Source organism: Gordoniibacillus kamchatkensis (assembly GCF_000829455.1).
Taxonomy (GTDB): Bacteria; Bacillota; Bacilli; order Paenibacillales; family NBRC-103111; genus Gordoniibacillus; species Gordoniibacillus kamchatkensis.
In genome coordinates this window covers 1-57,671 of the sequence record NZ_JXAK01000041.1, presented here as the reverse complement: position 1 = coordinate 57,671, position 57,671 = coordinate 1, and the positions used below count along the sequence as shown (strand labels likewise).

The following is a 57,671-nucleotide window of genomic DNA, read 5'->3' as shown; positions in this document are numbered from 1 at the left end:
AGCTGCGGCAAGATAACGCCGCCGGCACGCTGTTCAACCTGGTCGGCTTCCAGACACACCTGAAGTGGGGCGAGCAGAAGCGGGTGTTTTCCCTCATACCGGGACTGGAGAACGCGGAGTTCGTCCGTTACGGCGTTATGCACCGCAACACGTTCATCAATTCGCCGAAGCTGCTGAAGCCTACTTATCAATGGAAGCAGGACGACCGCTTATTTTTCGCCGGGCAAATGACCGGGGTGGAAGGCTATGTCGAATCGGCCGCTTCCGGGCTTCTCGCCGGCCTCAACGCCGGCCGTCTGGCGCGCGGCATGGCGCCCGTCGAATTGCCGCACGAAACGGCGCTGGGCGCCATGGCGAACTACATCACGACTGCGGACTTCGAGCATTTTCAGCCGATGAACGCTAACTTCGGACTATTCCCGCCGCTGCCCGGCAAAATGAAAAACAAGAAGCTGAAAAACGAACAGCTCGCGCAGCGCGCTCTCGATGCGATCGACCGGTTCGCCGCCGGCGAACTGGTGACCATATCGGAAATTTAAGCTTGGCGAAAGTTAAACATCTGATTGGCATGAAAAGTTACCGCTAAAGCCGGGCCCCTTCGTCACATAGGCTCCGAAAGAAGACTTTTCCTACGGAATGTTCTTGATCGTGCTTGCAGGAATGTGGTACGATAGGAAGGCTCTGCAACGTACTTTCAACTTAAGCATAAAATTGAGCAGCGGACAATTCGGGTAAACCCGTATATATGGACATCGGCAAGCAGCAGCAAATCGCCCGATTTGTTCGCTGTTTCTTTCCATTCGGGACGAAATTTACGGCAGGGGAGCGGATTCGCATGGAATCTTTGCACGCGACCACGATTTTCGCCATTCGGCATCAGGGTAAAGGGGCGATCGCCGGCGACGGCCAGGTGACGTTCGGCAACAGCATGATCATGAAAAGCTCGGCCAAAAAAGTGCGGCGCCTGTACCGCGGCAAAGTGGTCGCCGGCTTTGCCGGTTCCGTGGCCGATGCGATCACGTTGTTCGAGAAGTTTGAGGGCAAGCTGGAAGAGCATCACGGCAACTTGCAGCGGGCGGCGGTCGAGCTGGCCAAGGACTGGCGCTCGGATCGGGTGCTGCGCCGGCTGGAAGCGATGATGATCGTGATGGATTCGAGCGGACTGCTGCTCATTTCCGGAACGGGGGAAATTATCGAGCCGGACGACGGCATTTTGGCGATCGGCTCCGGCGGAAGCTTCGCGCTTGCCGCCGGCAGGGCGCTCCACCGTTACGCTCCGAACTTGAGCGCCAAAGAAATCGCCAAGGCGGCGCTCGAAATGGCGGCCGACATTTGTGTGTACACGAATCACAACATTATTGTCGAAGAAATCGAATAGACTGCTTTAGGGCGCCGGCCCGGGCCGGATAGGAGAAGGAGGGATATCCCCATGAACACTAGTTCCTTAACGCCGAGAGAAATCGTGCATGAACTCGATAAATATATTGTCGGCCAAAAGAAGGCGAAGAAGTCGGTCGCCGTCGCATTGCGCAACCGTTACCGGCGGAGCAAGCTGGACGAATCGCTGCGCGACGAGATCGTGCCGAAAAACATTTTGATGATCGGCCCCACCGGCGTCGGCAAGACGGAAATCGCGCGGCGGCTGGCGAAGCTCGTCGGCGCGCCGTTCGTCAAAGTCGAGGCGACGAAATTTACGGAAGTCGGATACGTCGGCCGCGATGTCGAATCGATGGTGCGCGATCTGGTCGAGACGTCGATCCGGATGGTGAAAGCTGAGCGGACGGAGAAGCTGAAAGACCGCGCCGAAAAGCTTGCCAACGAACGCCTCGTCGTTCTGCTCGCCCCGAGCCCGAAGGCGAACAAGCCGCAAAAAAAATCCGTTTGAAATGCTGTTCGGCGGTGCGGGTACGGGTGGCGGCGGCACCGACGACGCGGACGACGAACGCGAGCCCGGCCTGGCCGCCCGCCGTCAGCAAGTGCGCGAGCAGCTTGCCCGCGGCGAGCTCGAGAATCAGATCGTCGAGATCGAAATCGAGGATAGCGCGCCGAATATGCTCGATATGCTCGGCGGCCAATCGGGCGAACAGATGGGCATCAACATGCAGGAAATGCTCGGCAGCCTCATGCCGAAAAAGATGAAGAAGCGCAAGCTGCCCGTCAAGGAAGCGCGCAAAGTGCTCACGCAGGAAGAAGCGCAGAAGCTGCTCGATATGGATGAGGTCATTCAGGAGGCCGTGGCGCGCGCCGAGCAGTCCGGCATCATATTCATCGACGAGATCGACAAAATCGCCAGCGCCGGGCGCGGTGCCGGTCCCGACGTATCGCGGGAAGGTGTGCAGCGCGACATTTTGCCGATCGTGGAAGGCTCGACCATCGTGACCAAATACGGGCCGGTCAAAACCGACTTCGTGCTGTTCATCGCGGCGGGTGCGTTTCACGTGTCGAAGCCGTCCGATCTCATTCCCGAACTGCAGGGCCGGTTTCCGATCCGGGTCGAGCTGAGCTCGCTGACGCTCGATGATTTCGTGTCGATTTTGACCGAGCCGCAAAACGCGCTGACGAAGCAGTACACCGCTTTGCTCGAGACGGAAGGCATCCGCGTCACATTCGCGCCCGAGGCGATTCGCGAAATCGCCCGCATCGCCGCGGAAGTGAACCAGAACACGGAGAACATCGGGGCGCGCCGGCTGCATACGATTCTCGAGAAGCTGCTTGAGGACTTGTCGTTCGAGGCTCCGGACATTACGCTTGAAGAAATCGTCATATCGCCCGAGTACGTTCGGGAGAAGTTGACCGACATCGCTCAAAATCGCGATCTAAGCCAATATATTTTGTAACAGAACGGGTCAACAGGAGGCATTGCAACCATGAATTTGTTAGCCAAAACGCGGCGTCTGAACCGGCTTCTGCAAAAAGAAGCGGGGGGCGCCGTCAGCTTTATGGACATGGCCGAGGTGCTGCGCGATTGCGTCGAAGCCAACGTTTACGTCGTCAGCCGCAAAGGCAAAATTCTCGGCTACGCGCTTACAAACGATCTGACTTCACCGGAGATGTCCCGTATGGTCGATGAACGCCGGTTCGCGCAGGAATACAACAACGAGCTGATGAAAATCCAGGAAACGGCCGCTAACATGGACCAAAAGACGGCCTACAACAACATATCCAACGGGCACGGCGGCACGTTCGAATATAAGTATATGACGATCGTGCCTATCATCGGCGGCGGCAGCCGTCAAGGGACGTTAGTCCTGACTCGCAAGGAAACGCCGTTTGTCGACGACGACCTGATTTTGGCTGAATATGGGTCTACGGTCGTAGCTATGGAAATTTTGCGCGAACGCGCCGAAAAAATCGAGTTGGAGGCGCGCAGCAAAGCCGTCGTGCAGGTCGCCATCGGTTCTTTGTCGTTCAGCGAGCTGGAAGCGGTAGAGCATATTTTCGAGGAGCTTGAAGGCAGGGAGGGGCTGCTCGTTGCGAGCAAAATCGCCGACCGCGTCGGCATAACGCGCTCCGTCATCGTCAACGCCTTGCGCAAGCTGGAGAGCGCCGGTGTGATCGACACCCGTTCGCTGGGTATGAAAGGCACTTATATTCGGATTCTTAACGATCAGCTGATGCAAGGCATTGAACAAATTAAATCAAAAATGTAAATGTGCGGAAATTCCGGCGCTTGACATCATCACCATTCGGCTTAAGTCCTATCTTTGGAGATAGGGCTTTTTTCTTATTGTCAAAAGTCCCGTGCTCCAGCATCATATTACATGTGTACGACGTCAAAGATTGACAATTCTGGCCTAATCTATGGCAGCCAATTAAATTTTATTTAAAAATATGTCGAATGGTAGGAGGAATAAAAGCTTACATGTGGAATAGAGAAGAGGAACAAACATCGAAAGTGGGTAAAGTGTATGGATCTGCTGAACAAGCCGAGCTTCAGCTTAATGGAAAGATCGCTTGACGCTTCCGCCCTTCGACAAAAAGTGATAGCGAACAACATTGCCAACGTGGATACGCCTTATTTCAAGCGGTCTGACGTACAGTTCGAGGATTTGCTGCAAAGCGAAATGAACGGGGCCTCTTCCGGCGTCGTGGGGAAACGTACGGACCCCCGCCATTTTTATATCGGCAAACGTGCGGCGGAAATTAACCCCCAAATTGTGACGGATCACGATTCTGCCGTCAATAACAACTTGAATAACGTGGATATCGATTACGAGATGTCGCTCATGGCCAAAAACCAGCTGCGCTATAACGTGCTCGTGCAGCAAATCAACGCCGAGTTCGGCAAATTGCGCACCGTTCTGGGAGGGAAATAACGAATGAGGCTCACAAACGGATTTGACATTAGCGCATCGGCGCTAACCGCGCAGCGGCTGCGGATGGACGTCATTTCGTCCAACATCGCCAACGCCGACACGACGCGCGGCAAATTCGTCGACGGCAAGTGGCAGCCGTACGCGCGCAAGCTGGTGACGTTCGAACCGAAAGCCCAGCCCTCGTTTGCACAGTCGCTCGATTCGGCGATGGCTGACGGTACCGGGGAAGGCGTGAAAGTAACGAAAATTTTCGAAGACACGGCGACGCCCTTCAAGCAAGTGTACAACCCGACGCATCCCGATGCCGACGCGAACGGATACGTCTACATGCCGAACGTGGACGTTTTGAAGGAGATGGTCGATATGATTTCGGCGACGCGTTCCTACGAAGCGAACGTCACGGCGCTTAACGCCAGCAAGTCAATGATCACGAAGGCGTTGGAGATTGGCAAGTAACGAGCTAACCATGGGAGAAGGGGATCGTCATGATAGATAAAATCGGATACAAACCGCTGACGCTCGTCGGATCCGCGGCCGTCAACAATAGTGACGGAACAGGCGCCTCAAATGTTGCAAAATCGTTCGGGGCGTTTTTGAATGGCGCCATCGACGATTTGAACCGGCAGCAAAGTACGGTAGATCAATTGAACCAGCAATTCGTGAAGGGGGAACTATCCGACGTTCATCAATTGACAATCGCATCCGAGAAAGCTTCGCTTGGCCTGCAGGTCGCCGTGCAGGTACGCAACAAGGTGATCGAAGCTTATCAGGAGATTATGAGAATGCAAGTATAGTCCTCGCGGGGATAGCTTGTAGAGAGAGAAAATATTCTCGGATGAGGTGAAATAGTGAACGAGACCGTGCTCCAATATTGGAACAATGTGAAACAATATTGGGATCGATTCAGCAAGACGCAAAAATGGATGTTCGGAGCAACCGTTCTCGCGCTCCTTCTCGTTATCGGCATCATTACATATAACATGTCGAAGACCGAGTACTCGCTTGCTTTCACCGATTTGCAGCCGAATGACGCCGCCGCGATCAAAAACTATTTGGACACGGCGAAAATTCCATACAAGCTAAGTCCGGACGGCAAAAGCATCGGGGTGCCGACCAGCGAAGTGGCGAACGTGAAAATCGCCGTCGAGTCGCAAGGGCTGAACAAAAGCGGTTCGATTGGCTACGGCGCGTTTCAGTCGAACAACATGTTCGGCATGAGCGACCAAGTATTTAAAGTGAAATATGTAGAAGCGATGCAAGGCGAGCTGCAGCAGCTCATCAACGCCAACACCGCCATTAGCGGTTCGAAAGTGCTTATCAACATGCCGGACGATCCGGTGTTTATGACGAGAAACAAAGAGCAGGCTTCCGCTTCCGTCGTTCTGCAAGTGAAGCCGGGCTATACGCTCGATCAAAGCAAAATCGATACGATTTATAATTTGGTGTCCCACAGCGTCAAAAATTTGCCGGTCGACAACATCACAATTACGAATCAAGACGGCGAACCGATGCCTTACTCCCGGTCTGCCGGAGGCAAGTCGCCGACGGCTGCGCTTTCCAGCAACATGGAGATCAACAAGCAGTTCCAAGTGGATTTGCAGAAGACGATCACGAATTTGCTCGGCACGATGCTCGGCAAGGACAAGGTCATCGTCAGCGTCTTCTCGACGATGAACTTCGATCAGCAGACGTCGCATCAAGAGCTCGTCACGGCTCCCAATACGATCGATCAGAAGGGGCTTGAAATCTCCCTGCAGGAGGTGCAAAAGTCCTACACGAGCGACGGCGGCGCGGCCACCGGCGGAGTTCCGGGGACGGGGTCGACCGACGTGCCTGGCTATCCGGGCGGCTCGAGCGGCGGGAAGTCCAACAGCGACGAAACGACGCGAACCGTCAATTACGAAGTGAATCATATCAAAAACGATATCATTTCCACACCCTATGTCGTGAAAGATATCAGCATCAACGTCGGCATCGAACCGCCGAATCCGGCGGATCCGGGCTCTTTGACGCAGGCGACGAAAGACGCCGTGCAGGCTTCGCTTGTCAACATCGTGCGCGCGGCGCTCGCCGACAATAAACAGACCTATACGAATGCGGATTTGACAAGCAAAGTTACGGTGTTCGCGCATACGTTCGCCAGACCGACGGTTGCGAATTCGCCCACTACCTCATGGCTTACGTATGGCGGAATCGGACTTGCCGCGCTCGCTATAGGCGCGATCGGCGTCTATGCGGTTATGCGCCGCAAGCGGCAGCGCCAGCTCGAGGCGGAGCTGGCGGCGGCAGCCGCCGAACCGGCCAAGGTCGAGTATCCGACTATCGATATCGACAACGTATCTGGCGAGAATCAGGTGCGCAAACAGCTGGAGACGCTGGCCAAAAGGCGTCCGGAAGATTTTGTCAATCTGCTGCGCACCTGGCTCGTCGATGATTAGGGGGTGGTCACTTGGCTAAAACAGCTCAACAGCAACTGTTGTCAGGACGACAAAAAGCCGCCATCTTGCTAATTAGCTTAGGTCCCGAAGTATCCGCGCAAATATTCAAGCATTTGCGGGAAGAGGAAATCGAGCAGCTGACGCTGGAGATCGCCAACGTTCGCAAAGTCGACTCCATCGAGAAGGAAGCGATTTTGGCCGAGTTCCATCAAATTTGCCTGGCTCAAGAATTCATTTCGCAAGGCGGCATTACATACGCCAAAGACATTTTGGAGAAGGCGCTCGGCTCCACCAAAGCGATGGATATTATCAATCGGCTCACGGCCACGCTGCAGGTGCGCCCGTTCGATTTCGCCCGCAAGGCGGACCCGGCGCAAATTCTCAACTTTATCCAGAACGAAAACTCGCAGACGATCGCGCTTGTGCTGTCCTATTTGCAGCCCGATCAATCGTCGATCATTTTGTCGTCGCTGCCGCAAGACAAACAAGCGGATGTGGCGAAGCGGATCGCGCTCATGGACAGCACGTCGCCGGAAGTGATCGCGCAAGTTGAACGCGTGCTGGAGCAGAAGCTGTCGGCAACGGTCACGCAGGACTATACGAACGCCGGCGGCATTTCCGCTATCGTGCAAATTTTGAACGGCGTCGACCGGGGGACGGAGCGCACCATTCTCGATTCGCTCGAAATTCAGGATCCCGAGCTCGCCGAAGAAATCAAGAAGCGCATGTTCGTGTTCGAAGACATCGTCAATATCGACAACCGTTCGATTCAGCGCATTATCCGCGACGTCGAGAACGCCGATCTGCAGCTGGCGCTCAAGGTGGCGAGCGAGGAAGTGCGCGATACGATTTTCAAAAATATGTCCAAACGGATGGCCGAAACGTTCAAGGAAGAAATGGAATTTATGGGTCCGGTTCGGCTGCGTGACGTGGAAGAGGCGCAAACCCGCATCGTTGCCACCATCCGCCGCTTAGAAGAAGCCGGTGAAATCATCATCGCCCGCGGCGGAGGAGATGATATCATTGTCTAATATTTTCAAACCGGACCGCTATGTGCCGTTGGTCGAGACGAAACAGATCGAGGCGTTGAGGCTCGTGTTCCGGCAAGCTCCCGCCGCGGGCGAAATGTCGCTCGAGCAGCAAGCGGAAATGAACGAAGCCCAGACGCTGAAAAATCAAATTTTGCACGACGCCGAGACGTTCGCGCGAGAGCAAATCGATCAGGCGATGCAGGAAGCTGCAGCTGTGCGCGAGCAGGCGCGGAGCGAGATCGACGCTTGGTGGGCGGAGCGCCGCAGCGAAGATGAACGCTGCCTCGCGGAAGCGAAACAAGCCGGCTACGAGCAAGGATACCAGGAAGGGATCGAGCAAGCGCAAATTGCCGTTCGGAAGCAGTATGACGATATGCTGCTGGAAGCGCGAACCATTTTGGAACAGGCTTACGTGCTCAAACTGCAAATTATCCAGGAGTCGGAGCCTTTTTTGATCGAGCTGAGCACCGCAATCGCCGAGAAAATCGTCGACCGCCAGCTGACGCTGGAGCCCGCCTGGACCGTCGAGCAGATCAAGAAGCTGCTGCAGCGCCGCAAAGAGAAAGGCACGATCGCACTCTGCGTGTCGCCTTCGCAATTCGGTTACATCCAGGATGCGAGAGAAGAGCTGCTGAATGCGGTCGACTCGCAAGCGGAGCTCGAAATTTTGCCGGACGCTTCCGTTCAGGATCGCGGCTGCGTCATCCGCTCCGCCTACGGCAGCATCGACGCCCGCATCGATACGCAGCTGCGTGAAATCAAGGCAGCGCTACAGGAAATCGCGATGAGAGGCGATGAGTGACAGATGACCATCGGGCCGCAAACGGGCAAGTACCTCGATGCGCTTCGCCAGCTTGATCCGATTCGCATTAACGGCAAAGTGACGCAGGTCATCGGGCTGACGATCGAGTCGGAAGGCCCGGACGCCAGCGTCGGCGACGTCTGCTACATTTACCCGCCGAAATCCGCAAAGCCGCTCAAAGCGGAAGTTGTCGGGTTCCGCAATAATAAAGTCATTCTCATGCCTCTCGGCGAAATCAGTTCGATCGGACCGGGCTGCGAAGTCGTCGGAACGGGCCGTCCGCTTACCGTGCAGGTCGGCCACGAGCTGCTCGGCAAAGTGCTGGACGGTCTCGGCCAGCCGCTGGACGGCACGTTTTTGCCGTCGCGCATGACGCATGTGCCGACGGTGAACACGCCAAGCAATCCGCTGCAGCGGCCGCGCGTGCTTGACCCGATCAACGTCGGCGTCCGCGCCATCGACGGCCTGCTGTCGATCGGCAAAGGGCAGAGGGTCGGCATTTTCGCTGGATCCGGGGTCGGCAAAAGCACGCTCATGGGCATGGTCGCCCGCAATACGTCGGCTGACGTCAACGTTATCGGTCTTATCGGCGAACGGGGGCGTGAAGTGCTCGACTTTATCGAGAGGGACCTGGGTCCGGAAGGGCTGGCACGTTCGGTCGTCGTCGTCGCCACTTCCGATCAGCCGGCGCTCATCCGCATCAAAGGGGCGCTCATTGCGACCAGCATTGCGGAATATTTTCGCGATCGCGGGCTGAACGTGATGCTGATGATGGACTCGGTCACTCGCTTTGCTATGGCGCAGCGCGAAGTCGGCCTTGCCGTTGGCGAACCGCCGGCGACGCGAGGCTATACGCCTTCGGTCTTTGCGATGCTGCCGAAGCTGCTCGAACGGTCCGGGACAGGTGCCAAAGGCTCGATCACCGCATTTTATACGGTGCTCGTCGACGGCGACGATATGAACGAACCGATCGCCGATGCGGTTCGCGGCATTTTGGACGGCCACATTGTACTGAGCCGCAGCTTGGCGAACAAAGGGCATTATCCCGCCATCGACGTGCTGTCCAGCGTCAGCCGCGTCATGCCCGAGATCGTGTCGCGCGAGCAGCGGGAAGCCGCCGACTATTTGAAACGGCTGCTCGCTGTTTATAAAAGTTCGGAGGATCTGATCAACATAGGGGCGTACCAGCGCGGATCGAATCCGGAAATTGATTTGTCGCTCGAATACATACAGGCTATCTGGGATTTCACGAAGCAAAAAGTCGATGAGAAAATTTCGTTCGAAGAGACGCAGGAGCGCCTTCTTGCCGAATTTTACCGGGGTGATTGAGAAGCATGAGATTCCGTTACGCTTTTCAGCAAATCGTCGATTTGAAGGGCAACGAGCGAACCCAGGCGGAATGGGTGCTGGGCGAAGCGGTCGGCCGGCTTAACGTCGAGCAATCCACGCTTCAGGAGCTGGAAGCGGAAAAAGCGCGCATGCAGGACCAGCTGTCGGCCGGCGCGGAGCAAGTCATGTCGATATCCCAAATGCAGGCCATTCAGCATTATGTGAGCCACCTCGAGCGGCAAATCGCCAAAAAGCTCGACGACGTGCGCCGCGCCCAGCACTGCGTCGAAGAACGGCAGCAAGCGTTGGAAGGGAAAATGCTGGACGAGAAAGTATGGACGAAAGCCCGCGAGAAGGCGCAGCAGCTGCACGAGCTGCTGATGCTGAAGAAGGAGCAGGAAGAGCTGGACGAGATCGCCTCGGTCCGGTTCGCTCGGCCGTCGCTTTGACGGCGCAACCCGATACAGAGCAAGCAGAGAGGAGGGGTCCAAATGGCTAATCCAAGCGCGGAAAACCAGGCATCGTATGGAGCGATGGAACGATTCCTCATTTGGTTTTTGATCCCTTGCGTATTTACCTCCGTTCTTCTCGGAGTACTGTTCTCGATCTTCGATACGAATTTGAAGCAGAACATTTTGCGCACGGCGCACAGCGTCCCGCTTCTCGGCAGCATTGTGCCCGCACCCAAGGAGAAAGCGTCCGGTGTGGCGGCGGGCAGCGGCGGGCAGATCGGCTCTGACGCTTCGGCCAAGGCAGCGAGCGATCAGATCGCGGCGCTGAACGCGAAGATTGCCGATCTGCAAGCATCGCTGCAAAAAGCCGATGAAGTAAACAAGCAGAAAGATCAGACGATCAAAGACTTGCAGGCGAAGCAAAGCGATCTCGGCGAGCAGCTGAAGACGAAGACGCAAACCGACGAGGAATATACGAAGCAGGTGCAGCAGCTCGCGTCCGTGTACAGCAAGATGGATGCGTCGAAGGCGGCGCCGATCGTACAAAACTTGTCGCTGCAAGAGCAGGTGCTCGTGCTCAGCATGATGAAGCCGGACAATCAAAGTGCGATTTTGGCCAAGATGGATCCGAAAAAAGCGGCCGACGCTTCGATTGCGCTCAAGGATCTCGTGCCGGTGAAGGACCGCGAAATTTCCGCGCTGCAATCGAGATTGGCCATTCAGAACGGCGATACCGGCGCGGCGCCGGCGGCGAAGCTGACCAAAAGCGATGTAGGGCAGACGTTCGCGAATATGGCGCCGAAAAGCGCGGCGGAGGTGCTCATCCAGCTGCAGGGCACAAGCCCAGACCGGGTTATTTCCATTCTAAGCTCGATGGATACGGCGTCCCGCTCGAAAGTGATGACGGCCATCGCCGACGCCAACAAAGATATGGCTGCTACGATATCGTCCCGATTGGCGGCATCCGCCAATTAGTCGATATACATGCAAGGCATTACGCTTGAAAGGAGGTGAAAACAACTATGGAAATTCAAGCAACGCCTATAGCGCAGGCAGTTCCGGGTGCTGCCGGTTCCTCCAATGCGGCGGGACAAGGGGGCAAAACCGGCGCCGCCAAAAACTCCGGCTTCTCCGCTCTGCTAGGCGGACAAGCGGCCGCGAACGAGGGACAGAGCGGCAGCAAGCCGGTGCCGGACGAGCAAACCGCTTCGCTCATCGGCTTGCTGCAAATGCTGCTAGCTCCGCTGCAAAGCAAGCTTCTTGCGGGCGCGGGCACAAGTACGGAAGACGGGCAAGCATCGTTGCCTGAGCTGCTCGTTCAGGCGATCGCCGAGCCGTCGAAGCTATCGGAGCAGCTGCTGCAAAATCCGAATCTTCAAGGGTGGCTGGCGCAAGCGGCAGCACTTCTACCGACGCTGCCTCTGGCAGGGGGAAGCGCTGCGCTGACACCGAACGCCAATCTGGCTCCGAGCGCCGCCGCGCCTGACGTCGCCGCGAAAATGTCGGCACAGCAAACGCTGCTGCAATTCGCTGCCGCGCTGAAGCAGCTGCCCAACAATCCGATCGTACATCATTTGATGACGGAGCTGCAAAAGGCCGTAAGTCCGGTATTGTCCAAACTTGTTCCGGAGAAAGCCGCTGATGCACCGGGGCAGCGAATCCCGGCCGAGACTGGCAAACCGGCAATCGCTGCGAGTGCCAAGGGAAGTTCCGCTCCTCCTCATTCGGCGCAAATGGCAATTTCGTTTGAGCCCGTCGCGGTCTCTTCCGTTACGGTGCAGCCGGGAACGGATGCGTTGCTGCAGCAAACGAAGGCGAAGCTGGAAATGCTGGCGGCAAAAGGAAGTATCACCGCCGCCGTTCATCAGCAGCTTGGCAGCAATGCGGCCGACCAGGGCAATGCGGAAGCTTTTGCCGAGGACAACGCGTCTTCGCTCCCGAATACTGCGCTGCCGCTGCAAGATTTGCTCAAAACTTTGCAGCAAGCGCCGATCCGGACGGAAACGCCGCCGACCATTCACGCCCAGACGTTCGTTCACGATATGAGCGAATTTATGGCGAGCCATATGAAGCTGTCGGTCGGTGAAGTGCTCAAGGAAGCGAAGCTGTCGCTCCATCCGGAAAATCTCGGCAAAATTGACGTGAAGATTACGCTGCACGAAAACGGGCAGCTGATCGCTCAGCTGACAGCCGATACGGCGGCAGGCAAGCAGCTTCTGGAAAGCCAATTGCCGCAGCTGAGGCAAGCGCTGCAAAACCAAGGTTTGAACGTCGAACGGTTGGAAGTGGCTCAGGAGCAAGCGGCGTCCTCAGGCATGTTCCAGCAGTCGAAGCAGCAAGGTGGCGGCAGGCCGTTCGAGAGAAAGTCGTCCGGCGAGTCGACTGAAACCGGAGCAGTAGACGCAGCGGAATTCGCCGATGATCTTCGCACGCTTGCGGAAATTCGCAGCGAACGGGGCATTGGCTCGGGAAGTTCGTTCGACGCTTCCGTGTAAAGTAAGGGAGGTGAACTTATGTCGAACAGTTATACGCCACCTGTCGGGGACCCGACCAAAACGTACGATTCGCCCGGCAACGCAAAGCCGAAAACGACCGGGAACAGCAGCCTGGGCAAAGACGATTTCCTGAAAATCCTCATTACGCAGCTGCAAAACCAAGATCCGATGCAGCCGATGGAGGATAAAGATTTCATCGCCCAAATGGCGCAGTTCAGCTCGCTCGAGCAAATGACGAACGTAGCGACCGGTTTGTCGAAGCTGCCACAAATGCTCGGTTACGCCTCGTCGCTCATCGGCAAGACGATCAGCTGGCTTAGCACCGACAGTGCCGATAACGCGGAGAAATCGGGTGTCGTCGAGTCGATTGTCGTTAAGGATGGCCAGCAATACGCAGTAGTGAAAGGGGAGAACGTCGCCCTCGACGAGGTAATCAAAGTTGCCTCCGGCGGAGACGGTTCGTAATGGAGCGCATATCCGCAGGACAGTTGCTTCCTGGCGCCGCCTTTCCCGTGCAGCCGAGGCGAACGCCGCCGGCGGCCGCAAGCGCCGCTGCGACAACGGCTGGACAGCAGACGTTTCAGGACATTTGCAGAGCAAAATCGTGCGCTTCAGCCATCATGCCGAAACGAGACTGCAGCAAAGGGGAATTAAGCTTGGACCCGATCAGCTGGCCAAAATCGGCTCGGCGATCGATAAAGCGGCCTCCAAAGGAGCGAAAGATTCGCTCATGCTGCTGGGCGGCACGGCGCTCATCGTCAACGTCCCGAACCGGACGGTCGTGACGGCGCTCGATGGAGCTTCGATGCAGGAGCATGTATTTACCCAGATTGACAGTGCGGTCATCATTTCGTAACGGGTTGGACCGATTCGGAAAACCCGGAGCCGCGGATCGAACGAAGCGGCTCGCCAATTCTCATTGCGCAGGAGGTACTTATACCTTATGTTAAGATCCCTTTATTCCGGCGTATCCGGAATGCGCGGTTTTCAGACGAAGCTTGATGTGATCGGCAACAATATCGCCAACGTGAACACTATCGGTTTCAAAGCAAGCCGCGTCATGTTTCAGGACATTTTGAGCCAGACGGTGGCCGGCGTTACCGCACCGGATCAGAACGGCGCGTACGGAGGCGTCAACGCGAAGCAAATCGGTCTCGGCACGGCGATCAGCACGATCGATACGGTACATACCCAAGGCAGCGCCATGACGACCAACGTGCCGACCGACCTTCGCATCGCCGGCGACGGCTTTTTCATGGTGCAGGATACCGCCGGCAACCGCATGTTGACGCGCGCAGGCAACTTCCATTTCGACGTGAACCGCGATCTGGTCAACTCCGACGGTCTGTTTGTGATCGGTACCGACGGACAGAAAGTTACGCTCGATCCGGGAGCGACCGCTTACTCGATCGGCCAGGACGGCATCATTTCGCAAACGATCGCCGGGGCAGTTCAGCCCGGCCAGCAAATCGCCGTGGCCAAAGTCACGAACCCGGAAGGCTTGGTGAAGCTCGGGGGCAACTTGTACCGGGAAACGGCAAACTCGACCGCCACTCCGGAAGATCCTGCCGCCGCGCTGCCTAACGACGCGAATCGCGGCACCGGCGCCATCATTTCCGGCCAGCTGGAAATGTCCAACGTCGATCTGACCAGCGAGTTTACGGAAATGATCGTTGCGCAGCGGGCGTTCCAGGCCAACTCGAAAATCATTACGACGTCCGACGATATTTTGCAGGAAGTCGTCAACTTGAAGCGTTAATTGAACTAGCATTGAATAACGGGGGAGCATGTCTCCCCCGGGTGTAAACCTGGAGGGAGACATGATTACCGTAACGCGTTTGAACGGCAAGCCGATCATCGTCAACGCCCTGTTGATCGAGACGATCGAAGAAACGCCGGACACTATGATTACTTTAACGACCGGCAAAAAAATAACCGTATTAGAGAAAGCGGATGCCGTTACGCGGTCGGTACAGCTCTTTTTGCAGACGATCGGCGCCGTGAACGCTACGTTAAAGTCCATCGGACCGGAGGGGTCGTAATTGTTGAAGAACAAAATTTTCGTCATGGTCATCGGCATGTTGATCGCCATCACGCTTATACTTGCGGCTGCGTTCTTCTTATGGACGATGATGAGCAAATCGGATGCGAGCGCCGGCTCGAAGGCAGAAGCGTCCGCCGAGAAAGTGAAACCGGCCAAACAGCTGTCGGCGGCGGAAATCAAAGACAACACCGTCATTTTGAAAGACGTTCTCACCAACCTTGCAAATAATAGCCGATTCATTAAAGTCAGCTTTGCTTTCGAGCTGGAGAACAAGAAGGCGAAAGCCGAATTCGAGAACCTTCTCGACTCCAAGGTCAAGGGGACGATCATCAAGATTCTCAGCGACATGACACCGGAGCAGGTCAGCGGAAGCAAAGGCTACGACAATTTATCTGCGGCGTTGATGAATAGCCTGAACCCTTATTTAAAAGAAGGCAAAATTAAAGAAATCATGATTACGGATATCGTGCTTCAGTGATGGGGCGGCGAATGGAGCGACGCATACGGCCTTTGAAGGGGGTGACTGACTATGGTGGATGTACTTTCGCAGAACGAGATTGACGCCCTGCTCGCAGCCCTTTCCTCTGGCGAGATGGATGCGGAAGAGCTGAAGAAAGAGGAGACGCAAAAGAAAGTCAGGGCGTACGATTTTAAGCGCGCGGTCCGGTTTTCCAAAGACCATATCCGCAGCTTGACACGCATCCACGAAAACTTCGCCCGGTACTTGACGACGTATTTCTCGGCGCAGCTGCGCACGTTCGTGCAAATCAACGTCGTGCAGGTCGAACAGTTGCCGTACGACGAATTTATCCGCTCGATTCCGAAAATGACGATACTGAATATTTTCGAGGCGGAGCCGCTGGAAGGCCGGATGGTGCTCGAGGTTCACCCGAACGTGGCGTTCGCCATGCTGGATCGGCTGCTCGGCGGCGCCGGCAACTCCCCGAGCAAAATCAATGCGCTGACGGAAATCGAAACGATCGTCATGGAACGCATTTTCAGCCGCGCCCTCGATTCGCTGCAGGAGGCGTGGAAGACGATCATCGACATTTCGCCGCGGCTTGAAGCGCTCGAGACGAATCCGCAGTTCATGCAGATCGTCTCGCCGAACGAAACGATCGCGCTCATTTCGCTCAGCACCAAAATCGGCGATACGACGGGGATGGTCAACCTTTGTATCCCGCACGTCGTGATCGAGCCGATTATGCCGCGGCTGTCCGGCCACCACTGGTTCGTGTCGCAGAAAAAGACGCGCGCTCCCGAGGAAGAGCAGGTGCTGCAAGCGAGGCTGACAAGGGCGAAGCTGCCGATCATCGCCGAGCTCGGCACGTCGCAAATTACGGTTCGCGAGTTTCTCGGACTCATGCCGGGCGACGTCATTTCCTTGAATAAACCGGTGGACGAACCGCTTGACATTCGGGTCGGGGAGAAGCTGAAGTACTACGGCTCGCCGGGGACGATGCGCGGCAAGCTGGCGGTTCAGATCAACGAAATTGCAGCGGAAGGAGAGGAAGAGAATGACGAATAACAAAGATTATTTGTCACAGGAAGAGATCGACGCGCTGCTGCGCCAATCTTCCGAAGACGGCGGACCGTTTCAGGCCGAGGGCGGCTCTCCTCGCGTAGAAGATTATTTGTCCTCGCTGGAACAAGACGCTTTAGGCGAGATCGGCAACATTACGTTCGGCAGCGCAGCGACGGCGCTCTCAACGCTGCTCGGCAAGAAAGTCGATATTACGACGCCGAAGGTGTCCGTAATCGCCAAGGAAGAACTGCAAAGAGAGTTTCCGCAGCCGCACGTGGCCGTGCACGTCAATTATGTCGACGGCTTTAACGGCGTTAACCTTCTTGTCATCCAAACCCGCGACGCGCAAGTGATCGCCGATTTGATGATGGGCGGAGACGGTACCGGCCAGATGGGGAGCGAGCTGACGGAAATTCATATCAGCGCCGTGCAGGAAGCGATGAACCAAATGATGGGTTCTTCGGCCACCTCGATGTCGACGATCTTTAACCGATTCGTCAACATTTCGCCGCCGGGCATCGACATTTTGAACTTCTCCGCCGGTGAAGGAAATTTACCGGACGAAGACGTATTCATTAAAGTGTCGTTCCGCCTGACTATCGGAGATTTGATCGACTCCACGATCATGCAGCTGCTTCCGGTTCAATTCGCCAAGGAAATGGTAGCTACTTTGCTCGGAGGTGAGTCCTCCGCCAGCGATGGACCAGCCCAGGCTTCGAGCAGCGCGCCTTCGGCGCCGCAGCCGGCCCCGGCTCCGCAGCAGCATAGCGCCCCGCCGATGTCGGCGCCTGCAGCCGGTTACCCGGGCATGGAGCAGCCGATGTACCAGCAGCCGATGATGCCGCCGCAGCAGCCGATGTACCAGCAGCCGGCGATGCAACAGCAGCACCCGGCCTCTTACGGCGGATTGCCGAACCGCAACGTGAACGTGCAGCCCGTCCAGTTCGGCAGCTTTACGAGCAGCCCGCTCGGCCAGGCGGAAGAGACGAACCTCAATTTGCTGCTCGACATTCCGCTGAAAGTCACTGTAGAATTGGGCAGAACTCACAAAGTGATCAAGGACATTCTGGAACTATCCCAAGGTTCGATTATCGAACTCGACAAGCTTGCCGGCGAACCGGTGGACATTTTGGTCAACAACAAGCTGATTGCCAAAGGCGAGGTCGTCGTCATCGACGAAAACTTCGGGGTACGCGTAACCGATATCGTCAATCAATGGGAACGAATTCAGAAGTTACAATAACGAGATTCGGGAGGACTTGAGATTATGGCTAATCGTATTCTGATTGTAGACGATGCGGCATTCATGCGCATGATGATCCGTGATATTTTGACGAAAAACGGTTTCGAGGTCGTCGGTGAAGCGAACGACGGCGTGCAGGCGATCGAGAAATTCAAAGAGCTTAAGCCGGACCTCGTCACGATGGATATTACGATGCCGGAAATGGACGGCATTCATGCGCTGAAAGAAATCAAGAAGCTCGATGCGAACGCCAAAGTCATTATGTGCTCCGCGATGGGGCAACAGGCGATGGTCATCGACGCCATTCAAGCGGGAGCTAAAGATTTCATCGTCAAGCCGTTTCAAGCCGACCGCGTCATTGAAGCGATCAAGAAAACGCTCGGTTAAGGCAAGTCTGCGGCCAGAGCAGCATTACCGGCAGAAGGATGTGGGATATTGTCTAAGCTAGCATGGAAAATGGCGCCTATCCTCTTGGCGGAAATGGCCGGCTCGCTGCCATTCGCGGCATACGTCAGCGCGGAAACGAACGCGCCGGGAAGCGGCGATCCCGGGCTGCCTCTCGACCACGGGCTGCAAATGTTTTACATGACTCTGAAAGTATTGTTTTTCCTGGCAATCATAATCGGGTTGTTTTTCGTGCTGATCCGCCTCCTGGCCAAACGGAACCGGTCCGCCGCCTTCGGCAGACCGCTCCGCTCCTTGGGAGGCGTGCCCCTTGGTCCGAACAAAACGCTACAAATTGTATCCATCGGCAAAACGCTGTACGTCGTCGGCGTTGGCGATAACGTGCAGCTGCTCGACAAAATTGACGACGAGCGCAAAGTTGCCGAGCTGATGGAGCTGCTCACCGGAGGAAGCGGCACATTGCCCGAGCAGCTGACGATCGGCCATTGGCTGGGGCGGCTGCGCGACCGCAAAGCAGCGATTGAAGAGGAGGAACTGCCGGCCTCTTCGTTCGGACAAGTGTTTCATCAAAAGCTGCAGCAGATCGCAAGCAGCAAGAAACGAACGCAGCAGCAGTTCGAACAAAAACAAGATGAAGATCGGTACGATCCGTCATGAATAAAATCCGTTATGTGCTTGTTGCTTTAGCCGCATTCGGCATATGCCTGATCGCCGCTCCGATGGCGCTGGCAGCCGACCCGCCGGCGGCCGACCCGATTCCCGGCATCAACATCAGCGTCGGTTCTGCGGGCGGAACGGCCGGAGCGTCGAACTCGGTGACGCTGCTCTTGCTGTTAACGGTGCTGAGCCTCGCCCCATCGATTCTTATTATGATGACGAGCTTCACCCGCATCGTGATCGTGCTCGGCTTCGTTAGAAATTCGCTCGGTACGCAGCAAGTGCCGCCAAACCAAGTGATTGTCGGTCTCGCCTTGTTCCTGACGTTTTTCGTCATGTCGCCTACGATCAGCGAAATCAATCAGACGGCCGTCCAGCCGTACTTGAAAAACGAGCTGACGCAAACGGCCGCCTTGCAAAAGGCGGCGCTTCCGATCAAGAAGTTCATGTGGAACCATACGCGTCCGAAAGACTTGCAGCTGTTTCTTGATTACGCCAAGGCTCCGATGCCGACCGGGTCGGACGATGCGCCGCTGACGGCGCTCGTGCCGGCGTATGCGATCAGCGAACTGAAGACGGCGCTGCAAATGGGCTTCATGATCTTTATACCGTTCCTCGTTATCGACATGGTCATCTCCAGCACGCTGATGGCCATGGGAATGATGATGCTGCCGCCGGTCATGATTTCGCTGCCGTTCAAAATATTGCTGTTCATTCTCGTCGACGGCTGGTATTTGGTTGTGAAATCGCTGTTGCTCAGTTTTAATACGTAGCTTTGGCAAAGCTTTGGGAGGGTAACCGGCGTGGGTTCAGAATTCGTCATCCGCTTGGCGGGTGAAGCGGTGTATACCGTGCTCAAAGCCAGTGCGCCGATGCTGCTGCTCGGTCTGGCCGTCGGTTTGATCGTTTCGATCTTTCAAGCGACGACTCAAATCCAAGAGCAGACGCTGGCTTTCGTTCCTAAAATTTTGGCGATTTTGTTGGGCATGCTCGTATTCGGCCCTTGGATCCTGACGACCTTGGTGGATTTCACCTACAACCTGTTCAGCAATTTGTACAAATATATCGGTTAGGTTGGGGATCGAATGGAGCAAGTGCTTGCATATTTGCCTGCCATGCTGCTCGTTTTGTGTCGAGTCAGCGCGTTTTTTGTCGTTGCTCCGGTGTTTTCATACCGGACGGTGCCGAATACGTTCAAGATCGGCTTGTCCGTATTCGTAGCGCTGCTGACGTTCATGGCGGTTGGAACGAAGACGGTCGTGCATTTCGATTTGACTTACATCCTGCTCGTCATACGCGAAATGATGGTAGGGATGTTGCTCGCTTTCCTGGCTACGTTGTTTTTCAGCGTTGTGCAGATCGCCGGTTCCTTTATGGACATTCAGATCGGATTCGGCATCGCTAACGTGATCGACCCGATGACGGGGGCGTCAAGCCCGATGCTCGGCAATTTCAAATTCATGGTCGCCATTATGCTGTTCCTCGCGTTTGACGGCCATCATTACTTTTTGCAGGCGATCATGAACAGCTACAGCTGGGTGCCGATCGATAACGATTTGTTCGGCAAAATCGCGGGGGGCAGCGTATCCGATTTTCTTGTCCGTTCATTTATTACAATGTTTACTATCGCTTTCCAAATGTCGCTGCCGGTGCTGGCGGCCATGTTTCTAACCGACGTCAGTCTTGGTCTTCTGACGCGCGTCGCGCCGCAGTTCAACATTTTTGTCGTCGGCGTGCCGATCAAAATTTTGATCGGATTGGCGGTTTTGATTATTTTGTTCCCGAGCTTTGTGAGCCTGTATCGCGATTTGTTCTCGGCTATGTTCGGTTCGATGCAGCAGCTGCTGCAGCTGCTGGCGGGGACCGCATAGAAGCGAACCGTTATCCGCGCTTCGGGAAGGAGGGCGCCTGTTGTGCCGCATCGTTACCGCTATGAACTGAATTTGCAGATGTTCGCCGGGGAGAAGACGGAGAAGGCGACGCCGAAGAAGCGGGGGGAAGCGCGAAACAAAGGCCAGGTGCCGAAAAGCCAGGAAATTATCGGGGCGTTCGTGCTTCTGTTCACGTTTCTTATACTCGGCGTGTACGGATTGACGTTCCATAGCCGGCTTCAGGCGATGATGGGAACGCTCTTGGAGCACGATCTTACGATGGCGGTCACGAGCGAGAACGTACGGGCGCTGTTTCTGCGCTTGTCGGTGCAGGGGCTCTGGCTGCTCACGCCGATATTCCTGGTCACAATTGTTATCGCGTTTGCCGGCAATTATTTTCAAGTAGGCTTCCTGTTCATTCTCGAACCGCTTAAACCGAAGTTTTCCAAGCTGAACCCGATCGAAGGGGCGAAGCGGATGTTCACGATCCGGACGCTCGTCGATTTTCTCAAATCCGTTATCAAAATGGCCATTATCGGCAGCGTCATTTATATGACGCTGTGGGGCGAACGGGCGCACTTGATGGAGCTGTCCCGGGCGCCGCTGCAAAGCTCTTTCGCTTACGTCGCATCGCTAGTATTCAGTCTTGGCGTCAAAATCGGGGTAACGCTCGTCATTCTTGGCGCGTTCGATTTATTTTACCAGCGGTATGAACACGAAAAAAGTTTGAAGATGTCCAAGCAAGATGTTAAGGACGAGCACAAAAACGCCGAAGGCAATCCGCAAATCAAAGGCAAAATCCGCGAAAAGCAGCGCAGATTGGCGCTGCAGCGCATGATGCAGGAAGTGCCGAAAGCGGATGTCGTCATCACGAACCCGACGCACTTTGCAGTCGCCCTGCAATACGAAGCCGGCAAAATGGAAGCTCCTACCGTAATTGCCAAGGGAGCCGACTACGTCGCGCTGAAAATCCGGGAAGTGGCGAATGCGAACAACATTATGACTATGGAAAACAAGCCTCTCGCCAGAGCTTTATATAGCCAAGTCGAAATCGGGCAAACGATACCGGCGGAGCTGTTCCAGGCCGTCGCGGAAGTGCTTGCCTACGTCTACAAAATCAAAGGGCGCACGAAGGCGAACGCGTAACCGCCAGTACCGGCAATAGAAGTTATATGAAAAAGCGGAAAGGAGGCTGGCACGATGAAAATTAGAGATTTACTCGTTCTCGTCGGCGTTATCGGCATCGTTCTCATGATGGTCGTGCCGATTCCTTTGCCGCTTCTTGACTTTTTGCTCATAATCAACATTACGATTGCGCTTATTATTTTGCTTGTCGGCATGAATACGGTCGACGCTTTGCAGTTTTCGATCTTTCCTACGATGCTGCTACTTACGACGATTTTTCGTCTGGCGCTCAACGTTTCGACGACGCGAAACATTTTGGCCAACGCCGAAGCCGGTAACGTCGTGCGGACGTTCGGTTCGTTCGTCGCCGAGGGCAACATCGTCGTCGGCTTTGTCGTATTCCTGATCCTGGTTATCGTTCAGTTCATCGTCATTACGAAAGGCTCCGAACGTATTGCCGAAGTCGCCGCAAGATTTACGCTCGATGCGATGCCCGGCAAGCAGATGAGCATCGACGCCGATTTGAACGCAGGCATGATCAATGAACAGCAGGCTCGCGCGCGCCGGGAAAAGATCCAGAAGGAGGCCGATTTTTACGGCGCGATGGACGGTGCGTCCAAATTCGTCAAAGGCGACGCCATCGCCGGCATCGTCATCCTCGCGGTCAATTTGATCGGCGGGCTCATTATCGGCATGGCGATGAAAGGGATGGGGATCGGGGAAGCGCTGCAGACGTTCTCCATTCTGACGATCGGCGACGGGCTCGTCAGCCAAATCCCGGCGCTGCTCATCTCTACCGCAGCCGGCATTATCGTCACCCGCGCTTCCTCGGACGGCAATCTCGGCCATGACATCACGTCGCAATTGCTCGCGCAACCGAAGCTGCTGTACATAGTGGCCGGGACGATCGCGTTTCTCGGCATTTTTACGCCGATTCACTGGTACACGACGTTTCCGGTGGCCGGGCTGCTCGCGTTCGGCGCCTACCGCATGCAGCAAAATCTCGTCCGCAAGCAGGCGCAGCAGGAACAGCTGGTGGAAGAACAGCAAATCGAAGAAGTGCGATCGCCCGAAAGCGTGCTGGGTCTCCTGCAGGTCGATCCGATCGAATTCGAATTCGGCTACGGCCTCATTCCGCTGGCCGACGCGCAGCAAGGCGGCGATTTGCTGGACCGCATCATCCTGATCCGCCGCCAGTGCGCCCTCGAGCTCGGCATCGTCGTGCCCGTCATCCGGATACGCGACAACATTCAGCTAAGGCCGAACGAATACGTCGTCAAAATCAAAGGGAACACCGTCGCTCGCGGCGAGCTGCTGCTGAACCATTACTTGGCGATGAGCCCCGGCTTCGACGACGAATCGATCACCGGCATCGAGACGAAGGAGCCGGCATTCGGGCTGCCGGCGCTTTGGATCGACGAAGCGACGAAGGAGCGGGCGGAGCTGTCCGGCTACACGGTAGTCGATCCGCCGTCGGTCGTAGCGACGCACTTGACCGAAGTCGTGAAGAAGCACGCTCACGAGCTGCTCGGGCGCCAGGAGACGAAAGCTCTTATCGACAACGTCCGCGAGCAGCATTCCGCGCTCGTCGAGGAGCTTATCCCGAGCCACATGTCCGTCGGCGACGTGCAGAAAGTGCTGGCCAAGCTGCTCAAGGAAAAAATATCGGTGCGCGATCTCGTAACGATACTGGAGACGCTCGCCGATTACGCCGCCTATACGAAAGATACGGACGTTTTGACGGAATACGTCCGCCAGGCGCTCTCCCGTCAAATTACGCAGCAGTATTCGCCCGGAGGCGAGTCGCTCAAAGTCATTACCGTCGGACCGTCGCTGGAGAAAAAAATTGCCGATTCCGTCCAGCAATCCGATCAAGGCACGTATTTGGCGCTGGATCCGTCCACGTCCCAAATCGTGTACCACCGTCTGAACGACCAGGTAAGCCGCATGATCCAAACGGGCCAGCAGCCGATCATTTTGACGTCGCCGACGATTCGCATGTACTTCCGCCAGCTTCTCGAGCGTACGATGCAGGATATTCCCGTGCTGTCCTACAGCGAGCTTGAACCGAATATTGAAATTCAAAGCTTGGGAGTTGTGAACTTATGAGAGTGAAACGGTACGTTGTCGACTCCATGCCCGACGCGCTGCAAAAAATCCGGTCGGACTTAGGCAAGGACGCCGTCATTCTGAACACGAAAGAAATTCGGTCCGGCGGCTTTCTCGGCTTGTTCGGCAAGAAAAAAATCGAAGTGATCGCCGCCGTGGACGGCCCGGGTTCCGCTCCCGGCTCCGGCGCCAGGCAGACGGCGCCGCGCGCCGCTGCGGCCCGGGCTCCGGCGGCGCCGAGACCTGCTGCTCCCGTTGCTATTCTGGAACCGGAGCAACTCTCGTTTCCGGAAGTGCCGGACGTTCTGCCTCCGGCCAAGCCCGCACAGCAGCCGGAGCCGGCCGCCGAGCCGAAGGGCGCTCCGCCTCCGCCGCAGGTTTCTGCCGCCGGCGTTTATTCGCCGCCGAAGCCTGCGCCTGCCAAAAGCCGCGAAGATTTGCTGTTCGAAGAGCTGAAGCAAATGCGCGAAATGATGCAGAAGCTTTCGCTGCAGGCGGGGGGCGGTGAGGCCGCTGTTCCCGTTACAGCACCGCGCGTGCGCGAACGTTTGGCCGAGCAGGAAGTGGATCCTTTGCTCGTGGACATGTGGCTGGACCGGGCGAAAGCGGACGCGGACGAGCTGGGCGAGCCTTTAACCGAGTCGCTGGCCTCCCGCTCGGTTCGCAGCCAGATGGCCGGGCTGCTTCGCATGGAAGGGCACAAAGCTATCGCTCCGCAGACGAAAATCGCCCATTTCGTCGGTCCGACCGGCGTCGGCAAAACGACGACGATCGCCAAGCTGGCCGCCGAGCAAGTGCTGAAGCACCGCCGCAAAGTCGGCTTCATCACGTCGGACACGTATCGGATTTCCGCCGTCGAGCAGCTGCGCACGTACGCCAACATTTTGAACGTGCCGCTCGAGGTCGTATTTTCGCCGCAAGATTTGCTGAAGGCGTTCGCTGCGCTGGAAGATTGCGACCTGATTTTCATGGATACGGCGGGGCGCAACTTCCGCAACGAAATGTACGTGTCGGAGCTGAACACGCTGCTTCGCACGCAAGGCGACTCCGAGACGTATCTCGTGCTCAGCCTGACGACGAAATATAAAGACATGAAAGCGATCACGGGCAATTTCACCAAGTTCAAGCTCGATAAAGTGCTGTTTACGAAAATGGATGAGACCGATTCGTACGGTGCCGTCGTCAATCTCGTTCACGATTTCGGCTTGCAGCTGTCGTACGTTGCCGACGGGCAAAACGTACCCGACGATATCGCGGAGCTGGACGAGCAAAAATTGATCGATTCCATATTGGAGGAGCTTCCAGATGAGTGATCAGGCGCAGGGCCTTCGCAATCTCGTGCAGTTACAGCAAGCCGGCCCCCAGCGCACGACCCGCATCATTACGGTCACAAGCGGCAAGGGAGGCGTCGGCAAATCGAACTTTACGCTGAATTTTGCGCTTACGCTCCAGGCGAAAGGATATAAAGTGCTCGTGTTCGATGCCGATATCGGTTTTTCCAACATCGACGTGCTGATGGGCGTTTCGCCGCAATACAACTTGTACCATCTGCTGAAAAAAGAGAAGACGATCTGGGACATTATGCAGAAGGGTACGGGCGGCCTCGACTTCATTGCCGGAGGCTCGGGGTTCCAGGATTTGATTCGGTTATCGGAGGAGGATTTGAATTACTTTTACAGTCAAGTCGAGCAGCTGAGCGCTACGCCGACTTCATTATTTTCGATACCGGCGCCGGACTGTCGAAAGAGACGCTCAAATTCATTCTCGCCGCGCAGGAGACGATCGTCGTCACGACGCCCGAACCTACGTCCATAACGGACGCGTATGCGATCATCAAAATGGTGCGCTCGATGGAGCACGATGTCAAATTCCGCCTTGTCGTCAACCGGGCGACGGACGCACTGGAGGGCAAGCAGACGGCGAACAAAATCAGCTTGGTGGCGCAGCGTTTTTTGCAGATCGAGATCCCGACTCTCGGCTACGTTAGCGATGACAGCTCTGTCCCGAAGGCGGTCAAGAAGCAAGTTCCTTTCACCGTCCTCTACCCTCATTCGGCGGCGACGCGAGCCATTCAGGAGCTTGTCGACCGCTTTCTCGCCGGCATGCATGTGCAGGAGACGGAAGAGCGGGGCGGCGTGAAGGGCTTCTTATCGCGGATGATCCGCTTGATGAAATAACGGACCTGACCGGTTCAGCGATTTCGGCAAAAAAGGAGAGGACAGATATGACCTATCGCATTCTAGTCGTTGACGATTCTGTCTTTATGAGGAGAATCATCTCGGATCTCATCGCCGAAGACCCTGAACTGGAAGTGATTGGTACGGCGCGAAACGGCAAGGAAGCGGTCGAGCAAGTCAAGCTGCTGCGTCCGCAAGCTGTCACGCTGGATGTGGAAATGCCGGAAATGAACGGACTGGAAGCGCTCAGGCACATTATGAGTGAGGCGCCGACTCCCGTCATTATGCTCAGCAGCTTGACGCAGGAAGGAGCCCGCGAAACGATTCGAGCGCTGGAGCTTGGTGCATTCGACTTCATTTGCAAACCGTCGGGTTCGATCTCGCTCGATTTATATAAAGTAAAGCAGCAGCTGCACGAGAAGCTTCGCGCGGCGGTGAAAGCGAACGTCAAAAAGGCGTCGCCGCTCGCCGCCCAAGCTGCTTTGCCGCCTAAGCCCGCGCCGGCGGCTCCGGCCGCAAGGGGCGCTGCCGCGGTACCGAACGCGGCGGCCGACAAGCCGGCCGGCTCGACGCAGTTCGAACACCTGATTGCGATCGGCACTTCAACCGGGGGGCCGCGTGCGCTGCACCACGTCGTATCTCAGCTTCCGTCAAACTTGCCCGCCCCGGTGTTAATTGTGCAGCATATGCCGCCGAACTTCACCAAGTCGCTCGCGCAAAGGCTTAACGACGTTTCGCGCGTGAAGGTGGTCGAAGCCGAAGACGGGCAGGTGCTGGAGACGGGCACCGCCTACGTCGCTCCTGGCGGCTGGCATATGACGGCGCACCGCGACTCCAAACATGTGTACCGCATCCGGCTGAACAAGGACGATCCGCGTTCCGGCCACCGGCCGTCGGTCGACGTTTTGTTTGAGTCGCTCGTACCGTTGAAAGAATTGAAGCGGCATGCGGTCATCATGACCGGCATGGGCAGCGACGGGGCCCGCGGCATGCTTGCCATGCGGCAGAGCGGCGCCGTGACGACGATAGCCGAAGCGGAGGAGTCCTGCGTCGTATACGGCATGCCGCGGGCGGCAGCCAAGCTGAACGCCGCCACCGATGTGCTGATGCAGCAGGACATCGCCCGCAAGCTGGCGCAGAGCGTGGGGTGTTCTGGATAACGAAACATACCGAGCCCGCCGATCACAACATACCGCAAACGACCCCTGGAGGTGTACGCGATGGAATTAAGCCAGTATTTGTCGATGTTTATTGACGAATCCCGAGATCATTTGCAAGCGATGAACGACAATTTGCTCAGCCTGGAAAGCAACCCGCAAGACATTGGCATCGTGCACAATATTTTCCGTTCTGCCCATACGCTGAAAGGCATGTCGGCGACGATGGGATTCGAGGATTTGGCCAAATTGACCCACGAAATGGAAAATGTGCTGGATCTTGTGCGGAACAACAAGCTGGAAATGGATTCCTTCATTTTTGATTGCATTTTCAAGAGCTTGGACGCTCTCGAAACGATGGTCGAGGATATTATTCAAGGCGGCACCGGCAAGGCCGACGTAACGGACATCGTCGCTTCGCTCAAATCGATCGTGACCGGAGAGTACAAAACTTCCGGCGCGGCTGCGGGGACGGCTCCTGCGGCCGCACAGGCGCCGTCCGGCATCGAAGTGGACGAGTACCAATTTTCCGTGCTGAAGCAATCGATCGAAGCGGGGCATACCGTCTTTTACATCGAAGTGGCCGTTCGCGACGACTGTGTGTTGAAGGCGGCTCGGGCTTACATGGTGTTCGACGTGCTGGAACAAAACGGCGAAGTGGTAAAGTCGACGCCGTCCGTTCAAGACATCGAGCAAGAGAAGTTCGACCGCACGTTTTCCGTTTATTACATATCCCGACTGGACAAAGCCGCGCTGGAGAAGGCGATTATGAACGTTTCCGAAATCGAAACGGCGCAAATTGTCCAGGTCGATCATGACTCACTTGCGGAAATGGCGCGTTCGTCGCGTGAACAGCTTGGCGCCGAGGCGCAGCAGGAGACAGCGGCGGCCGCAGCTGCGCCGGCAGCGCCCGCGTCGGCCGCGTCGTCTGCGTCGTCTGCGGAGCAGAAGAAGCCCGCGGCCTCTGCGCAGAGCGCGCCGGTCGCAAACCGGACGATCCGCGTCGACATCGAGCGGCTCGATGCGCTGATGAATTTGTTCAGCGAGCTGCTCATCGACCGCGTCCGGCTGGAGCAGCTCGCCAGCGAAGTGCGGCGCAGCGATCTGACGGAAACGGTGGAACATATGTCCCGCGTCAGCAGCGATTTGCAAAACATCGTGCTGAAGCTGCGCATGGAGCCGGTCGATTCCGTATTCAACCGCTTCCCGCGCATGGTTCGGGATGTGGCCAAGACGCTCGGCAAAAAAGTCGATCTCGTCATATCCGGCGCCGACACCGAGCTGGATCGCACCGTTATCGGCGAGATCGGCGATCCGCTCGTTCACTTGCTGCGCAACTCCGTGGACCACGGCATTGAGGCGATTGCCGACCGGCTGGCGGCAGGCAAAAGCGAGACGGGCACCGTTCAGCTGCGCGCATTCCATAGCGGCAACCATGTGTTTATCGAGGTAGAGGACGACGGAGCCGGCATCAACCGGCCGAAAGTGCTGGACCGCGCCGTGAAGAACGGCATTTTGACGCAGGAGCAGGCGGGCAGAATGACGGATTTCGAAATCGATCAGCTGCTGTTTGCTTCGGGCTTCTCGACCGCCGATAAAATATCCGACATATCCGGACGGGGCGTCGGCCTGGACGTCGTCAAGACAAAGATCGAATCGCTCGGCGGCACCGTCCAGGTGCAGTCCGTACCGGGCAAAGGCTCGAAATTTTCGGTTCAGCTGCCGCTTACGCTGTCCATCATCTCGGCGATGCTCGTCAAGCTCGGCAGCGAAAAGTATGCGCTCCCGCTGTCGTCGATCGTCGAGACGGCGGCGGTCAAGCAGGCGAACATCCGTACGATCCAGGGCAACCGCATGCTCGAGTTCCGCGGCGCCGTCATCCCGGTCGTCTCGCTGAGCCGCGTATTCGACGTGCCGGATTTCGACGAGTCGGCGGAGGCGGAGACGGAAATCGTCGTCATCCGAAAAGGCGACAAGCTGGCGGCGGTTACGGTCGACGAGTTCATCGGCCAGCAAGAAATCGTGCTCAAGTCGCTCGGCAATTACTTGACGAATTTGTTCGCGATTTCCGGCGCCACTATTCTTGGCGACGGACAAGTCGCCCTCATTGTCGATACGAACGCACTCATAAAATAACGATCCGCTAGGAGGAAAATGCCATGTCCGAAGAGAAAAAAGTGATCGTCTTTGCTCTTGGTTCCGAACAATACGGCGTCGAAGTCGAAGCCGTGAAAACGATCGAACGGATGCAGCCGATGACCCGCGTGCCGAAATGCCCCGAATTTATTAAAGGCGTCATTAACTTGCGCGGCGTCGTCATCCCGGTCATCGATTTGCGCAGCCGGTTCGGCCTGCCGGAAACCGAATATACCGACAACACGCGCATCATCATTGTATCGGCCGGCGATTATGAGGTCGGTCTCATTGTCGATTCGGCGAACGACGTCATCGATCTGGACACCGATCAAATCGACAATCCGCCGGAAGTGGTGGGCGGCATTAAAGCCAAATATTTGCGCGGCATCGCCCGAATCGGCGACAACGGACTGCTCGTGCTGCTCAATTTGGAACAAGTACTGAACAAAGCGGAGCTGCTGCAACTGAGCGCGTTTCACGAAGAGGAATAAGCGATGGGGGCTTTTAAGGAATTGCGGGAATTTCAGCTGGACGTCTTGAAGGAGGTGGGCAACATCGGTGCGGGTCACGCCGCCACGGCATTGTCCACGCTCCTGAACAAACCGGTGGATATGCAAGTGCCGAAAGTGCGCATGCTGCCGTTCGAAGAAATATCGGCCAGCATCGGCGGCGAAGAGCAGGTCGTGCTTGCGATTTTCCTGCGCGTCGAAGGCGAAGCGCCGGGCAACATGTTTTTTATCCTCGCGTTGGAATCGGCCAAGAAGCTGCTGAAAAATTTGGTCGGCTTGCAGCAAGTGTCCGAAGAAGGCGAGTATACCGAGCTCGAACTGTCGGCGCTGAACGAGATCGGAAATATTCTCGCCGGATCGTACTTGTCGTCGCTCGCCGATTTTACGAAGCTGCATTTATCCCCGACGGTGCCTTCGCTGGCCATCGATATGGCCGGAGCCGTACTCAGCTTCGGCCTGCTGCAGTTCGGGCAAATGGGCGATCAGGCGCTCTTGATCGAAACGAAGTTTTTGGAAGGCAATCATGAAGTGGAGGGGCATTTCTTTCTCATCCCGGATCCCGAGTCGTTCGACAAAATCTTCACCGCCTTGGGAGTCGACGGCTTATGATCCAGAACGCCTTCATTAAAGTCGGCATGGCTGATCTTAACGTCACGCAGCGCTCGGGGGTGCTCAAAACGACCGGGCTCGGCTCATGTGTCGGGCTCACGCTGTACGACGCGAAAGCGAAAGTGGCCGGGATGGCCCACGTGATGCTTCCCGCTTCGGAAATTGCCAAGGAAGGGACGCTCAATATTGCCAAGTATGCGGATACGGCGGTTCCCGAGCTGATCGAGCGCATGCAGAAGCTGGGAGCGGCGGCATCGCGGATGGAAGCGAAGATGGCAGGAGGCGCTCAAATGTTTGCATTTGCAGCCAATCATGATACGATGAGAATAGGTCCGCGCAACGTGGAGTCCTGCAAAGAGCAGCTGAAAAAATTCGGCGTTCCGCTTAAAGCTGAAGATACGGGTGGGAATTATGGCAGAACCATTGAATTCGACTGCGATACCGGCATTCTCGTCATCCGCAGCGTGCAGCACGGCGTTAAGGAATTGTGAGCCATGACGGGCACTGTTCGTTGGAATTTGATCGGAGGGGCCGCCGCATTCGTCCTGACTTTCGCAACATCGATTGCCCGCAACGTGTTCACGACGACGTTGTTACATAGCGTTTACAGCTTCTTGCTCGTATTTGCCGTCATTTTTTTGTTTCGGTTTTTGCTTCATCTCATTTTGAACAGCGCCGCAGCAGCGGCGGATTTGCCGCCTGCTATCGGCGAAGCCGAGTCGGAGGCGGGACAGAACGTCGATCTGGCGACGCCGCATGACGATTCGCTGCACGATTTGCTGCGCTCGAATTTGAACGCCGCAGGCGAGCGGGACGACGGGACAGGCTTCGCTCCGCTTAGTCCGCCGAAGCTGGCTTCGCACGCTGCACTCGATCCGGAGGAACTGGCGAACGCTCTTCGCCGCATGTCACAAGAGTAAGGACGGTGTAACGGACCCATGATCGATCACAAGCAGTCGAACAGGGCTCATCTTCAGTTATGGCGCGAGTGGAGAGAGCAGGGGAAGCCGGAGGCGAAGCAAGCGCTGATCGAAGCTTATTTGCCGCTGGTCGATTACGTGTCCGGCAGGATGTCGATCGGCCTCCCGAAAACCGTCTCACGCGAAGACTTGGCCAGCTACGGAGTTATGGGACTTATCGATGCAACGGAAAAATTCGACTACGAGCGGGGGCTCCAGTTCGAGACGTACGCTTCCTGGCGCATTCGCGGCGCAATCATCGACGGGCTTCGGCAGGGCGATTGGGTGCCGCGTTCCGTGCGGGAGAAAGCCAAAAAGGTGGAAGAAGCGTATCAGAAGCTCGAGCAGCGCTATTTGCGTTCCGTCACCGATGCGGAAATGAGCGAATATTTGCAAATCACCGAAAGCGAATTTCAACAAATGCTGCAGGATATCGCCATTACGACGGTATGCTCGATCGACGAGCCGATTCGCGAGGAAGAGGCGGAAACGAGATTGTCGTTGCTCGTTGACGAGAAAGCGACAAATCCGGAGTCCAAAGTAAACGAATTTTTTTTGAAGGAAACGCTTGCGAAAGCGATCGAACGGCTCACGGAAAAGGAACGGATCGTTATATCGCTTTTTTATTATGAAGATTTGTCGCTAAGCGAAATCGCCGAAGTGATGAGCTTGTCGCCTTCGCGCATTTCGCAATTGCATTCCAAAGCGATATTGCGCTTGCGCGGCGCGATGGGCCGCTTGAAGACGCAGTTGTTTCAGGAAACGTGAAACTCTGCATAGGGGGGAGACGAATGAGCGAACGCAGCATGCCGTTGGATGCCTATTTGACGATTACGGTGTCGGAAGACAAGCTGACGGCATTTTTGCAGTTTACCCGTACGGAAGAGGAGTTCGCGCTGAACGCTGCCGAGCTGGAGCAATTTGCCGTATCGCACGGAATCGTGTTCGGATTGGATAAGGCGAAGCTGGAGCAGATCGCCGCCGATCCGAAATCGCATTTTATGGTCCAAAATGTTATCGCAAGCGGCACGAAACCGGTCGATGGAGAGAACGGATACGTCCGATATTTGTTCGATCTGGGCAACAACCAGCGAAAACCGCTCATGCTGGAAGACGGCACTGTTGACTTTAAAGAGCTCGCATCGATCAACAATGTGAAAAAGGGCCAGCTGATCGGCGAACGCGTGCCGCCGCAGCCAGGCCAAGACGGCCATGCGGTGACGGGCGAAACGCTGTTTGCCAAAGACGGCAAGGAAGCCCACTTTAAAATCGGAAAAAACGTCGTGCTCGATCAGGAGCGGTCTGCGCTGTACGCCGCGATTGACGGCATGGTGATAACGACGGACCGGGACAAAGTGAACGTGTTCCCGATCTATGAAATAAACGGAGATGTCGATTACGGAATCGGCAATATCGATTTTGTCGGCAGCGTCGTCATTCGCGGCAACGTACAGCCGGGCTTCCGCATTAAAGCGGCGGGCGATATTCGGATCACCGGCGGGGTCGAGGCAGCCGAGCTTGAGGCCGGGGGCTCGATCGAAATCGGCGCCGGAATCGTCGGCCAAAATAAAGCGAAGGTGCGCGCCGGCAAGTCGATCAAAAGTTCCTTCATCCAAGACGCGCTCGTCGAAGCGGGCGAAGATATTATCGTCGCGCAAAGCATTATGCACTCTACCGTCCGCGCCGGACGGTCGGTCATTTGCAACGGGCCGAAAGGCCTTATCGTCGGCGGCATCGTGCAGGCCGGGGAGAAAGTGACGAGCCGGACCGTAGGCAATGCCATGTCCACCGTCACCGTCATCGAGGTCGGCGTCGTCCCGGAGCTTCGCAACGAGCTTCTTGCGCTGCGGGCTCAATTGAAAGCGCAGCGCGAAAACTTGGACAAGACCGAAAAAGCTTTGGCGCTGCTCGATCAATTGGCCGCGGCCGGCCAGTTGAATCAAGAAAAACTGTCGCTTCGAGTGAAGCTGAACCATACGAAGAAGCAGTCGATCGAAGAAGAAACCAACATTAAAGAACGCATTCTCGAAATCGAGAAGTCGCTCGAAGAAACGGAGAGGGCCCGCGTCGAAGTCCTCGCCACCATTTACGGGGGGGCCAAAATCGTAATCGGGCGGTACACGAAGTTCGTCAAGGATGCGGTTTCCAGAGTCGTGTTTTGCTTGTCGGACGGCGACGTCTCGATGATTCCTTACTTCTAAAGCCGGGCGTATGCCCGAACAAGGCGGAAGGCGGAGATTCGGATGAGCTTGAAAGCGATCGATTTGCAGATGGCTTTGCATCGCAACGACGAAGCGGGCGTGCGGCAAAATCAACTGCTGCATAAGCCGGAAGTCGACCAGGTGCTGCTCGCCGGGCAAGCGGCGAAGCAGACGGAGCGGGCGCGGGAACAGACGGCGAAGCTGGAGCATGCGGCAGAAATGCATATCCGGGACCAGGGCAAGCAGGCCGGCGGAGAGCAGGGAGAGCGGCAGCGCCGCGGCCGGTCCGAGCCTGAGCCCGGCGATAACGCCGAACCGAAAACGCCGCCGCATCCGTTCAAAGGCCACTTTTTGGATGTGTCTTTATAGGGAGGGGGAACCTGCATGACTTTCGCGCCATGGATGTACGTCGTGCTCCTCGGTCTTGTATGTCTCGTATATGCGCAGATGTTGCCCCGTCCGGGGAAGACCGCTCCGTCCGGCGATATGATGAAAGAATTGGAACAATCGATGGAGCTGTTCGCCTCCGATATGGAACAGCAAAACGAGTCGCTGCTGCAGCTGTTCACCGATACGAAGCGCGATTACGAAGCTCACTTGGCCAAGCTTTCGGGACGCCTCGAACAGCTGGAGAAGCAAAACCAGCAGCTTGTGCAGGAATTGACGCGCCCGAAACCGGACATTCCAACCCGGCAGGAGACGCAGCGGGAGCCGATTCCTTCCCGGCCGCTTTCGGCCGCGGAAAGCGCAGTGCCGTCAGCAGCCGCAGTCGACCCTGGGACGAGCTTGCATCCGCAATCGTTTTCCGCCTCTGACGAGACGGGACAAGCTGACGGCCCTCTGCGCCGCGAGCCGCTGCTCATGAACGTGAGGCACCGCTATGCCGAACTGTTCAAGCTGCACGGCCAGCAAAAATCGGTGGAATATATCGCCAAGAAGCTCGGTATGAACAAAGGCGAAGTGCAGCTCATCATTCAGCTGGCGAGACAGGAGGATGCGGCCCATGTTTAAAAATCGCGCCATGCTTAGCGGCGTCGGCATCGGGCTCATTGCCGGAGCGATTTTGCTGCAGGTCATGCTGGTCGCCAAAGGCACAGGCGCCGCGCCGATGCCTGCGGGAAAAGCGGCGCCTGAAGATATGGATCCGAAGCAGCTGAAAGAAGTGGCCCAAAAATATTATCAAGTGTACGATAAGAACGAAAAGCTGTTTACCCAGGCAGACGTCGACAAAAAGGTGCAAGACGCGCTTAAAGCGCAGCCGAATCCAAACGCCGGCGCCGCCGGGAAAAAAGTGGCGGTGTACGTATCGCCCGGGCTGATCGCTACGCAGGTGGCCGAGCTTTTGTACCGCAGCGGCGTCGTCGCCGATCGCAACGCATTCGAGAAAATGCTGAACGAGCAGCGGCTGACGGACAAAATCCAGGTCGGCTACCACGTTTTCGAAGGGACGCCGGATCCGCAGCAGGTCGTTCAGACGCTGCTAAGCGCCCAATAACAGGCCGGGGGCCAGCTCACATAGCGGCCCTGAAGGCCTTTTTTTGCGTTTGGCCGATCGGCAACGCATCGCCATCGCATCCGGTTGCATATCGGTTTCCGTTTGTGGTATAGTAATTGTCGGTGTTACAGGTGTTTACAAAAACACACGTCTTGTCAATCCGGTTAACGGTGCTTCCTCGCGGGAGTTTTAGCCGGAAATGCGACAGGCGGAGGCTGGCACGACAAAACCATTTTGAGGAGGTGCGTGAGGATGGCAGTCATTTCCATGAAACAGCTTCTCGAAGCTGGGGTACACTTCGGTCACCAAACCCGTCGTTGGAACCCGAAAATGGACAAATACATCTTCACCGAAAGAAACGGCATTTACATTATCGACCTGCAGAAAACGGTCAAGAAAGTCGAAGAAGCGTACAACTTCGTTCGCTCTTTGGCTGCTGACAATGGAACGATCCTGTTCGTCGGCACGAAGAAGCAAGCGCAAGATTCCGTGAAAGAAGAAGCGGAACGCTGCGGCATGTACTACATTAACCAGCGTTGGCTCGGCGGCACGCTGACCAACTTCGCGACGATCCAGAAGCGGATCGAGCGCCTGCACGAACTCGAGCGTTGGGAAGAAGACGGCACGTTCGACGTGCTGCCGAAGAAAGAAGTTATTATCCTGCGCAAAGAGCAAGAGCGCCTGGAAAAATTCCTCGGCGGCATCAAGAACATGAAGCGCCTGCCTGACGCGCTGTTCATCATCGATCCGCGCAAAGAGCGCATCGCCGTAGCCGAAGCCCGCAAGCTGGGCATCCCGATCGTGGGCATCGTCGACACGAACTGCGATCCGGACGAAATCGACTACGTTATCCCGGGTAACGACGACGCAATCCGCGCCGTGAAGCTGCTTACAGCGAAAATGGCCGATGCGGTTGTCGAAGCTCACCAAGGCGAGCAAACGACGGCTTAATGCCCATTGAAATCGAATAAGGCAAACGGGGAAAGGGTGGTCGAAGGCGTAAAGCCTATCACCGCCCTTTTTCCGGACATGATCCCATAAACGATACGAACTCAGGAGGTTCCCCTCATGGCTATTTCCGCAAGTGCAGTGAAAGAATTGCGCGAGAAAACCGGAGCAGGCATGCTCGATTGCAAAAAAGCGCTCGAAGAAGCAGGCGGCGATTTGACGAAAGCGGCCGAGCTGCTGCGCGAAAAAGGTCTTGCCGCGGCTGCGAACAAAGCGGGCCGGATCGCAACGGAAGGTCTCGTCGAGTCGTACATACACGGCGGAGGCCGCATCGGCGTACTCGTCGAAGTGAACTGCGAGACCGACTTCGTCGCCAAGACCGAACAATTCCGCGAATTCGTGCGCGACATCGCGATGCAAATCGCTGCTGCCAGCCCGATATACGTTCGCCGCGAAGAAGTGCCGACCGAAGCGCTGGAGAAAGAGAAAGAAATTCTCCGCAATCAGGCGCTCAACGAAGGCAAACCGGCACATATCGTCGACAAAATGGTCGAAGGACGCATGACCAAGTATTACGAAGACGTGTGCCTGATGGAGCAGTCGTTCGTAAAAGACCCGGACAAAACGATCACGACGCTGCTGAACGAGAAAATCGCCACAATCGGCGAAAACATTACGATCCGCCGCTTCGTTCGCTTCGAGCTGGGCGAAGGTCTGGAGAAAAAGCAAGACAACTTCGTTGAAGAAGTTATGGCGCAAGCCAAGCTGTAAGCTTCAAGCCGAAAGCTCACTATATGCAGTAGATTCGGAACACGCCCGTGTTCCTTTTTTTTAAGCTATCGAATACGGAGGGACCCTTCTTTGGAGCAGCCAATCTACAAACGGGTTGTGTTGAAGCTTAGCGGCGAGGCCTTGGCCGGCCAGCAAGGCTTCGGCATCGATTCGGAAATGATCACTTCCATCGCATCCCAAGTGAAGGATGTCGTCGACCTGAACGTGGAGGTCGCCATCGTCGTAGGCGGCGGCAACATTTGGCGGGGCATTGCCGGCAGCGCGAAAGGCATCGACCGGGCAACAGCCGATTACATGGGGATGCTCGCCACCGTCATGAACTCGCTTGCGCTGCAGGATGCGCTGGAGACGATCGGGGTGCCGACGCGCGTTCAATCTTCCATCTCGATGCAGCAAGTTGCGGAGCCGTACATCCGGCGGCGGGCCATTCGCCATCTCGAGAAAGGGCGGGTCGTCATTTTTGCCGCCGGCACGGGCAATCCGTATTTCTCCACGGATACGACCGCTGCGCTGCGCGCTGCCGAAATCGAGGCGGAAGTCATTCTGATGGCCAAAAACAAAGTGGATGGCGTATACTCGGCGGATCCGTTCAAAGACGCGGCGGCCGTCAAATACGACACGCTCACTTACCTTGAAGTGCTCAATCAAAATCTCGGCGTCATGGACGCCACCGCTTCCTCGCTTTGCATGGACAATAACATCCCGCTTATCGTCTTTTCCATTACCGAGAGCGGCAACATCAAACGTGTCTTACTCGGAGAAAAAATCGGAACGATCGTCAAAGGGAGTGTCTAACGATGCCGCAATCCGTCAAAAAAAATGCCGAAGACCGCATGAACAAAGCGCTCGATTCGCTGCGCCGCGAGCTTGCCTCGCTGCGCGCCGGACGCGCCACGCCGGCGCTGCTTGACCGCGTGCAGGTCGAATATTACGGCGCGCTGACGCCGGTCAACCAGCTTGCCAACATCAACACCCCGGATCCCCGCACGCTGCTTATCCAGCCGTGGGACAAATCGTCGATCGGCGCGATCGAGAAGGCGATTTTGAAATCGGATCTGGGCCTTAATCCGGCCAACGACGGCGTGTCGATTCGCATCGTCATGCCTGCGCTGACCGAAGAGCGCCGCGCCGAGCTTGTCAAAATGGCGAAAAAATTCGGCGAAGAAGCGAAAGTAGCGGTGCGCAACATTCGCCGCGACGCGAACGACGACATCAAGAAGCTGGAAAAAACGGCGGGCCTCTCCGAAGACGAAATCCGCCGCCACCAGGACGACATTCAGAAAGCAACCGACAAATTCATTGCCGAAGTCGATAAAATTATTGCCGCCAAAGAAAAAGAGATCATGGAAGTGTAACGATGAGGAGCCCTTTCAAGAAGTGGTTAGGCCAGGGCGTCCGGGCGGAGCGTCCGCCCCTCGATCCGGAAAACATCCCCGCGCACGTCGCCATCATTATGGACGGCAACGGGCGCTGGGCCAAGAAGCGCGGACTGCCTCGCGTCGCCGGCCATCATTCCGGCATGAAGAACGTGAAGAAGATCGTTATGGCGGCCAGCGAGCTCGGCGTCAAGGTGCTGACGATGTACGCGTTTTCAACGGAAAACTGGGGACGGCCCAAAGACGAAGTCGACTTCCTGATGAAGCTGCCGCAGGAATTTTTTCCGCTGGAAATCGACGAGCTGGACGCCAACAACGTGCAGGTGCGCATGACCGGACTGCGGGAAGGGCTTCCGCCGCATACGCTGCAGGCGGTCGAAGGGGCGATCGAGCGCACGAAAGGCAATGACGGCTTGATTTTGAATTTCGCCATCAATTACGGCGGACGCAAAGAAATCGTCGCCGGTGTGCGCAGCTTGCTGCAAGACGTGGAAGCCGGCAAGCTGCAGACGAGCGACATCACCGAAGAGGTGTTCAGCCGCTATACGATGACGCCTGAATTGCCGGATCCGGATTTGCTCATCCGCACGAGCGGAGAGCTGAGAGTGAGCAATTTCATGCTGTGGCAGCTTGCGTATACCGAGCTATGGTTCACCGACGATTATTGGCCGGAATTTACCGAAGAGCACTTTTATCGGGCGATCGCCGAATATCAGCGCCGGGCGCGCCGGTACGGCGGCGTATAAAGCGGCCGACACACGTATTACGAGGCGGAGGAACTTGGATTGAAGCAGCGTATCGTTACAGGGGCTATTGCCGGCGCCGTTTTCCTCGCGTTGCTCGCATGGGGCGGCTTCGCCTACGCAGCGCTCATTATGCTACTTGCCATTATCGGATATTATGAGTTTGTGCGGCTGATCGGGCTGAAAAGCGCTCCGCTTACGGCAATGTTCGGTCTTATCGGGACGCTGCTGCTGGCGGCGCCTTGGAGCGTGTTCGACGCGCTGCATCTGCCCGAAAGGGGAGCGACGGTCATTTGGCTGGCGCTTTTCGGTCTGCTCGCCGTCACTGTCTTCACGAAAAACCGCATCCCTATCGATCAGGCGGCGCTGCTGTTTCTCGGCGTCGTCTATTTGGGTTTCGGCTTTCATTACATGATTGCAACGCGGCTGCCGGAGCACGGCTTGTTTTGGACTTTGTTCGTGTTCGTGTGCATTTGGGTGACGGATTCGGGCGCCTATTTCGTCGGCTCGAAGCTCGGCAAGCATCCGCTATGGCCGGCCATTTCGCCGAAGAAGTCGGTGGAAGGGGCTATCGGCGGCATCGCGGCGGCGGTAGTGACAGCCGTTATTTTCGCGCTTCTGGCGCCGGATCGGGTCGCTCTCGTTCACGCCGTATCGCTCGGCATCGTTATCGGCATTGTCGGCCAACTCGGCGATTTGATGCAGTCGGCCTACAAGCGCGTGAAAGGAATTAAAGATACGGGAACGATTTTGCCGGGCCACGGCGGGGTGCTCGACCGCGTCGACAGCTGGCTGATCGTGTTTCCGTTCCTGCATTTGACCGGTCTGCTTGCCGTTTCTTGAACAGGGCCATACTAACGATCGAGGTGCTTTATGACGAAACGAATCTCCATCCTGGGCTCGACCGGATCGATCGGCACCCAGACGCTCGACGTCGTTTCGCATTACCCGGAGCGATTTGTCGTGACGGCGCTGGCGGGGGGCAACAACGTCGGCTTGCTGGCGGAGCAGACGGTCCGGTTCCGGCCGCAGCTCGTGTCCGTGGCGACGAAGGAGCTCGCCGCAAAGCTGCGGGAGCTGCTCCCGGCGGAGGCTGCGCCGCGCATCGTCTACGGGCCGGAAGGGCTGGCGGAAGCGGCCGCCGCGACGGATGCGGACATCATCGTCACCGCGGTCGTCGGCAGCCAGGGCCTGCAGCCGACGCTGGCCGCTATCGAAGCGGGCAAGACGATTGCGCTCGCAAACAAGGAGACGCTCGTTTCCGCAGGCCATCTCGTAACGGATCTGGCGAGGCGCAAAGGAGTCTCGCTGCTCCCCGTCGACAGCGAGCATTCGGCTATTTTTCAATGCCTGAACGGCGAGCCGCGCCGCGCCTTGAAGCGGATCGTGATCACCGCTTCCGGCGGTTCGTTCCGCGACAAATCGCGCACGGAGCTGCACGGCGTAACGGTGGAGCAGGCGCTGCGGCATCCGAACTGGTCGATGGGCGCTAAAATCACGATCGATTCGGCGACGATGGCCAACAAAGGCCTCGAGGTGATGGAAGCGCGCTGGCTGTACGACGTTTCGTACGACGAGATCGACGTGCTCATCCATCCGGAAAGCATCGTGCATTCGTTTGTCGAGTTTGCGGACGGCAGCGTCATCGCCCAAATGGGAGTGCCCGATATGCGCGTGCCGATTCAGTATGCGCTCACCTATCCGGAGCGGCTGCCGACGCCGGTGCCGCGGCTCGATTTGGCGCAGCTGGGCAAGCTGCATTTTCGCGAGATGGATTTTGCACGCTTCCGCATGATGCGCCTCGCTTACGATGCGGGCCGCGCCGGAGGCACGATGCCGACGGTATTTAATGCCGCTAACGAAGTGGCGGTCGCCAGGTTTTTGCGGAGAGAGATTGAATTTTTGCACATTGACGACATCGTCGAACGGGCGATGGCTGCGCATACGGCGGAAGCCGATCCCGGCTTGGAGGCCATCCTTGCCGCCGACGCCTGGGCGCGCGACCACGCTTCGCGCAGCATATAAGTAATTTTCCCGGCTGCGCGAGAAAGGCGGAGCGGGGGATGGGAAAGCAGGCCTTGGAGCGCAGCGTACGCTTTTGAACTCGCGTTCCAGCTTTGTTTTAATTATGAAGGAACACGAGGGTGGGCGATGCCGGAAAGCCGCATTCTTAGGTCCGCAGCGCAGCCCTACTTTCTCGCGCAGCCCGAATGATATCGATTCTAAACGGCCTCTTTGTCCCGTATATTGGGACGGAGGCCGTTTGCTTGTATGAACGCAACCATTAATGGTAAGCTTATTATAGATAAGCAAGATCCGGGTTCCGCATTCGGGAACGTTACGTTCAGGAGGATGAAGGCATGTCGATCGAGACGATCCTGAAAATTATATTGCTGTTTTTCGTGCTGGTGACGATTCATGAATGGGGACATTACTATTTCGCCAAACGGGCCGGCATTCTCGTGAGGGAATTTGCCATCGGCTTCGGTCCGAAGCTGTTTACGTTCAAGCGCGGGGAAACCCGCTACACGCTGCGCCTTTTGCCGATCGGCGGCTTCGTCCGGATGGCCGGCGAAGACCCGGAAGCGATTCAGCTGCAGCCGGGTCAAACCGTCGCGCTGAAGCTCGAAGGCGATAAAGTGACGCATATTTTTACGGATCAGCTGGAGCATCGTGCGGACGCCATTATCGGTACAGTCGAGCAAGCCGACCTGGAGCGGGACTTGTTCATCCGGCTCGTTGTCGGCGACGAACCAACACGCCTGGCCGTTCATCCGCAGGCGATGATGGTGTCGAAGGGACGCGAAGTGCAAATCGCCCCGTGGGACCGCCAATTCGGTTCGAAGACGGTAGGCCAGCGGGCGCTGTCGATCGTGATGGGGCCGGTTATGAACTTTGTGCTGGCAATCGTCTTGTTCGTGGTCGTTGTCGTGATCTCGGGCATTCCGGTCAACGTGAAGCTGGACGGCGTGAAAATGGGCTCGGCGGGGGAACGGGCAGGGCTGAAAACGGGCGACATCATTTTATCGGTGAACGGCACCGCCATCGGCGAAGACCGCGAGAAGCTGCGCAGCCTTATTACGGCGTCGCCAGACAAGCCGATGTCGTGGATCGTGCAGCGCTCCGGCCAGGAAAAGAAAATCGAAGTGACACCGGACGCGCAAACGGCCGAAGACGGCAAGACGAAATACGGGCTGGTCGGCATTACGCTGGGCTCGGATACGCGCGCGGCGAGACCGGGCGAAATCGCGAAAAACTCCTGGAACTACATTTCCTCGTCAACGGTTGGCATTCTCGACGGCTTCCGCAAAATGGTCATGGGCCAGTTCAAGCTGGACGACCTCGGCGGCCCCGTCCGCATCGTGCAGGTGACGGGCGAATTCGCGGAAAGCGGCACACCGTCCTACACGTATTGGGCGGCGCTGTTCAGCCTGTACCTCGGACTGTTCAATCTGTTGCCGTTCCCGGCGCTGGACGGAAGCCGGCTCGTCTTCCTCGGGCTCGAGGCGCTGCGCGGCAAGCCGGTCGATCCGAACCGCGAAAGCATGGTGCATTTTATCGGCTTCGCGATGTTAATGCTATTAATGATCGCCGTGACGTACAACGATATTTTGCGCTTAATAAAACAGTGAAATCGTGATACAATCGAAGTCAGGATTTTGTCCGCATTTGTCGCCCGTAGGAGGATATCATGTCGAACGAGAAGCAAGCCGTCAATAAAGAAATTACGCCGCAAGCCGAGGATTTCTCCAAATGGTATTTGGACGTCATTAAGAAAGCCGACCTGATGAGTTATTCGCCGGTCCGCGGCTGCATCGTGTTCAAGCCGGACGGCTATGAAATTTGGGAAAATTGCCAGCGCGAGCTGGACCGCCGGTTCAAGGATACCGGTCACCGCAATGCGTATTTCCCGCTGTTTATCCCGGAGAGCTTTTTCCAGAAAGAAAAGGAGCACGTCGAAGGGTTCAATCCGGAGCTGCCTTGGGTGACGGAAGCAGGGGGCGAGAAGCTGGAGGAGCGGCTCGCGATCCGGCCGACGTCGGAGACGATGATCGGGCATATGTACGCCGAATGGATCAACTCGTACCGCGATTTGCCGCTGCTCATCAACCAGTGGGCCAACGTCGTCCGGTGGGAGAAGCGGACGCTGCCGTTCCTGCGGACGAGCGAATTTTTGTGGCAGGAAGGCCATACCGCGCACGAGGACGAGGCGGACGCGCGCCGCGAGACGCTGCAAATGCTCGATGTGTACACCGATTTCGTCGAGAACGTGCTGGCGATCCCGGTCATCAAAGGACAGAAGACGCCGTCCGAGAAATTCGCCGGAGCGGTCGATACATATTCCGTCGAAGCGATGATGAAAGACGGCAAGGCGGTTCAGGCGGGCACGTCCCATTACTTGGGTACCAATTTCGCCGTCGCCTTCGACATCAAATATTTAAGCCGCGAGAACACGCATGAATACGTGCATACGACGTCGTGGGGCGTCAGCACCCGGCTCATCGGGGCGCTTATCATGGTGCACGGCGACGATCGCGGGCTCGTCATGCCGCCGAAGGTGGCGCCGACGCAGGTGATCATGATTCCGATCGGCCCGCCAAAATCGCGCGAGCAAGTGACCGCCCGCATCGACGAGCTGTTTGCCGAGCTTAAGGCAGCTGGTGTGCGCGTACGCGTCGACGATCGCGATCAGAGCCCGGGCTGGAAGTTCAACGAGCATGAGATGCGCGGGGTGCCGATTCGCGTCGAGCTCGGTCCGCGCGATATGGAAGCCGGTCAAGTCGTCCTCGTCTCCCGCGTCTCCGGCGAGAAGCGCGTTGTGGCGCAAGCGGACATCGTGAGCGAAGTGCAGAGGCTGCTGGACGAAATTCACCGCGACATGTTCGAGAAGGCGAAAACGTTCCTGCACGAGCACATTACGCCGGTCGATACGCTGGAAGAGTTCAAGAATCTGCTGGAAGACAAAGGCGGCTTCGGCCTTGCCGGCTGGTGCGGCTCCGCCTCGTGCGAAGAACACGTCAAGGAGCAGACGAAAGCGACGAGCCGCAACATTCCGTTCGAGCCGGCGGTGCATAAGGAGTCTTGCTTCGTCTGCGGGGAACAGGCGAAGCACACGGTTGTGTGGGGGCGTAGCTACTAACATTCAATGAGATACTGCGGAGCGGAGGAGGATGGAATTCAACCGGAGACGACTTTAACGGAGTCCGGAGGTTGAATTCCACATCCGCAGCGTAGCCCTTATCTCATAAACAGGCAAAGAAGGGCACCGTGTCTTTGCCTTTTGTTTTTCTACATGGGGGAGGAACAAACGTGAGCAATTTGGCGGAGAAGCGAAGCCGTTTCGAGCAGCTGATGCTGCAGGCGGACGTGCCGGACGACATGGCGCGCTCCTTTTTCGCGGATGCTTATATCGAGCAAGTGACCGTCAGCCGCAAAAACCGCGATTGGCGATTCTCGCTAGTGAAAAAGAGCATGGTTCCGCAAGAGGTATACCGTTCGTTCTGCCGCATGATTCAGGATAAATTCGCCCACATCGCGCGCATCCGGTTCCGCATTCGCTTTGAAGAAGCCGAAACGTCGGAGCTGGTGCAAGAATACTGGAGCCTGTTTCTGGAATGGGTGCAGCGCGAGTCGCCGACGATCAACGGCTGGCTGACCAAAGCCCGCATCGAGACGGCGGGTCCGCTTGTAACGCTGCGGCTCCTGAACGAGATGGGGCTGGAGATGGCGCGGAAGAAGCAGGTCGACGAATGGGTGCGCCGCTTTTTCCTCGAGTTTTTCCATGCCGAGATCCAGGTCAAATACGCGCTGAACGAAGCGAACGAGCGGGAAGAAGAGTTCGAGCGGTTTCAGAAGCAGATCGAGGAGGAAGGCCGCGCCGTATCGCAGGAAATGCTGCTGGCGGTGCCGCAGGAGGAAGAAATCGAGCTGCCGGAAGGCGAGCTGAAGCTGATGGTCGGCTACGACATCAAAGACCAGCCGGTGCCGATCGAGCAAATCCAGGAAGAAGAAAAGAAGATCACGATCCAAGGCTCCGTCTTCGGCCTCGAATCGAAGGAGCTGCGCAACGGCTCGACGCTGTTTACGTTCAGCGTCACCGATTTTACCGATTCGCTGCAGCTCAAAATGTTCGCCAAGACCAAAGAAGACTTGAAAATTCTGAGCCTGCTGCAAAACGGCAAATGGGTGCGGGCCCGCGGCCGGGTCGAGTACGACCGCTTCATGCAAGTGCCCGAACTCGTCATGATGCCTTCCGACCTGACCGAAGTGCTGCCGCCGAAGGAGCGTACCGACGACGCAGAGGTAAAGCGGGTTGAATTCCATCTCCATACGACAATGAGCGCAATGGACGCCGTTACGTCCGTTGAAGACTACATAAAGACGGCTGCGAAGTGGGGGCATAAAGCCATCGCCATCACCGACCACAGCGCCGTACAGTGTTACCCGGAGGCGAACAAAGCGGCGAAAAAAGCCGGCATCAAAGTGATTTACGGCCTTGAAGCCAACGTCGTCGACGACGGCGTGCCGATCGTGCTGAACGGTCGGGACGAGGAGCTGAAAGACGCCGTCTACGTCATTTTCGATATCGAGACGACCGGCCTGTCCGTCGTGAACAATAAAATTATCGAAATCGCCGGGGTCAAAATGCAGGCGGGCCGCGAAATCGACCGCTTCGCCACGTTCATCGACCCGCACGAGCGCATTCCGTACAACATCCAGCAGCTGACGAACATTTCCGACGACATGGTTCGCGGCGCTCCTGAGCTTGCGGACAAGCTGCCCGAGTTCGTGCAGTTTGTCGGCGACGCCATTCTCGTGGCGCACAACGCCCGCTTTGATATGGGTTTCATTCAGGCGAACCTGAAGCGGCTAGGCCATGCCGAGCTGCCGAATCCGGTGCTTGACACGCTGGAGCTGGCGCGCTTGCTGTTCCCGTCGCTCAAAAACCACAGGCTCAATACGCTGGCCGACAAGTTCAAAGTCAGCCTCGAAAACCATCACCGGGCGATCGACGACTCCATCGCGCTCGGCAACGTATTGTTCCATCTCATCAACGAAGCCGCCGAACGGGACATGACGAACCTGGCACGCCTGAACGACAACGTCGGCAAAGACCTCAGCAACCAGCGTCCGTTCCACTGCTGCATTTATGCCAAAAACGCGGTCGGCAAAAAGAACTTGTACAAGCTAGTATCGCTGTCGCATACGAAGTATTTCAACCGAGTGGCGTGCATTCCGAGAAGCAAGCTCGTGGAGCTGCGCGAAGGGCTGCTCGTCATATCCGGCTGCGAAAAGGGCGAGTTTTACGAGACTGTGCTTAACAAATCGCGCGAGGAAGCGGAGCAGGTAGCGGAATTTTACGACGTGCTGGAAATTCAGCCGGTCGGCTACAACATGCACCTAGTCGACAAAGGTCTCGTCGGCTCGCGGCGCGATCTCGAGAACGCGGTGCGGACGATTGTCGAAATCGGGCGCAAGCTCGGCAAACCGGTCATCGCCACGGGCAACGTGCATTACTTGCACCCCCGGCAAAAAATTTTCCGCGACATCGCCATCCACGGCATTACCGGCTTCTCGCCGCTGAAGGATATCAAGAAGCCTGACGCGCATTTCCGGACGACGAAGGAGATGCTGGAGGAGTTCCAATTTCTCGGCGAAGACGTCGCCTATGAAGTCGTTGTCACGAATACGAACAAGCTGGCCGACGAATTCGAGGAAATCCAGCTGTTTCCGAAGAAGCTGTTCTCGCCGATTATCGAAGGGGCCGAGCAGGAAATCGAGGATAAATGTTACTCCAGAGCGAAGGCGCTCTACGGAGACCCGTTGCCGGAGCTCATTCAGGAGCGGCTCGTGCGCGAGCTGACGCCGATCATTCAAAACGGCTTCTCGGCCAACGTCCTTATTTCCGAGCGCCTCGTCAAAAAGTCGAACGCAGACGGCTATCTCGTCGGCTCGCGGGGCTCGGTCGGCTCGCTGTTCGTCGCCAACATGCTCGGCATTTCCGAGGTAAATCCGCTGCCGCCGCATTATTTGTGCCCCGAATGCCAGCATAACGAATTTTTCACCGACGGCTCGATCGGTTCCGGCTTCGACTTGCCCGACAAAGATTGCCCGAGGTGCGGAGCGCACATGCTCGGCGACGGCCAGGACATCCCGGCGGAGACGTTCATGGGCTTCACCGGCGAGAAGGTGCCGGATATCGACCTCAACTTCTCCGGCGAATACCAGCCGGAAGCGCACAATTATACGAAAGTGCTGTTCGGCGAGAAGAACGTGTTCCGTGCCGGCACCATCGGCACCGTAGCGGAGAAGACGGCCTACGGCTTCGTGAAAAAATACGAAGAGGATCAGGGGAACGGGCGCAAATGGCGCGGCGCCGAAGTGAACCGGCTCGCGCTCGGTTGCACCGGCGTCAAGCGTTCGACCGGCCAGCACCCGGGCGGCATCGTCGTCGTCCCTGACTATATTGACGTCGAGGACATTACGCCGGTGCAATTTCCGGCTGACGATACGAGCTCCGAGTGGAAGACGACGCATTTCGATTATCACGCCTTCGACGAAAACTTGCTCAAGCTCGATATTCTCGGGCACGACGATCCGACGATGATGCGCATGCTGCAAGATTTGACCGGCGTCGACCCGACGAAAATCAAGATGAACGATCCGAAGGTGATGAGCATTTTCAACTCCACGGATGCGCTCGGCGTAACGCCGGAGCAAATCCGCACGCCGGTGGCGACGTACGGCATCCCCGAAATGGGCACGAAGTTCGTGCGCCAAATGCTGGAGGAAACGCGGCCGTCCACGTTCGCCGACCTGCTGCAAATTTCCGGCTTGTCGCACGGTACGGGCGTATGGCTCGGCAACGCGCAAGAACTTATCCGTAAAAATATTTGTACGATCAAAACCGTTATCGGCTGCCGCGACGACATTATGCTGTATCTGATTTATAGAGGCGGGCTCGACAAGCGCTGGCGTTCAAAATCACAGAGAGCGTGCGGAAGGGCAAGGGCCTCACCGACGAGTGGAAGCAAACGATGAAGGAGCACGGCATTCCGGCGTGGTACATCGATTCGTGCGAGAAAATCGAGTACATGTTCCCGCGCGCGCACGCCGCCGCCTACGTCACATCCGCGGTGCGCACGGCGTTTTTCAAGCTGTATTATCCGATTGAATTTTACGCAACGTACTTTTCCGTCCGCGCTGCCGATTTCGATATCGAGCTGATGTGCCAAGGGTACGACGCCATTGTGGCCAAGCTGATCGAAATCGAGGAAAAAGGGTTCCAGGCCCAGCCGAAGGAGAAGGCGATGATCTCCATTTTGGAAATGGCGATCGAGATGACGGCGCGCGGCTTTACGTTCAAGCCGATCGACCTGTACCGCTCGCATGCGACGAAGTTTACGATCGACGGCGACGCGCTCATTCCCCCGTTCTCGGCTATCGCCGGCATCGGCGAGAACGCCGCCAAAAACATCGCCGCCTCCAGGGAGGATGGCGACTTCCTCAGCGTGGAAGATTTTCAGGTGCGGTCCAAAGCGTCGAAAACGATCGTCGAGCTGCTTGCCGGCATGGGCTGCTTCCGCGGCTTGCCGGAGTCGAACCAGCTGTCGCTGTTTTAAACAATTTGACGTTTTCGCCATGCCAATCCGCAGTCGGAGCGATTGGGCGAATATCCTCATAGGCCATTTTCAGAAAACCTGTTCTTGTCATTCGTTTCACGTTTATGGTATAATCTCTCTTGGCAATAATGAAGATAACACTTCTGCTAATGAAGAGTGGGGCGACCCACTCTTACTGTTTTGAATACGGAAGTTTCGGACTGCGAGGGATGGTAATGACGACGAACGAATCGATTAAGCAAACGGTGGAACAGATGCTTAGAGGATACCTCGACGAGCATCATTTTGAGCTGGTCGATATCGAATATGTGAAAGAAGGCAGCAACTGGTTTCTCCGCGTCTATGTGGACAAGGAGGGTGGCATCGACATCGACGACTGCGGACGCATCAGCGAATATTTGAGCGCCCGCCTCGACGAGGAAGACCCGATTCCGCAAGCGTATTTCCTCGAAGTGTCTTCGCCGGGCGCCGAACGGCCGCTGAAAAAGCCGCAGGACTTCGCCAAGGCGGTCGGCCAGAACGTATTCGTCACTACGTACGAACCGGTCGACGGTACCAAAGAGTTTGAAGGCTTGCTCGAGGCGTTCGACGGCGAAACGCTGACGGTGCGGCACGGCAAAGGCAAGAGGACGAGCGTCATTCCGCTCGCCAAAGTGGCCGGCGCACGGCTCGCCATCGAATTTTGATGTTACCAACGTTGATTCCATGAGAGGGGGAACCCGGTTCAAATGAATATCGATTTTATTGAAGCGCTGTCGGAAATCGAACGAGAAAAAGGCATCTCGAAGGAACTGCTCATTGACGCCATCGAAGCGGCCATGATCTCCAGCTACAAGCGCAACTTCAACACCGCGCAAAACGTCCGCGTCGACATCAACCGCCAAACCGGCATCATAAAAGTGTACGCCCGCAAAACGGTCGTGGAAGACGTGCTCGATCCGCGGCTCGAAATTTCGCTCCATGCCGCGCGTGAAATCAACGGCAACTATCAGCTTGACGATATCGTCGAGATCGAAGTGACGCCGCGCGATTTCGGGCGCATCGCCGCGCAAACGGCGAAGCAGGTCGTGACTCAGCGCATTCGCGAAGCGGAACGGGGACTCATTTACAATGCTTTTGTCGATAAGGAAGAAGACATTGTAACAGGCATCGTGCAGCGCCAGGATTTACGCAATTTGTACGTCGACCTCGGCAAAGTGGAAGCGGTGCTCCCGCTCACGGAGCTGATGCCGAACGACAAATTCAAGCAAGGAGACCGCGTCAAAGCGTACATCACCAAGGTCGAGAATACAACCAAAGGCCCGCAAATCGTGCTTTCCCGGACGCATCCGGGTTTGCTGAAGCGGCTGTTCGAGCTCGAGGTGCCGGAAATTTACGACGGCGTCGTCGAAATTCGTTCCGTCGCACGCGAAGCCGGCTTCCGCTCCAAGATAGCCGTCTATTCCCGCAACCCCGAAGTCGATCCGGTCGGCTCTTGCGTCGGCCCGAAAGGCGTGCGCGTGCAGACGATTGTGAATGAGCTCAAAGGCGAGAAAATCGACATCGTACACTGGGTCGAGCAAGTCGACGAATACGTCGCCAACGCCCTCAGCCCGTCCAAAGTGCTGGAGGTCGAAGTGCATGAAGCCGAGAAGCTGGCCCGCGTCATCGTGCCGGATTATCAGCTGTCGCTGGCGATCGGCATCAAGGGCCAGAACGCCCGCCTTGCGGCCAAGCTGACCGGGTGGAAGATCGATATTAAGAGCGAATCGCAGGCGGAGCAAGAATACGGCCGGCCGAAATCGCAGGGCGAAGAGATGCAGCAAGATTCCGTAAGCATTGAATGATGTTGCACCAATTGGCGGCTTGGCGCGCTGTTGAAGCGCCGGAGCCGTTCGCGAAGGGAGGGGAGGAGCCGTGAAGCAACGCAAAATCCCGCTGCGCAAATGCGTGGCGTGCCAGCAAATGATGCCGAAGCGCGAGCTGATCCGCGTCGTGCGCTCGCCGGAAGGGGACATTTCGATCGATCTGAAAGGGAAGAAAGCGGGGCGCGGCGCCTACCTGTGCGGCAAACAATCGTGCTTCAAGCTGGCGAAAAAGAGCCGGGCGCTCGACCGCGCGCTCAGCGTCACGGTGGCGCCGGACATTTACGACCAGCTCGAGCACGATTTCATAAAAGTTGAAGACGAATTTATCGCCGGCAAAGAAGAGATGAGCGATGAATCATAAATTTTTCAATTATTTGGGGCTTGCGATGCGTGCAGGCAAGCTCGTTACCGGGGACGAGAGCGTGCTCAAGACGGTTCGTTCCGGCGAGGCGAAGCTCGTCGTGATGGCGACGGACGCCTCAGTCAACATGCAAAAAAAATACCGGGATAAATGCGGTACGTACGAAGTTCCGCTGCTTGAATTCGGCACCCGCTCGGAGCTGGGTTCGAGCATCGGCAAAGACGAGCGGGTGCTGATCGCCGTCACCGACGGCGGGTTCGCCCGCATGCTGCAGTCGTGTCAGGCAAACTTAGCGGAGGTGAAAGATATTGAGCAAAACAGACAATAAGCTACGGGTGTACGAATACGCGAAATCTTTGAATATGAGCAGTAAAGAAATTATTACCATATTGAAGCGCCAAAACATCCCGGTCAATAACCATATGAGCGTGATGGAAAATGACGCCGTCGAGGCGGTAGAGCGCTTTTTCAGAGACATCAAGGCAAATGCCGCAGCAAAACGAGCGGCGGGAGACGGAGGCAATGTGAACGTATCGCAAGCAAAGCAGCAGCAAGGGTCGACTCAGGCGGCAGCGCCGAAGCAGGAGCAACGTCCGAACGCAGGCGGAACTGTACAGCAGCAAGGCGGAGGGCAACAAGGCGGACAGCAGCACGGCGGACAGCAGCGCCAAGGGGAAGGGCGCCCGCAAGGGCAAGGAGGCGGCAACCGCGATGGCGGCCGTCCGCAAGGTTACGGCGGAGCGGGCCAAGGCGGAGGCCGTCCGCACGGCCAAGGCGGAGGCAATCGCGACGGCCGCCCGCAAGGTCAAGGCGGTCCGGGGCGCGACAACCGTCCGCAAGGCCAAGGCGGTCCTCGTCAAGGCGACCGCCCGGGCCAGCGTCCGCAGGGCGGCGGCTTCGGCGGAGGGGCCGCCGCCGGAGCCGGTCCGCGCGGAGGAGGCGGCGCCCCGGCCGGCGCTCGTCCAGGCGATTCGCGCCGTCCCGGCGCACAGCAGCAAAATCCGCGCTTCAACCCGCGTACGACAACGATGGACGAGAGTGACGACAGCAATAAGGCTGGCGCAAAAAAGGCGAAGCAAAACCAGCGCTTCGAGGAAAACAAAATGCGCGGCCGCGGCGGCAAAGGCAACAGAGGCCGCCAGCCGGAGCAGCGCAAAGAGAAGATCGACAACACGCCGAAGAAAATTATTGTGCGCGGCGAAATGACCGTCGGCGAGACGGCGAAGCTGCTGCACAAAGAAGTGTCCGAAGTCATCAAGAAGCTGTTCATGATGGGCGTCATGGCGACGATCAACCAGGAGCTCGATCTGGACACGATTCAACTGATCGCGACCGAGTACGGCGTCGAAGTCGAGCTGAAGATCGCCGTCGACGAAGACAATTTCGAGCTGATCGAAGAGAAGGACGACGAGACCGAACTGGAGGAGCGTCCGCCGGTCGTCACCATTATGGGCCACGTCGACCACGGCAAAACGACGCTGCTTGACGCCATCCGCGAGACGAACGTCACCGCGGGCGAAGCCGGCGGCATTACGCAGCATATCGGCGCTTACCAGGTCGAGATCAACAATAAGAAAATTACGTTCCTCGACACCCCGGGCCACGAAGCGTTTACGAGCATGCGCGCCCGCGGCGCTCAGGTAACGGATATTACGATTCTGGTCGTCGCAGCCGACGACGGCGTCATGCCGCAAACCGTCGAAGCGATCGCCCACGCCAAAGCGGCGAACGTGCCGATTATCGTGGCGGTCAACAAAATCGACAAGCCAGGCGCGAATCCGGACCGGATCAAGCAAGACTTGACCGAGCATGGACTCGTGCCCGAAGAATGGGGCGGAGATACCATTTTCGTTGAGCTGTCCGCCAAGCAGCGCATCAACCTCGAAGGCTTGCTGGAAATGATTTTGCTCGTCGCCGAAGTGCAGGAGTACAAAGCGAACCCGAACAAGCGGGCGCGCGGTACCGTCATCGAAGCCGAGCTGGATAAAGGCAAGGGACCGGTTGCGCGCGTCCTCGTCCAGCACGGCACGCTCAAAGTGGGCGACAGCTTCGTTGCCGGCGTCTGCTTCGGCCGCGTACGTACGCTGACGAACGACAAGGGCAAGCGGCTGAAAGAGGCGGGGCCGTCGACCCCGGTGGAAATTACCGGTTTGACGGAAGTGCCGCAAGCGGGCGATCCGTTCCTTGTGTACGAAGACGAGCGCAAGGCCAGAGCGATCGCCGAACGCCGCGCCGCTACGCTACGCCAGTCGACGATGGGGGCGAACACGCGCGTTACGCTCGACGACCTGCATAAGAAAATTCAGGAAGGCGACATTAAGGACCTTAACGTCATCATCAAAGCGGACGTGCAAGGCTCCGCCGAGGCGCTGCGCGGCTCGCTGGAGAAAATCGACGTCGAAGGAGCCCGCGTCAAAATTATTCACAGCGGCGTAGGCGCCATTACGGAATCCGACATTTCGCTCGCCAGCGCCTCGAATGCGATCGTCATCGGCTTCAACGTTCGTCCGGAGCCGCAAGCGATGGCAACGGCTGAGCAGGAGAAAGTCGATGTGCGCCTGCACCGGATCATTTACAACGTGATCGAGGAAATCGAGCAGGCGATGAAAGGCATGCTCGATCCGGTCTTCAAGGAAACGGTGCTCGGCCAGGCGGAAGTGCGCAACGTGTTCAAAATTACCGGTGTCGGGACCGTCGCAGGCTGCATGATTACAAACGGCAAAATTACTCGTTCGGCATCGGCCCGCCTCATTCGCGCCGGCATCGTCGTGTTCGAAGGCAAAATCGACAGCCTGAAGCGTTTCAAGGACGACGTCAGGGAAGTCGCGCAAGGCTACGAGTGTGGTATATCTCTGGAGCGTTACAACGATATTAAAGAAGGAGACGTCATCGAAGCCTTCATCCTGGAAACCGTAGAGAGGTGATCCCTATGACCAAAGTGCGTCAGAGCCGGGTCGGCGAGCAAATCAAGAAAGAGCTGTCGCAGCTCATTCAGAAGGAGCTCAAAGATCCGCGTATCGGGTTTCTCACGATAACGGGCGTCGACGTCACCGGCGATTTGTCGCAGGCGAAAGTGTACCTCAGCGTGCTTGGCACCGACGAGCAAAAGCAAGATACGCTAAAAGCGCTGGCAAAAGCGAACGGATTTCTGCGCACCGAGATCGGCAAACGGATCCGGCTGCGCAAAGTGCCGGAGCTGCTTTTCAAGACGGACGCGTCCGTCGATTACGGCAGCCGCATCGATCATTTGCTGCACCAGCTTCACCGGGAAGAGCATGATAAGGAAGGGAACAAGGAAGTATGACGCGCGGAGCCGCAGTCGACAAGCTCGCTGCCCGGCTCCAGGCGGCGTCGGAGTTTATGCGGGAGCACGACGATTTCCTGGTGGTGTCCCACGTCCAGCCGGACGGGGACGCCGTCAGCTCTACGCTTGCCGTCGGTTGGATGCTGGCGCAGCTAGGCAAAACGTATACGATGATCAATGAAGGGCGGCTGCCCGCCAAGTTCAGCTACTTGCCGAACTACGAGCGCGTGCTGTCGTTTACGGAACAGGCGCCGTCGCGTCTGTTTCGTCATGTCATCAGCGTCGATTGCGCCGATTATGCGCGCATCGGCAAAGTGAGCGAGCTGTTCGCCGAAGGCGCGAAACTCCTTAATATCGATCACCACCCGACGAACGACGGCTTCGGCGCCTGTCAGCTGATCGTGCCGGACGCGTCCGCGACGGTGGAGATTTTATATGATTTGGCCGTTCAGATGGGGTTCGCCCTCGATACGGATTTCGGCCGCTGCATTTATACCGGCCTTCTAACCGATACCGGCGGCTTCCGGTACGCGAGCGTCGGACCTAAAGTGATGCAGATAGCCGCCGATTTGCTGAAGCTTGGCGTGAACGGGCACGAGCTGGCCGAAGCCGCGCTGGAGAAGATGACCGTGCCGCAAATGAAGCTGCTGCAAAAAGGCCTGTCCACACTGCGCTTCTCGGACGACCGAAAAATCGCCTGGGTCCACATTTCGCTCGAGGACATGGCCGCCATTCAAGCGGAGAGCGAAGATATGGACGGGCTCGTCAATTATCCGCGCAACGTCGAAGGCGTTCTCGTCGGGCTTATGTTCAAACAGCGGGGACCGCTGTCCTGGAAAATCTCCCTCCGTTCCAATACCGTCAACGTCGCCGAGATTGCCCAAAAATTCGGCGGAGGCGGGCATATTCGCGCCGCCGGCTGCACGGTGGAAGGGGAGCTGCAGGAAGTGACGGAACGCGTCGTCAGGGAAGTCGGGTCGATGCTGACATGACTCTTGAAGGTGTGCTGCCGGTATGGAAGCCGGCGGGGATGACGTCGCACGACGTAGTTGCCCGGGTGCGCCGCATCACGCGGGAGAAGCGGATCGGCCATACGGGGACGCTCGATCCGCAAGTGACGGGGGTGCTTCCGCTCTGCATCGGCCATGCGACGCGGGTCGTCGAGTTTGTGCAGGAGCTGCCCAAGACGTATGTGGCGAAGCTCGTATTCGGGATCGCAACCGATACCGAGGATATGACCGGGACCGTTATCGAACGGGCGCCTGCCGTACACTTCGAACGCGGCGAGCTGGAAAGCGTGCTGGACCGTTTTCGCGGGGAAATTTGGCAGCTGCCTCCGATGTATTCCGCCGTTAAAGTGGACGGCAAGCGGCTGTACGAGCTGGCGCGAAGCGGCGAGACGGCGGAGCGGAAGCCGCGGCCGGTAACGATCTATCGCCTCGAGCTGCTGGACTGGAAGCCTGACGCCGAACTGCCGGAGGCCGCCATTGAAGCGGAATGCTCCAAGGGAACGTACATCCGGACGCTATGCGTCGATATTGGACGAGCTCTCGGCGTGCCCGCAGCGATGTCCGAGCTTGTCCGGACAAGGACAGGCCACTGGACGAAGGACAACTGTTACACGCTGGAGGAGATCGAACAGCTGCAGCAGCGGGGCGAGCTTGCGTCCCGGCTCGTTCCAATCGACGAAGCGGTAAGCCATTTGCCGGCTGTGGAGCTCAGCGATGCTGCGGCCGCTCATGCGCTGCAGGGCCGGAAACTGCCGCTGGAAAAGCGAACGCCGGCCATAACGGACGGCGCCGTCGTCCGCGCTTATGCGCCGCAGCGCCAGTTTATCGGGTTATTTACGTGGGACGAAGGGCCGAACGCGCTCGTTCCGCTCAAAATATTTTTGCATTCCTATCAAAAGCGAGCGGCCGCCGACTTGCACCGCTAGTCGAGGTCCCGCCGCATAGAGGGCTCCCGACAGGGAGAGCTTGGGGGGCGCCTGTCATGCATATTTTTCATTTATCTTATTGTGATTCCGAACGTCCCGCCGGATTGCCGAACAAGCCGCAAGTTCTCGCCATCGGCGACTTCGACGGCGTCCACCTAGGCCACTCTGAAGTGATCCGCCGCGCGGTCACCACCGCCCGCGGGCTGCAGCTGCCTTGCGCGGTCATGACGTTTGACCCTCATCCGCGCGAAGTGCTGGGGGCGGCGAAATATGCGCAAAGCCTTACACCGCTAGAGCGGAAAATGGAGCTGTTCGCCAAGCTCGGCGTGGACATCGCCTACATCGTTTCGTTCGACGAGACGCTGATGCGCGTTTCGCCGGAGCAGTTCATCGAACGGATGCTGCTCCCGCTTGGGATCAATACCGTTATTGTCGGTTTCGACTTTACGTTCGGCCATCGCGGCGCCGGTACGCCGGATACGCTGTCGCAGCTCGCCAAGGGAACTTATGCCGTTGAAGTGGTGCGGCCGTTCGAGATTGAAGGCAGCAAAGTGAGCTCGACGGCGATTCGCGACGCACTGGAGCGGGGGGATGTGGCCGAAGCGGCGAAACTGCTCGGGCGTCCGTACACGATCCGCGGCGAGGTGGTGCATGGCGACGCCCGCGGCAGGACGATCGGGTTCCCGACCGCGAACGTGCAGCCTGACGGCGTTTATGTGCTGCCGGCGAACGGCGTGTACGCCGTCCGCGCCGTCATCGACGGCGACGACGCCGTCTATAGCGGCGTCATGAACGTCGGCGTCAAGCGACGTTCGCCTCCGGAGGCGAGCCGAAGCCGACGGTGGAAGTGCATCTGTTCGATTTCGACCGCGACATTTACGGCCGGATCATGGAAGTGTCGCTCATCCGGCATTTGCGCAGCGAGCGCAAATTCGGCTCGGTACAGGAGCTGATAGAGCAAATTCGCCGCGATGCGGCGGAAGCGAAGGCGCATTTACTTTCGCTGTAGAACGTGTTATACTATGGAACGTTGCCCAGGCCTGAGCGTCTGGCGCAATTTGCGAACCGTAGCTTGGGGCCGCGCACCACCGGCGCACTCTCGGCTATCGGCGATTATAACGAAAGAGGAGGTGACGAGGATGGCATTGTCCCAAGAGCGCAAGCAAGAGCTGATTCAAGCGCACAAGACGCACGAGAGCGATACCGGTTCTCCGGAAGTTCAAGTGGCTATCCTGACGGAAAACATCGTCAACTTGACGAACCACCTGCGGGAGCATAAGAAAGATCACCACTCCCGCCGCGGTCTGCTCAAGATGGTCGGCCAGCGCCGCAAGCTGCTGACGTACCTGAAGAACAAAGACGTGAACCGTTACAGCGCATTGATCGAGAAACTCGGCCTTCGCCGCTAAGCTTGACCCGGGAACAACCGCCCGTTGCCGGCAGCCCGCGATTCGCATCCGCGAATGGCGCCGCGCGCCGGTTGCTTTCTCTATAGTTATGTGGTTTTGTCAAAATGGGAGCGTCGCTGCAGAGGTTCTTTTCCGTCCCGCAGCGCAGCGCTATTTTCCGAGTGCAAGGAATATGGCGGAGCGGAGGGCGGAAAACGAACCGGAGAGACGACTTTTAAAGCCGCGTTCCATCCGCCAAGGATGAAGA

General features: G+C 57.1%; 57 protein-coding genes and 4 pseudogenes (1 of these 61 running past the window's edge). All 61 read left to right on the top strand.

Annotated features, from left to right (window positions below; genetic code table 11):
• Positions 1-539 carry the 3' end of an FADH(2)-oxidizing methylenetetrahydrofolate--tRNA-(uracil(54)-C(5))-methyltransferase TrmFO gene (gene trmFO, locus SD70_RS21525; protein WP_041049603.1) on the top strand. Its footprint begins 793 nt before the window's first position, so the window shows 539 of its 1,332 coding nt (coding positions 794-1,332); its start codon lies beyond the left edge, outside the window; its stop codon occupies positions 537-539.
• A gap of 296 nt (positions 540-835) precedes the next feature.
• Entirely contained in the window at positions 836-1,378 is a 543-nt protein-coding gene (hslV, locus tag SD70_RS21520) for an ATP-dependent protease subunit HslV (RefSeq protein ID WP_041049625.1), read from the top strand.
• Between the two features lie 51 nt (positions 1,379-1,429).
• A pseudogene (hslU, locus tag SD70_RS21515) lies at positions 1,430-2,837 on the top strand (ATP-dependent protease ATPase subunit HslU).
• 30 nt (positions 2,838-2,867) lie between these two features.
• Positions 2,868-3,650, top strand: coding sequence for a GTP-sensing pleiotropic transcriptional regulator CodY (codY, locus tag SD70_RS21510; protein WP_041049601.1), 783 nt, complete (start codon positions 2,868-2,870; stop codon positions 3,648-3,650).
• A gap of 258 nt (positions 3,651-3,908) precedes the next feature.
• Positions 3,909-4,316, top strand: coding sequence for a flagellar basal body rod protein FlgB (gene flgB / locus SD70_RS21505; RefSeq protein ID WP_041049599.1), 408 nt, complete (start codon positions 3,909-3,911; stop codon positions 4,314-4,316).
• Between the two features lie 3 nt (positions 4,317-4,319).
• Entirely contained in the window at positions 4,320-4,772 is a 453-nt protein-coding gene (gene flgC, locus SD70_RS21500; protein WP_041049597.1) for a flagellar basal body rod protein FlgC, read from the top strand.
• Positions 4,773-4,801: 29 nt separating this feature from the next.
• Positions 4,802-5,110 carry a flagellar hook-basal body complex protein FliE gene (gene fliE / locus SD70_RS21495; RefSeq protein WP_041049596.1) on the top strand — a complete coding sequence of 103 codons (309 nt, stop codon included), beginning with the start codon at positions 4,802-4,804 and terminating at the stop codon, positions 5,108-5,110.
• Between the two features lie 54 nt (positions 5,111-5,164).
• Positions 5,165-6,754 (top strand): flagellar basal-body MS-ring/collar protein FliF, encoded by a 1,590-nt coding sequence (fliF, locus tag SD70_RS21490; RefSeq protein WP_041049595.1) that lies wholly within the window; start codon positions 5,165-5,167, stop codon positions 6,752-6,754.
• 11 nt (positions 6,755-6,765) lie between these two features.
• Complete coding sequence (fliG, locus tag SD70_RS21485; protein WP_041049594.1) at positions 6,766-7,785, top strand: flagellar motor switch protein FliG; 1,020 nt, start codon at positions 6,766-6,768, stop codon at positions 7,783-7,785.
• Entirely contained in the window at positions 7,769-8,587 is an 819-nt protein-coding gene (locus SD70_RS21480) for a FliH/SctL family protein (protein WP_156158126.1), read from the top strand. Before fliG ends, SD70_RS21480 begins: the two co-directional genes overlap by 17 nt.
• A gap of 3 nt (positions 8,588-8,590) precedes the next feature.
• Positions 8,591-9,916, top strand: coding sequence for a flagellar protein export ATPase FliI (gene fliI / locus SD70_RS21475; RefSeq protein WP_041049592.1), 1,326 nt, complete (start codon positions 8,591-8,593; stop codon positions 9,914-9,916).
• A gap of 5 nt (positions 9,917-9,921) precedes the next feature.
• A complete protein-coding gene (fliJ, locus tag SD70_RS21470; RefSeq protein ID WP_041049624.1) occupies positions 9,922-10,365 on the top strand; it encodes a flagellar export protein FliJ in 444 nt (147 codons plus the stop codon).
• Between the two features lie 42 nt (positions 10,366-10,407).
• The gene (locus SD70_RS21465; RefSeq protein ID WP_041049591.1) at positions 10,408-11,343 is read left to right on the top strand and encodes a magnesium transporter MgtE N-terminal domain-containing protein; all 936 of its coding nucleotides are present in this window, start codon (positions 10,408-10,410) and stop codon (positions 11,341-11,343) included.
• Positions 11,344-11,390: 47 nt separating this feature from the next.
• A complete protein-coding gene (locus SD70_RS21460) occupies positions 11,391-12,863 on the top strand; it encodes a flagellar hook-length control protein FliK (RefSeq protein ID WP_041049590.1) in 1,473 nt (490 codons plus the stop codon).
• 18 nt (positions 12,864-12,881) lie between these two features.
• Positions 12,882-13,328: a flagellar hook assembly protein FlgD gene (flgD, locus tag SD70_RS21455; RefSeq protein ID WP_082053547.1), complete on the top strand. Its 447-nt coding sequence runs from the start codon at positions 12,882-12,884 to the stop codon at positions 13,326-13,328.
• A complete protein-coding gene (locus SD70_RS21450) occupies positions 13,303-13,719 on the top strand; it encodes a TIGR02530 family flagellar biosynthesis protein (protein ID WP_231571379.1) in 417 nt (138 codons plus the stop codon). The genes flgD and SD70_RS21450 overlap by 26 nt, the downstream gene beginning before the upstream one ends.
• Before the next feature lie 87 nt (positions 13,720-13,806).
• On the top strand, positions 13,807-14,622 hold the full coding sequence (gene flgG / locus SD70_RS21445) for a flagellar basal body rod protein FlgG (protein ID WP_041049588.1): 816 nt from the start codon (positions 13,807-13,809) through the stop codon (positions 14,620-14,622).
• A gap of 61 nt (positions 14,623-14,683) precedes the next feature.
• Positions 14,684-14,905: a flagellar FlbD family protein gene (locus tag SD70_RS21440; protein WP_041049586.1), complete on the top strand. Its 222-nt coding sequence runs from the start codon at positions 14,684-14,686 to the stop codon at positions 14,903-14,905.
• Positions 14,906-15,385: a flagellar basal body-associated FliL family protein gene (locus SD70_RS21435; protein ID WP_041049584.1), complete on the top strand. Its 480-nt coding sequence runs from the start codon at positions 14,906-14,908 to the stop codon at positions 15,383-15,385. It abuts the gene before it with no gap.
• A 51-nt stretch (positions 15,386-15,436) separates the two neighbouring features.
• Positions 15,437-16,435 carry a flagellar motor switch protein FliM gene (gene fliM / locus SD70_RS21430; RefSeq protein WP_041049581.1) on the top strand — a complete coding sequence of 333 codons (999 nt, stop codon included), beginning with the start codon at positions 15,437-15,439 and terminating at the stop codon, positions 16,433-16,435.
• A complete protein-coding gene (fliY, locus tag SD70_RS21425; RefSeq protein WP_041049579.1) occupies positions 16,425-17,675 on the top strand; it encodes a flagellar motor switch phosphatase FliY in 1,251 nt (416 codons plus the stop codon). The genes fliM and fliY overlap by 11 nt, the downstream gene beginning before the upstream one ends.
• A gap of 24 nt (positions 17,676-17,699) precedes the next feature.
• Positions 17,700-18,062, top strand: a complete 363-nt coding sequence (locus SD70_RS21420; RefSeq protein WP_041049578.1) for a response regulator — start codon at positions 17,700-17,702, stop codon at positions 18,060-18,062.
• A 48-nt stretch (positions 18,063-18,110) separates the two neighbouring features.
• A complete protein-coding gene (locus SD70_RS21415; RefSeq protein WP_156158125.1) occupies positions 18,111-18,737 on the top strand; it encodes a flagellar biosynthetic protein FliO in 627 nt (208 codons plus the stop codon).
• Complete coding sequence (gene fliP, locus SD70_RS21410; RefSeq protein ID WP_041049576.1) at positions 18,734-19,510, top strand: flagellar type III secretion system pore protein FliP; 777 nt, start codon at positions 18,734-18,736, stop codon at positions 19,508-19,510. Before SD70_RS21415 ends, fliP begins: the two co-directional genes overlap by 4 nt.
• Positions 19,511-19,540: 30 nt before the next feature.
• Positions 19,541-19,810, top strand: coding sequence for a flagellar biosynthesis protein FliQ (gene fliQ / locus SD70_RS21405; protein WP_041049574.1), 270 nt, complete (start codon positions 19,541-19,543; stop codon positions 19,808-19,810).
• Between the two features lie 12 nt (positions 19,811-19,822).
• Entirely contained in the window at positions 19,823-20,608 is a 786-nt protein-coding gene (gene fliR / locus SD70_RS21400) for a flagellar biosynthetic protein FliR (protein ID WP_041049572.1), read from the top strand.
• A gap of 78 nt (positions 20,609-20,686) precedes the next feature.
• Entirely contained in the window at positions 20,687-21,754 is a 1,068-nt protein-coding gene (flhB, locus tag SD70_RS21395; RefSeq protein ID WP_041049619.1) for a flagellar biosynthesis protein FlhB, read from the top strand.
• A 54-nt stretch (positions 21,755-21,808) separates the two neighbouring features.
• Complete coding sequence (flhA, locus tag SD70_RS21390; RefSeq protein ID WP_041049571.1) at positions 21,809-23,842, top strand: flagellar biosynthesis protein FlhA; 2,034 nt, start codon at positions 21,809-21,811, stop codon at positions 23,840-23,842.
• On the top strand, positions 23,839-25,155 hold the full coding sequence (flhF, locus tag SD70_RS21385) for a flagellar biosynthesis protein FlhF (RefSeq protein ID WP_041049570.1): 1,317 nt from the start codon (positions 23,839-23,841) through the stop codon (positions 25,153-25,155). Before flhA ends, flhF begins: the two co-directional genes overlap by 4 nt.
• A pseudogene (locus SD70_RS21380) lies at positions 25,148-26,019 on the top strand (MinD/ParA family protein). Before flhF ends, SD70_RS21380 begins: the two are co-directional and overlap by 8 nt.
• Positions 26,020-26,066: 47 nt before the next feature.
• Complete coding sequence (locus tag SD70_RS21375; RefSeq protein WP_041049569.1) at positions 26,067-27,179, top strand: protein-glutamate methylesterase/protein-glutamine glutaminase; 1,113 nt, start codon at positions 26,067-26,069, stop codon at positions 27,177-27,179.
• Between the two features lie 60 nt (positions 27,180-27,239).
• On the top strand, positions 27,240-29,312 hold the full coding sequence (locus SD70_RS21370) for a chemotaxis protein CheA (RefSeq protein WP_041049567.1): 2,073 nt from the start codon (positions 27,240-27,242) through the stop codon (positions 29,310-29,312).
• A 23-nt stretch (positions 29,313-29,335) separates the two neighbouring features.
• On the top strand, positions 29,336-29,803 hold the full coding sequence (locus tag SD70_RS21365; RefSeq protein WP_041049565.1) for a chemotaxis protein CheW: 468 nt from the start codon (positions 29,336-29,338) through the stop codon (positions 29,801-29,803).
• A gap of 3 nt (positions 29,804-29,806) precedes the next feature.
• Positions 29,807-30,430, top strand: a complete 624-nt coding sequence (locus SD70_RS21360; protein WP_041049563.1) for a chemotaxis protein CheC — start codon at positions 29,807-29,809, stop codon at positions 30,428-30,430.
• Positions 30,427-30,921, top strand: coding sequence for a chemotaxis protein CheD (locus SD70_RS21355; RefSeq protein WP_041049561.1), 495 nt, complete (start codon positions 30,427-30,429; stop codon positions 30,919-30,921). The genes SD70_RS21360 and SD70_RS21355 overlap by 4 nt, the downstream gene beginning before the upstream one ends.
• Before the next feature lie 3 nt (positions 30,922-30,924).
• Positions 30,925-31,350: a hypothetical protein gene (locus tag SD70_RS21350; protein ID WP_041049559.1), complete on the top strand. Its 426-nt coding sequence runs from the start codon at positions 30,925-30,927 to the stop codon at positions 31,348-31,350.
• Between the two features lie 18 nt (positions 31,351-31,368).
• Positions 31,369-32,157 carry a FliA/WhiG family RNA polymerase sigma factor gene (locus SD70_RS21345; RefSeq protein WP_041049557.1) on the top strand — a complete coding sequence of 263 codons (789 nt, stop codon included), beginning with the start codon at positions 31,369-31,371 and terminating at the stop codon, positions 32,155-32,157.
• A 23-nt stretch (positions 32,158-32,180) separates the two neighbouring features.
• Positions 32,181-33,590, top strand: a complete 1,410-nt coding sequence (locus tag SD70_RS21340) for a DUF342 domain-containing protein (RefSeq protein ID WP_041049555.1) — start codon at positions 32,181-32,183, stop codon at positions 33,588-33,590.
• 42 nt (positions 33,591-33,632) lie between these two features.
• Complete coding sequence (locus tag SD70_RS21335) at positions 33,633-33,959, top strand: hypothetical protein (RefSeq protein WP_041049554.1); 327 nt, start codon at positions 33,633-33,635, stop codon at positions 33,957-33,959.
• Positions 33,960-33,974: 15 nt separating this feature from the next.
• A complete protein-coding gene (locus tag SD70_RS21330) occupies positions 33,975-34,601 on the top strand; it encodes a hypothetical protein (protein ID WP_041049552.1) in 627 nt (208 codons plus the stop codon).
• A complete protein-coding gene (locus tag SD70_RS21325; protein ID WP_041049550.1) occupies positions 34,594-35,085 on the top strand; it encodes a hypothetical protein in 492 nt (163 codons plus the stop codon). Before SD70_RS21330 ends, SD70_RS21325 begins: the two co-directional genes overlap by 8 nt.
• A gap of 252 nt (positions 35,086-35,337) precedes the next feature.
• Positions 35,338-36,036, top strand: a complete 699-nt coding sequence (gene rpsB / locus SD70_RS21320) for a 30S ribosomal protein S2 (protein ID WP_041049548.1) — start codon at positions 35,338-35,340, stop codon at positions 36,034-36,036.
• Positions 36,037-36,153: 117 nt separating this feature from the next.
• A complete protein-coding gene (tsf, locus tag SD70_RS21315; protein WP_041049545.1) occupies positions 36,154-36,804 on the top strand; it encodes a translation elongation factor Ts in 651 nt (216 codons plus the stop codon).
• 90 nt (positions 36,805-36,894) lie between these two features.
• The gene (gene pyrH / locus SD70_RS21310; protein WP_041049543.1) at positions 36,895-37,620 is read left to right on the top strand and encodes a UMP kinase; all 726 of its coding nucleotides are present in this window, start codon (positions 36,895-36,897) and stop codon (positions 37,618-37,620) included.
• 2 nt (positions 37,621-37,622) lie between these two features.
• The gene (gene frr, locus SD70_RS21305; protein ID WP_041049541.1) at positions 37,623-38,180 is read left to right on the top strand and encodes a ribosome recycling factor; all 558 of its coding nucleotides are present in this window, start codon (positions 37,623-37,625) and stop codon (positions 38,178-38,180) included.
• Between the two features lie 2 nt (positions 38,181-38,182).
• Positions 38,183-38,947, top strand: a complete 765-nt coding sequence (locus SD70_RS21300) for an isoprenyl transferase (protein ID WP_041049539.1) — start codon at positions 38,183-38,185, stop codon at positions 38,945-38,947.
• Between the two features lie 39 nt (positions 38,948-38,986).
• On the top strand, positions 38,987-39,787 hold the full coding sequence (locus tag SD70_RS21295) for a phosphatidate cytidylyltransferase (RefSeq protein ID WP_041049537.1): 801 nt from the start codon (positions 38,987-38,989) through the stop codon (positions 39,785-39,787).
• A 30-nt stretch (positions 39,788-39,817) separates the two neighbouring features.
• Positions 39,818-40,969 (top strand): 1-deoxy-D-xylulose-5-phosphate reductoisomerase, encoded by a 1,152-nt coding sequence (locus SD70_RS21290; protein ID WP_041049535.1) that lies wholly within the window; start codon positions 39,818-39,820, stop codon positions 40,967-40,969.
• 335 nt (positions 40,970-41,304) lie between these two features.
• On the top strand, positions 41,305-42,576 hold the full coding sequence (gene rseP / locus SD70_RS21285; protein ID WP_041049533.1) for an RIP metalloprotease RseP: 1,272 nt from the start codon (positions 41,305-41,307) through the stop codon (positions 42,574-42,576).
• Positions 42,577-42,635: 59 nt separating this feature from the next.
• Positions 42,636-44,084, top strand: coding sequence for a proline--tRNA ligase (gene proS, locus SD70_RS21280; RefSeq protein ID WP_041049532.1), 1,449 nt, complete (start codon positions 42,636-42,638; stop codon positions 44,082-44,084).
• A gap of 212 nt (positions 44,085-44,296) precedes the next feature.
• Positions 44,297-48,567, top strand: a pseudogene (locus SD70_RS21275) (PolC-type DNA polymerase III).
• A gap of 215 nt (positions 48,568-48,782) precedes the next feature.
• Complete coding sequence (rimP, locus tag SD70_RS21270; RefSeq protein ID WP_041049530.1) at positions 48,783-49,253, top strand: ribosome maturation factor RimP; 471 nt, start codon at positions 48,783-48,785, stop codon at positions 49,251-49,253.
• 42 nt (positions 49,254-49,295) lie between these two features.
• Positions 49,296-50,393, top strand: a complete 1,098-nt coding sequence (gene nusA, locus SD70_RS21265) for a transcription termination factor NusA (protein ID WP_041049528.1) — start codon at positions 49,296-49,298, stop codon at positions 50,391-50,393.
• Between the two features lie 70 nt (positions 50,394-50,463).
• Positions 50,464-50,775, top strand: coding sequence for an RNase P modulator RnpM (rnpM, locus tag SD70_RS21260; RefSeq protein WP_041049526.1), 312 nt, complete (start codon positions 50,464-50,466; stop codon positions 50,773-50,775).
• The gene (locus SD70_RS21255; protein WP_041049524.1) at positions 50,765-51,103 is read left to right on the top strand and encodes a YlxQ family RNA-binding protein; all 339 of its coding nucleotides are present in this window, start codon (positions 50,765-50,767) and stop codon (positions 51,101-51,103) included. Before rnpM ends, SD70_RS21255 begins: the two co-directional genes overlap by 11 nt.
• Positions 51,084-53,699 (top strand): translation initiation factor IF-2, encoded by a 2,616-nt coding sequence (gene infB / locus SD70_RS21250; protein ID WP_041049522.1) that lies wholly within the window; start codon positions 51,084-51,086, stop codon positions 53,697-53,699. Before SD70_RS21255 ends, infB begins: the two co-directional genes overlap by 20 nt.
• Before the next feature lie 5 nt (positions 53,700-53,704).
• Positions 53,705-54,079, top strand: a complete 375-nt coding sequence (gene rbfA, locus SD70_RS21245) for a 30S ribosome-binding factor RbfA (RefSeq protein ID WP_041049520.1) — start codon at positions 53,705-53,707, stop codon at positions 54,077-54,079.
• A complete protein-coding gene (locus tag SD70_RS21240; protein WP_041049519.1) occupies positions 54,076-55,071 on the top strand; it encodes a DHH family phosphoesterase in 996 nt (331 codons plus the stop codon). The genes rbfA and SD70_RS21240 overlap by 4 nt, the downstream gene beginning before the upstream one ends.
• Positions 55,068-56,015 carry a tRNA pseudouridine(55) synthase TruB gene (truB, locus tag SD70_RS21235; RefSeq protein ID WP_052487725.1) on the top strand — a complete coding sequence of 316 codons (948 nt, stop codon included), beginning with the start codon at positions 55,068-55,070 and terminating at the stop codon, positions 56,013-56,015. The genes SD70_RS21240 and truB overlap by 4 nt, the downstream gene beginning before the upstream one ends.
• Positions 56,016-56,071: 56 nt before the next feature.
• Positions 56,072-57,024, top strand: a pseudogene (locus SD70_RS21230) (bifunctional riboflavin kinase/FAD synthetase).
• A gap of 130 nt (positions 57,025-57,154) precedes the next feature.
• Complete coding sequence (gene rpsO / locus SD70_RS21225) at positions 57,155-57,424, top strand: 30S ribosomal protein S15 (protein WP_041049517.1); 270 nt, start codon at positions 57,155-57,157, stop codon at positions 57,422-57,424.
• Positions 57,425-57,671 lie beyond the last annotated feature (247 nt).

Coding starts and splice junctions, on each gene's coding strand:
- hslV (WP_041049625.1), top strand. CDS start 836: ATGGAATCTTTGCACGCGACCACGATTTTCGCCATTCGGCATCAGGGT.
- codY (WP_041049601.1), top strand. CDS start 2,868: ATGAATTTGTTAGCCAAAACGCGGCGTCTGAACCGGCTTCTGCAAAAA.
- flgB (WP_041049599.1), top strand. CDS start 3,909: ATGGATCTGCTGAACAAGCCGAGCTTCAGCTTAATGGAAAGATCGCTT.
- flgC (WP_041049597.1), top strand. CDS start 4,320: ATGAGGCTCACAAACGGATTTGACATTAGCGCATCGGCGCTAACCGCG.
- fliE (WP_041049596.1), top strand. CDS start 4,802: ATGATAGATAAAATCGGATACAAACCGCTGACGCTCGTCGGATCCGCG.
- SD70_RS21480 (WP_156158126.1), top strand. CDS start 7,769: ATGATATCATTGTCTAATATTTTCAAACCGGACCGCTATGTGCCGTTG.
- fliI (WP_041049592.1), top strand. CDS start 8,591: ATGACCATCGGGCCGCAAACGGGCAAGTACCTCGATGCGCTTCGCCAG.
- fliJ (WP_041049624.1), top strand. CDS start 9,922: ATGAGATTCCGTTACGCTTTTCAGCAAATCGTCGATTTGAAGGGCAAC.
- SD70_RS21465 (WP_041049591.1), top strand. CDS start 10,408: ATGGCTAATCCAAGCGCGGAAAACCAGGCATCGTATGGAGCGATGGAA.
- SD70_RS21460 (WP_041049590.1), top strand. CDS start 11,391: ATGGAAATTCAAGCAACGCCTATAGCGCAGGCAGTTCCGGGTGCTGCC.
- flgD (WP_082053547.1), top strand. CDS start 12,882: ATGTCGAACAGTTATACGCCACCTGTCGGGGACCCGACCAAAACGTAC.
- flgG (WP_041049588.1), top strand. CDS start 13,807: ATGTTAAGATCCCTTTATTCCGGCGTATCCGGAATGCGCGGTTTTCAG.
- SD70_RS21440 (WP_041049586.1), top strand. CDS start 14,684: ATGATTACCGTAACGCGTTTGAACGGCAAGCCGATCATCGTCAACGCC.
- fliM (WP_041049581.1), top strand. CDS start 15,437: ATGGTGGATGTACTTTCGCAGAACGAGATTGACGCCCTGCTCGCAGCC.
- fliY (WP_041049579.1), top strand. CDS start 16,425: ATGACGAATAACAAAGATTATTTGTCACAGGAAGAGATCGACGCGCTG.
- SD70_RS21420 (WP_041049578.1), top strand. CDS start 17,700: ATGGCTAATCGTATTCTGATTGTAGACGATGCGGCATTCATGCGCATG.
- fliP (WP_041049576.1), top strand. CDS start 18,734: ATGAATAAAATCCGTTATGTGCTTGTTGCTTTAGCCGCATTCGGCATA.
- fliR (WP_041049572.1), top strand. CDS start 19,823: ATGGAGCAAGTGCTTGCATATTTGCCTGCCATGCTGCTCGTTTTGTGT.
- flhB (WP_041049619.1), top strand. CDS start 20,687: ATGTTCGCCGGGGAGAAGACGGAGAAGGCGACGCCGAAGAAGCGGGGG.
- flhA (WP_041049571.1), top strand. CDS start 21,809: ATGAAAATTAGAGATTTACTCGTTCTCGTCGGCGTTATCGGCATCGTT.
- flhF (WP_041049570.1), top strand. CDS start 23,839: ATGAGAGTGAAACGGTACGTTGTCGACTCCATGCCCGACGCGCTGCAA.
- SD70_RS21375 (WP_041049569.1), top strand. CDS start 26,067: ATGACCTATCGCATTCTAGTCGTTGACGATTCTGTCTTTATGAGGAGA.
- SD70_RS21370 (WP_041049567.1), top strand. CDS start 27,240: ATGGAATTAAGCCAGTATTTGTCGATGTTTATTGACGAATCCCGAGAT.
- SD70_RS21365 (WP_041049565.1), top strand. CDS start 29,336: ATGTCCGAAGAGAAAAAAGTGATCGTCTTTGCTCTTGGTTCCGAACAA.
- SD70_RS21360 (WP_041049563.1), top strand. CDS start 29,807: ATGGGGGCTTTTAAGGAATTGCGGGAATTTCAGCTGGACGTCTTGAAG.
- SD70_RS21355 (WP_041049561.1), top strand. CDS start 30,427: ATGATCCAGAACGCCTTCATTAAAGTCGGCATGGCTGATCTTAACGTC.
- SD70_RS21350 (WP_041049559.1), top strand. CDS start 30,925: ATGACGGGCACTGTTCGTTGGAATTTGATCGGAGGGGCCGCCGCATTC.
- SD70_RS21345 (WP_041049557.1), top strand. CDS start 31,369: ATGATCGATCACAAGCAGTCGAACAGGGCTCATCTTCAGTTATGGCGC.
- SD70_RS21340 (WP_041049555.1), top strand. CDS start 32,181: ATGAGCGAACGCAGCATGCCGTTGGATGCCTATTTGACGATTACGGTG.
- SD70_RS21335 (WP_041049554.1), top strand. CDS start 33,633: ATGAGCTTGAAAGCGATCGATTTGCAGATGGCTTTGCATCGCAACGAC.
- SD70_RS21330 (WP_041049552.1), top strand. CDS start 33,975: ATGACTTTCGCGCCATGGATGTACGTCGTGCTCCTCGGTCTTGTATGT.
- SD70_RS21325 (WP_041049550.1), top strand. CDS start 34,594: ATGTTTAAAAATCGCGCCATGCTTAGCGGCGTCGGCATCGGGCTCATT.
- rpsB (WP_041049548.1), top strand. CDS start 35,338: ATGGCAGTCATTTCCATGAAACAGCTTCTCGAAGCTGGGGTACACTTC.
- tsf (WP_041049545.1), top strand. CDS start 36,154: ATGGCTATTTCCGCAAGTGCAGTGAAAGAATTGCGCGAGAAAACCGGA.
- frr (WP_041049541.1), top strand. CDS start 37,623: ATGCCGCAATCCGTCAAAAAAAATGCCGAAGACCGCATGAACAAAGCG.
- SD70_RS21300 (WP_041049539.1), top strand. CDS start 38,183: ATGAGGAGCCCTTTCAAGAAGTGGTTAGGCCAGGGCGTCCGGGCGGAG.
- SD70_RS21290 (WP_041049535.1), top strand. CDS start 39,818: ATGACGAAACGAATCTCCATCCTGGGCTCGACCGGATCGATCGGCACC.
- rseP (WP_041049533.1), top strand. CDS start 41,305: ATGTCGATCGAGACGATCCTGAAAATTATATTGCTGTTTTTCGTGCTG.
- proS (WP_041049532.1), top strand. CDS start 42,636: ATGTCGAACGAGAAGCAAGCCGTCAATAAAGAAATTACGCCGCAAGCC.
- rimP (WP_041049530.1), top strand. CDS start 48,783: ATGACGACGAACGAATCGATTAAGCAAACGGTGGAACAGATGCTTAGA.
- nusA (WP_041049528.1), top strand. CDS start 49,296: ATGAATATCGATTTTATTGAAGCGCTGTCGGAAATCGAACGAGAAAAA.
- SD70_RS21255 (WP_041049524.1), top strand. CDS start 50,765: ATGAATCATAAATTTTTCAATTATTTGGGGCTTGCGATGCGTGCAGGC.
- rbfA (WP_041049520.1), top strand. CDS start 53,705: ATGACCAAAGTGCGTCAGAGCCGGGTCGGCGAGCAAATCAAGAAAGAG.
- SD70_RS21240 (WP_041049519.1), top strand. CDS start 54,076: ATGACGCGCGGAGCCGCAGTCGACAAGCTCGCTGCCCGGCTCCAGGCG.
- truB (WP_052487725.1), top strand. CDS start 55,068: ATGACTCTTGAAGGTGTGCTGCCGGTATGGAAGCCGGCGGGGATGACG.
- rpsO (WP_041049517.1), top strand. CDS start 57,155: ATGGCATTGTCCCAAGAGCGCAAGCAAGAGCTGATTCAAGCGCACAAG.